This is a genomic window from Pseudomonas sp. FSL W5-0203 (genome assembly GCF_001896155.1).
Lineage (GTDB): Bacteria > Pseudomonadota > Gammaproteobacteria > Pseudomonadales > Pseudomonadaceae > Aquipseudomonas > Aquipseudomonas paracarnis.
In genome coordinates this window covers 1-57,403 of sequence record NZ_MPOR01000031.1, presented here as the reverse complement: position 1 = coordinate 57,403, position 57,403 = coordinate 1, and the positions used below count along the sequence as shown (strand labels likewise).

Below are 57,403 nucleotides of genomic sequence, written 5' to 3'. Positions count from 1 at the left end.
CGCGCGGGTATACGCCATGCCGATCCGCGATTGCACACAACGCATGAAAGAAACCCTGGTGTGCCTGAAAGAGCAGAGTTCACGCCGCGTGGTCGCGACCTTCCTGGAGATCGTGCGTGAGAGCCTTCACGCCAACTCGAAAAACGCCTGAATCAAGCGCAGCGAGCGGCGCCGCTCCATGCAGCCGAGCATGTGCCGGTTCAGCAGGCCATCGCCCAGGATCGGTACCGCCTGTACACGCGGGTCCGGGCTGACCTCCATCGACGACACCACGCCCACCCCTAACTCTGCCGCCACCGCTTCGGTCACGGCTTCACGACTGTCCAGTTCCAGCAGCACCTTAGGTTGCACATTCGCCGCCAGGCACGCGTCATCAAAAGTGCGGCGGGTGATGGAGCTCGGCTCGCGCAGCACCATGATCACCTCATGCAACTGCGCCGGTTCAATACCGCTGGCCTGCCTAGCCCACGGATGCGCAGCCGGCACCAAGGCGCAAATCCGTGACTCGTCCAGGGGTTGCAAGTGCAGGCCATTGCGCGGCTCCACCTCGGTGAGCACCGCCACATCGGCATGTTCGGACAGCAGCGCCGCCAGGGTTTCCTGAGCATTGCCCAAACGCAGGTTCACGGTAATGCCAGGGTAGCGCGCGCGCAGGCTGGCGATCATCGGCATGACCAAATGCGGGCCGTCCGCCGCCACTTCCAGGCGCCCGGTGAGCAACTGGCGGTTGGCCTCCAGCATGGTTTGCGCCTCGTCGACCAAACCGAAGATCGCCCGCGTGATGGCCGCCAAGCGTGCGCCCTCCTCGGTCAACTCCACCCGGCGGGCGGTGCGGCGCAACAGCGGGATCTGGTAGTGCTCCTCAAGCGCCTTGATATGCCCGGTCACTGCCGGCTGGCTGATAAACAGCCGAGCCGCCGCGCGGGTAAAACTGCCCTCACGGGCCACGGCATCGAATGCACGCAGTTGGAACAGGTTCATCGTTATCGGCCTCACTGATAGCTCGCATAACAACAAACAATTTGATTGATGACAAGCCAAACTGCAATTTAGGCGCCGTAGCTTGAACCCCAACACCTTGCGAGGATTTGATATGCCCACTGCCGCGCCGATCCTGTTGACCCCCGGCCCCCTGACCACCTCGACCCGCACCCGCCAGGCGATGATGGTGGATTGGGGGTCGTGGGACGACCGCTTCAACCAGCTCACAGCCAGTGTGTGCACGCAGCTGCTGGCGATCCTCAACGGTGCGGACAGCCACCACTGCGTGCCGCTGCAAGGCAGCGGCACCTTCGCCGTCGAAGCGGCGATCGGCACCTTGGTTCCCCGCAATGGCAAGGTGCTGGTGTTGATCAACGGCGCCTACGGCAAGCGCCTGGCGAAAATCTGCGAGGTGCTTGGCCGCGAATTCAGCACCTTTGAAACCGCCGAGGACGAGCCCACCACTGCCGCCGATGTGGATCGCCTGTTGAGCTCCGACAGCGCCATCACCCACGTCGCGCTGATCCATTGCGAAACCAGCACGGGCATTCTCAACCCGTTGCCGCAGATCGCCGAGGTGGTCAAACGCCACGGCAAGCGCCTGATCATCGACGCCATGAGTTCCTTCGGCGCGCTACCGATTGATGCCCGTGAAATCCCCTTCGACGCGCTGATTGCCGCCTCGGGCAAATGCCTGGAAGGCGTGCCGGGGATGGGCTTTGTTTTTGCCGAAAAAGCGGCGCTGGCTGCGTCCCAGGGCAACTGCCATTCCCTGGCGATGGACCTGTTCGACCAGCACACCTATATGGCCAAGACCGGACAATGGCGCTTCACCCCGCCGACCCACGTGGTTGCCGCCCTGCATGAGGCGCTGCTGCAATACGCAGAAGAAGGCGGCCTGCCCGCCCGCCATCAACGCTACGCGGACAACTGCCAGGCACTGCTGGATGGCATGGCTGCGCTGGGCCTGCGCAGCTTTCTGCCGGCGGCAATCCAGGCGCCGATCATCGTCACCTTCCACGCCCCAAAAGACCCGCGCTACCAGTTCAAGGACTTCTACGAACGGGTCAAGACCAAGGGTTTCATCCTGTACCCCGGCAAATTGACCCAGGTGGAAACCTTTCGCGTGGGCTGCATCGGCCATGTCGACGCAGCCGGCATGCGCGCGGCGGTCGAGGCCATCGCCGAGGTGCTGCAAGAAATGGAAGTGTTGGATATTTGACTCCCCCCATTACCACAGGATCTGAACCATGAACTATCAAAACCCCAACACCCTCCAGGCCGTTATCCTCGACTGGGCCGGCACCGTGGTCGATTTCGGCTCCTTCGCCCCCACGCAGATTTTTGTCGAGGCCTTCGCCGAGTTCGACGTGCAGGTGTCTATCGAGGAAGCCCGTGGCCCGATGGGCATGGGCAAGTGGGACCATATCCGTACCCTCTGCGACCAGCCGCAGGTTGCCGAACGCTACCGCAAGGCGTTCGGCCGCACGCCGACCGACGACGATGTGACCGCCATTTACCAGCGCTTCATGCCGCTGCAGATCGAGAAGATCGCTGAACACTCGGCCCTGATCCCCGGCGCCCTCGACACCATTGCAGCGCTGCGGGCGCAAGGGATCAAGATCGGCTCCTGCTCCGGCTATCCCAAGCAAGTGATGGACAAGGTCGTGGCCCTGGCCGCCACCAACGGCTATGTCGCCGACCACGTCGTGGCTACCGACGAAGTCCCCAACGGTCGCCCTTGGCCGGCCCAGGCACTGGCCAACGTGATCGCCCTGGGCATTGATGATGTGGCCGCCTGCGTGAAGGTCGACGACACCGTGCCGGGCATTCTCGAAGGCCGACGTGCCGGCATGTGGACCGTGGCCCTGACCTGCTCGGGCAACGCGCTGGGCCTCACCTACGAGCAATTCCGCGCTCTGGACAGCGACACACTGGCCAGCGAGCGCCAGCGCATCGAGGCGATGTTCGAAGCTTCACGTCCACACTACCTGATTGACACCATCACCGATCTGCCACGGGTCATCAGTGACATCAACCAGCGACTGGCCCGCGGGGAAATGCCGCAGGCCTACTGACCGAAGTCAAGACAAGGGCATTGGCAACAAGCGCAGCGCTCAAAACAGGCATACAGTTAATGCACTCCATCGCTAAAGAATGGAGGTATGCCCTGATGAGTGAGGAACACAGCGATGCCGTGGAAAAATTCCGATACGCGCTACAGCACTATGTCCATTGCGTTGCACTGGTTGATGGTGGTGCTGCTGGCGGTGGTCTACGCCTGCATTGAACTGCGCGGGCAATTCCCCAAAGGCAGCGGCGCACGCACGCTGATTGTGGAAATGCACTTTATGCTCGGCCTTACCGTGTTTGTGCTGGTATGGCTGCGCCTGTTCGCACGCAGCCTGGGGGTGGCGCCGAAGATCGTGCCGGCACCGCCGCAATGGCAGAATCTGCTGGCGAAGCTGATGCACTGGGCGCTGTATGCGTTGATGATCGGGTTGCCGATTGCCGGTTGGTTGATCGTCAGTGCCAAAGGGCATTCGGTGATGTTCTATGGAATGGAATTGCCGCCGCTGATCGCGGAAAACAAGGCGCTGGCCGAGGAGATTGAAGGCTGGCATGTGCTGTTCGCCCAGGTCGGTTATTGGTTGATCGGGCTGCATGCACTGGCGGGGATCTTTCATCATTATGTGGTGCGCGATAACACGGCGCTGCGCATGATGCCGGGTGGGAGGAGGCTTTAACCCAACCCATTCGTCGACTGAACTCAGGCCATCAGTTAAGCGCAACTCCCCTGTGGGAGCGGGCTTGCCCGCGAAGGCGGTGTGTCAGTCACAGTGACTCTTACTGCAAGACCGCTTTCGCAGGCAAGCCAGCTCCCACAAGGGGTTTGCGTCAGTCGCTGAAGCCTCGGCGGCCTTGCAGGCCGCCGGTGTGGATGAAGATCAGACGCGTGCCGGGGCTGAAGCGTCCAGCCTCGATCTGCTGTTTCAACGCCAGCAGCGCCTTCCCGGTATAGAGCGGTTCCAGCGGTAGACCGCACGCTTGTTCGGTGCACTGGATGAAGTCCAGCAGCAGCGGATCGACCTTGGCAAAGCCGCCGCGACAGGCGTCCAGCAATGTATAGCCGTCCTGCACGATGGCACTCACGTTCTGCGCCACACCGTGATCATCCGGCACCGCCATGGCGCCATATACCGGATGCGCGCCCGCCTCCGCCAGTGCCAGCCCGGCCAGTGTCGTGCCGGTACCCGCCGCCAACCACCAGGCGTCGTAATCGCTCCAACCGAGGCTGTCCAGTTGCGCCCGCGCCTGCTCGACCAACACGCCACAGCCCTGCGCACCGGCCAGCCCACCGCCGCCTTCAGGTATCGGATGGAGGTGGGGATATTGTTCGCGCCAAGGCAGCCAAAAGCCCGGCTCGTGGCGTGCGCGATAGCCGCCATAACCGAGCCAATGCAGTTGCATGCCGAAGGCCTTGAGGTCGAGCACCGTGGGTGTGTCTTGAGGATGGCCGCGCAACAGGCCGACGGTGGGGAAATCAAAGCGCTTGCCCGCGGCCGCCAATGCGTGCAGATGATTGGAGTAGGCTCCGCCGAGGCTGATAATACCTGACGCTCCGGCATCGCGAGCCTGGGCCAAGTGCTCGGTGAGCTTGAACCACTTGTTGCCGCTGATCAGCGGATCGATACGGTCCAGGCGCAGCACGGCCAGCTCGACGCCGTTCAGCCAATCCAGCTGCAAAGATTCAAGGGGCGCGTGGGGCAGCCAGTCGAAAGGACCCATGTGGGCGCATCTGCATGAAAAAAGGGGCGGTAGTCTAACACCGCCCCTATTGTCGCCTTACAACTCGGCCGCCAGGCGCGAGCCCTGGTTGATGGCGCGCTTGGCGTCCAGTTCGGCCGCCACATCGGCGCCGCCGATCAGGTGCACGTTCTGGTTGGCCGCGACCAGGCCGTCGTGCAATTCGCGCAGCGGGTCCTGGCCGGCGCAGATGACGATATTGTCCACCGCCAGGACTTGCGGCTCGCCCTCAGCGCCGATGCGGATATGCAAGCCTTCATCGTCGATCTTCAGGTACTCAACGCTGTTGAGCATCTGCACCTGCTTGTTCTTCAAGCCGGTGCGGTGGATCCAGCCCGTGGTCTTGCCCAGGCCGTCGCCCACCTTGGAAGCCTTGCGTTGCAGCAGGAACACTTCACGGGCCGGTGCATGGCGCTCGGGTTTGATCCCGGCCACGCCGCCACGGGCTTGCAGTTGGGTGTCGATGCCCCATTCTTTCCAGAACGCCTCGCGATCCAGGCTGGTGGAGACGCCTTGGTGCACGAGGAATTCAGACACGTCAAAACCGATGCCACCGGCGCCGATCACCGCCACGCGCTTGCCCACCGGCTTGCGCTCAAGGATCACGTCCAGGTAACTCAGGACCTTGGCGTTGTCGACACCGGGAATCGCCGGGGTACGCGGTGCGATGCCGGTGGCCAGGATCACCTCGTCATAACCACCCGCTACCAGTTGCGCAACGTCCACACGGGTGTTGAGGCACAGCTCGACGTGGGTGGTCTGCAATTTGCGTTTGAAATAACGCAGGGTCTCGAAGAACTCTTCCTTGCCCGGCACGCGCTTGGCGATATTGAACTGGCCGCCGATCTCGCTGGCCGAGTCGAACAAGGTCACTTGATGCCCGCGCTCGGCGGCCACGGTGGCAGCGGCCAGACCCGCGGGGCCTGCGCCGACGACCGCGACCTTTTTGATCTGCTTGACCGGCAGGTAATTGAGTTCGGTTTCGTAGCACGCCCGCGGGTTGACCAGGCAGGTGGTGAGCTTGCCGCCAAAGGTGTGGTCCAGGCAGGCCTGGTTGCAGCCGATGCAGGTATTGATCTCATCAGCGCGCCCGGCAGCGGCCTTGTTGACGAACTCGGGGTCGGCGAGAAACGGCCGCGCCATCGAGACCATATCGGCGTCGCCTTCGGCCAGGATCTGCTCAGCAATTTCCGGAGTGTTGATGCGGTTGGTGGTGATCAGCGGGATCTGTACCGAACCGCGCAATTTGGCCGTGACTTTACTGAACGCACCACGGGGTACCTTGGTGGCGATGGTCGGGATGCGGGCTTCGTGCCAGCCGATACCGGTGTTGATGAGCGTCGCGCCGGCCTTTTCGATGGCTTTGGCCAACTGCACGATTTCTTCCCAGACGCTGCCGCCTTCCACCAGGTCGAGCATCGACAGGCGGAAGATGATAATGAAGTTCGGGCCTACGGCTTCGCGTACCCGGCGCACGATTTCCACCGCCAGGCGCATGCGATTTTCAAAGCTGCCGCCCCAACGGTCGGTGCGATGGTTGGTGTGGGCGGCAAGGAACTGGTTAATGAAATAGCCTTCGGAACCCATGATTTCGACGCCGTCATACCCGGCGACCTGGGCCAGCAGCGAGCAGGTGACAAAATCCTGGATCTGCTTTTCGATGCCCTCTTCATCCAATTCCTTGGGCTTGAACGGGTTGATGGGCGCCTGGATAGCGCTCGGTGCCACCTGCTTGGGGCTGTAGGCGTAACGCCCGGCGTGGAGGATCTGCATGCAGATCTTGCCACCCGCGTCGTGCACGGCCTGGGTGACGATCTTGTGCTTGCGCGCTTCTTCTTCGGTGGTCAGCTTGGCTGCACCGGCGTACACGCCGCCCTCGTCATTGGGGCCGATACCGCCGGTGACCATCAGGCCCACGCCGCCACGGGCACGCTCGGCAAAGTAAGCGGCCATACGCTCGAAACCGCCGGGCTTTTCTTCCAGGCCAGTGTGCATCGAGCCCATCAGGGTACGGTTGCGCAAGGTGGTAAAACCCAGGTCCAACGGGGCCAGCAGGTGCGGGTAGGCAGCAGCGGTCATGGTACAGCTCCACAACGGATCATCACGGGACGTGGCGCACTCGAACGGCGTGCCATCGGTTTATGTCCCACAGACTAAGAGGCGGTGGACCACGGCTCAATGACTGAAACTGACAAGTTATTGATCCAAATGCACAGTGCCCCTTGGCAAGCCACGCCATGGGCCCTACCCTAGTCGCGAACCCTGCACCTGGTCTGTTGTCTGTTGCCCCATGCGTAAACTTCTAGCGTTCACCGTCATCATGGCCCTGGTTGCCTCCCTCGCCGCGTACTTGGTCTGGACCCAGGAGCGCCCCGTGGCGCATTACCTGTCCGACCTGCGCATCACCCTCGCCGTCAACGAGGGCGAACCGGCCGACCGGGGCAACCTGTTGGGCATCCAGCCGGAACTGTTCCCTGCCGATTACCAAAGCCTGGAACGCCTGCACCTGAAGCTGTCGGCCTACCTGCAAAATGCCCGGGACCTTGGGCTGATCAATGCCAAGACCGTGGTGGTGCTGCCGGAACATATCGGCACCTGGCTGATGCTCGGCGCAGAGAAGAATGAGCTGTACCAGGCCGCTCACCTCAAGGACGCCATGAACTGGCTGTCGATCAGCAACCCGCTGCAATTTGCCAAAGCCTGGATCAGCGCCACCGGCGACAACCGCATGGACGATGCATACCTGCGCATGAAAGCCCCGGCCATGGCCCGCGACTATCAAGTGTTGTTTGGCGGCCTCGCCAAAGAATTTGGCGTGACCCTGGTGGCCGGCTCCATCGCCCTGCCCAACCCAAGCGTGATCCAGGGACAACTGGAGATCGGCCACGGCGCGCTGTACAACGTCAGCGTGGTGTTTGCCGCCGACGGCTTGCCGCTGGGCCAGCCGCAGCGCCAGCTTTACCCGATCTACGATGAGCGTGGCTTTATCGAGCCGGGCGATGAGCATGTCGTCAACGTTGTCGACACCCCCGCCGGGCGCCTGGGCATCCTGGTCGGCAGCGACAGCTGGTACCCGGACAACTACCGCAAGCTCAACGAGCAAGGCGCGCAATTGATCGCGGTACCCGCTTTTGTCACCGGCCGCGATACCTGGGAGCGTCCGTGGCGCGGTTTCAAGAGCGTATCTACGCCCTCAGAAGTGAGCCTCAAGCCCGAAGAAACCAGTGAGGGCGCGGCCTGGCGTCGTCTTACCCTGATCAGCCAGCCACCTGTCAGCGAAGCCACCGCGGGCATGAGCGTCTTTCTGCGCGGGCAATTCTGGGACCTGGGCAGCGCCGGCCAGAGTTTTCTCAGCCGCAATGGGCAAGTCTTCGCCGATGGCGACGCCCGTGGTGCGCGCTTGCTGAATATCTGGCTGTAGCGCCTTGAAGCCGGTGCGCCTGGGGGATCTGTCGGTGGGCTTCGTGCACACCCTGGCCGACGCCATCCACAGCCACGGCCTGGACCCACAGCCCCTGCTGCTGCAATACGGCCTTGATCCAGCTCGCCTGGCTGAGGCCGGCGCACGCTTGTCGATCCCGCGCTACATGCGCCTGGGCCACGCGGCCATCCAACTGACCGGCAACCCCGGCCTGGGCCTGCGTATGGGCCAGCTCAGCCGCTTGAGCCAGGCTGGTCTTGCCGGCGTCACTGCCGCTCAAGCGCCTACAGTGCGCGAAGCGGCGCGCACGCTCACACGCTTTGAAGCGCTGTACGGCTCCAACTATCGCGGGCAATCAAGCTTTCATGAAGACGCTGAAGGCGCGTGGCTGCGGTTTTATTCCATCAGCCCCTATAACGCCTACAACCGCTTTGTGGTGGATTCGATCATCGCCGGCTGGCTGCAGCAATTGTCTGGCCTGGCGCAACAGCCGGTGCAGGCCCAGCGGATTGAAATCGAATTCGACGCGCCGGACTACCACGACCACTACAGGGTGTTGGGAGAGGGCGTGGTCCACTTCGGCGCCGAGGTCAATCAACTGCGCCTCAGCCAACCCACCCTGGCGCTGCGCAACCCGCAGCATTGCCCAAGCACCTGGCACCTGCTGCTACAGCTGTGTGAAAGGGAATTAGAGCAATTGACCCGCACCCGCAGCCTGCGCGAGCGCATTACCCGTTTGCTCGGGCCGATGCTCAATGGCGGCCGGGAACCCGACCTGGAGGAAGTGGCGGCACGCTTGAAGCTGCCAACCTGGACATTGCGGCGCAAACTGGCCGAGGAAGGCACGCAGTTTCGCGCGATCCTCAATGACACCCGTCGCGACCTGGCCATGACCTACATTCGCGATACGGAACTGGCGTTCGGCGAGATCGCCTACTTGCTCGGTTTTGCTTCGGCCCAAGCCTTCCAAAGGGCCTTCAGACGCTGGAACAACCAGACCCCAGGGGAATTTCGCCGCAGTCAGCGGCATTCCGCCTGAAGTCAGCGTTACAGCTCGGTGGCATCGTCGACCGGATCCAGCGGGTCCAATTCGAATGCCTGGTACTCCAGCAGCTCTTCCTGGTAATCGTCCATGGTGGACTCCTTTTCGTGTTGAAAGCGGTTGCAGATTAATGACCTGCGAACCCAGCCTAAAGTGCCGTCATGACGAAAAAATGTCGACGTCGTGACATTCCTGCTCTTCAGGATTAAACGTAGCGGCGATCACTGGATTTAACTTAACCGCAACCTCGGTCAAAATGTGGGAGCGGGCTTGCTCGCGAAAGCGGTGTGTCATTCAACACACCTGGCGACTGTTACGCCGTATTCGCGAGCAAGCCCGCTCCAACAGTAGAAGAGCATTGCGTTATTGCGCAGGCATCGGAAGCGGTGGAATCGCTTCTGTCGGGGCCGGCAAGGCAGGATCAGTCGGCGCCGGCGCAACCGGAGCGGGCTCTGTCACCGGTGCAATCGGTGCAGCCTCAGGTGGCGGCGCAAGCGGCTCTGCAGCGGCAGGCGCTACAGGCACCTCCTTCGGCGCTTCGACCTTCTCGGGTGCCGGAGCGGCCTTGGGTTCAGGCACGCCCAGGTCAGCCTTGGGCTGCTCGGGGATATGCTCGGCCTGCTTTACTTCCTGCGGCAGGAACACGTCCACCAACGCAAAGTAACGCTCGTAGAACTTCGGTGCCGAGACGGTCTCGCTTGCCACCTTCACCATCGAGTCGTCGGTGGAGCCAATCGGCATCGACACCGAGCCCAGCACGCCTACACCGAGGCTCGCGGAGTTGTTGACCTTCTTCAGCGCATAGCGGTCCTGCAAGGCATTGGCAAACATCGTCGAGTGATTGCTGCCCTTGCCATCAGCAGCGCACACCACATTGAAACTGATCTGCAGGTGGGTCTCGCCGGTCTGCTGGAAACTCTTGTTGCCGGCCACCAGTTTCGGATCGCTGCTGGTGATAATGTAGCCCTGGCTCAGCAGGGCACGGCGCGCAGCTTCACAGGCCGCCACATCGCTGACCGGGTAATCGCGGGAAAACGTACCGGAATCGTCGAAATTCTCATGTTCATAGATAGCGGTCTTGGGTGACGAGCAGCCCGCGGCGCCCGCCAGCACCAGCGCCAACCCGAGATTGCGCAAGTGAAATGATGTCGACATTGAAAATCCTGAAGAAAACGGTCCGGACGGTATTGTGCAACAGAACGCGACATTGAAGCGCGATTCCTGTCGGTAAAACATCTCAAGCTCAGACAGCGGCGTCAGTAGGAAAAAGCCCGGCGCACATATGATCGATAAAGGCCCGCAGCTTGGCCGAAGCATGGCGACTGGCCGGCCACAGCAACCAGAAACTGCCGCGATGTTCGAGGTGCTCATCCAGCACCCGTCGCAAACGCCCATGTTGTACGGCCTGGCTGACCATGTAGTCCGGCAGGCACGCAATGCCCAGTCCTTCTTGCACCACATGATTGAGGGACTCGATGGTGGTGCTGACCAGCGGTGCGCGCAGGTTCAGTTCCGCAGCCCCCGGGACAGGACGCAGTGGCCAGGGCTCCAGCTTGCCGGTGGCGCAGAATTTGTGCCGCAGGCAGGCGTGATGATTCAGGTCCTGTGGCCGATGGGGCGTACCATGCTGGTCGAAATAGCCGGGCGTACCGACGAGAACCAACTGGTAATGCCCTAGATGGCGCACCATCAAGCGCGAATCTTCTGGCTTGCCGGTGCGAATCACCGCGTCGAAGCCCTCCTCTATCACGTCCACCATGCGGTCGGAAAAATCCACATCCAACTCAATGTCCGGGTAGGCGCGCATAAAATCGCTGATCACCGGCATCAACAAGCCGCGCACTTGGGGCACACTGATCCGCAGCTTGCCGCGAGGGCTGGCAGTGACCTCAGTCAACTCCTGTTCGGCCGCCTCCAGTTCCGCCAGGATGCGCCGCGAACGCTCCAGGAACAGCGCGCCCTCGCTGGTCAGGGTGATACTGCGGGTGCTGCGATGAAACAACCTGACGCCCAGGCGCTCCTCCATCCGCGCAATGCTTTTACCCACCGCCGACGATGACACGCCCAGTACGCGGCCCGCAGCGGTAAAGCTGAGGGTTTGCGCGACCTGCACAAAAACCGAGAGGCTGCCCAGATTGTCCATGGTGATGCCTTTGCCGATTGCGGACATCAACGTCCGATAAGTTCGGAACCTTAGCCTGTTTTTCCGCGCCTCGCAGCCCCCTACCCTGGCTCCTTGCCCTTTCAAGGAGAGCGCCCATGAACGACAGTCCCCTATTGGTCGATACAGCGCCCCACGCTGAACGCCTGCCCCTGGCCGGTCTGCTGGCGTTGGCCTGCGCCGGCTTTATCACCATCCTGACCGAGGCGATGCCCGCCGGCTTATTACCGCAAATCGGTGCTGGGCTTGGGGTCTCCCAGGCCCTGGTCGGGCAACTGGTGACCCTCTATGCGCTCGGCTCGTTGCTTGCTGCTATCCCCCTGACATTGCTGACCCGGGGTTGGCGCCGGCGGCCGCTACTGTTGATCGCCATCGGCGGTTTTGCATTGGTTAACAGCGTCACCGCGTTCTCCAGCCACTATGGCTTGACCTTGGCTGCACGATTTTTCGCCGGTGTGTTCGCTGGCTTGCTGTGGGCCTTGTTGGCGGGTTACGCCAGTCGTATGGTCGCACCTCATCTGCAGGGCCGGGCGATTGCCGTGGCCATGCTGGGTGCGCCGCTGGCCTTGTCCCTCGGCGTGCCCGCCGGCACCCTGCTGGGCACGCTTGTCGGATGGCGCGCCAGTTTTGCCATCATGACTGGCCTGACCCTGTTACTGCTGATATGGGCGCGTTGGCAACTGCCGGATTTTGCCGGTGAACCGCCAAGCAAACGCCTCGGCTTACGTCAGGTACTGGCGTTGCCAGGCATCAGGCCGGTGCTCTGGGTGACCTTTACCTACGTGCTCGCGCATAACATTCTCTATACCTACATCGCCCCTTTGCTGGTGCCCGCCGGTATCGACCGCGAGATTGATCGCGTGCTGCTGGTGTTCGGCCTGATGGCCCTGCTGAGCATTTGGCTGGTAGGCATCTGGATTGATCAGCACCTGAGGCTGCTGACCCTCATCAGTTGCGCGATGTTCGCCGTTGCGGCCCTGCTGCTCGGACTATGGTTCAACTGCGTAGTCGCCATTTACGTCAGCGTGGCGTTGTGGGGGCTCGCCTTCGGTGGCCTCCCAGCGCTATTGCAAACCGCGCTGGCCAAGTCGGCTGGCAACTCGGCCGATGCCGCCCAATCGATGTTGGTTACGGTATGGAACCTGGGCATCGCCGGAGGTGGATTAGTGGGCGGGCTCTTGCTCGAACGTTGGGGCGTCGTGGCATTTCCATGGGCAGTTCTAGGATTGATCGTGTTGGCGCTGGGTGCAATCCGGGGTAAAGCGCTGCCCGCGCGATGACAAGTTTGTTTACAACTTATTCCTCACCTTCCTATCATCGCCCCTGGGTGCGTTGTTGCATAAAGCACGGCGCAGGTTAAAAGCCAAGCATTGGTCGGGCCGCCAATGGAGATTTGTCGTGCCTGATAAACACCCTGCCATCCCCCGCCCCCAGCGTTTGACTGAGGGCGCGCTGTCCGCCCTTCAGCGCTTTTCACACATCGAAGCCGTTAGCGGTATCGTGCTGCTGCTGGCCGCCATCGTCGCGCTGGTGTGGGCCAACAGCCCCGCCGCCGCGACCTACGAGCATTTCTGGAACACGCCCATCACCCTCGGGCTGGGCGATTACAGCGTGTCGCGCTCCCTGCATTTTCTGGTGAATGACGGGCTGATGACCATTTTCTTTCTGGTAGTCGGAGCCGAGATCCGCCAGGAAATCAAAGACGGCGCCCTCGCTAACCTGAAGCTGGCCACGCTGCCGTTGGGCGCGGCGTTGGGCGGTGTGCTGATGCCCGCCCTCATCTACACCCTGCTCAACCACGGCACCCCCGCCGCGAGTGGCTGGGCGGTCCCCACCGCGACCGACATCGCCTTTGCCGTGGGCGTGCTCGCGCTGCTGGGCAAATCGATTCCCAGTGGCGTGCGCATCCTGCTGCTGGCCTTGGCGATCATCGATGACATCGTGGCGATTCTGATCATCGCGATCTTTTTCACCGCCAGCCTCGACTACATGGGCTTGGTGATTGCTGTCGGCGGGCTGGCCCTGGTGTTGGTGTTCCAACGCATGGGCATCAGCAAGGCGGCGATCTACCTGCTGCCAGGCGCTATCGTGTGGTTTGGCCTGCTCAAGACCGGCGTGCACCCAACACTCGCCGGGGTGATCCTTGGCTTGATGACCCCCGTCAATTCCAAGCCCACCCGGGAACGCCCGCTGGAAACCATCGAACGCACCTTCAACGAGCTGATGGACCGGTTCTCGCAGCCAGCCGAAGGGGCCCAGCAAGTCGCCACGCCCCTCAAACAATTGCGCGAAGCTCAACGGGAAATACTGCCGCCAGTGCAGCGTGTTCAATCGGCGCTGCACCCCTGGGTCGCGTTCGGCGTGATGCCGCTGTTTGCATTGGCCAACGCCGGTGTGAGCCTGGACGGTTTCAATCTGGATGACCCGCTGGCCCACGGTGTGTTCATGGGCGTCATCTTCGCCCTGGTGCTCGGCAAGCCTCTGGGCGTGATGCTGGCGAGCCTGGCGCTGGTCAAGCTCAACATCTGCAAACTGCCTGACGGTGTGACCTGGACGGGCGTTGGCCTGGTAGGGCTGTTGGCGGGGATCGGTTTCACCATGTCGATCTTTATCTCGTCCCTGGCATTTTCCGACCCGGCCCTGCTGTCGGCTGCGAAGCTGAGCGTATTGGCGGCTTCAACCCTGGCGGCGGTGATCGGGTTGACGTGGGGCAAGCTCAAGTTTGCAGCCAAGAACGCCTAAAGCGCATTCAGCACTCACTTTATCAAGGGCAAAAAAAGACCCCGGCCTTTTCAGGTCGGGGTCTTTTTATTCAGGCCGGCATCAGTACTTCTTGATGTCTGCCTGGGTTTCCAGCTGCTTGCGGTAGGCCGCGAAGTCCTGCTGGCCAATACGGGAAGCGAGGAAGCGGCGGTATTGCGCCTTTTCTTCGTCCGTAGGGGCCGCCGCTTCGTTCACGCCGTTCAAGCGCACGATCATCAGGCTGCCATCGCGCAGGGTCACGGTGGTGAAGGTAGGCTTGTCCTTGGCCGCCGGCTTGGGCATGCGGAACAAGGCTTGCAGCACGGCCGGGTCGATAGACTCCTGACCACGGGTAGCCGCCTCAGTCACCTTCCAAGCCTGACCGTCAACCGGCTGGTCCAGCGCGGTCTTGCCATCACGCAGGCTGGCGATCAACTCGTCGGCACGGGCTTTGGCAGCAGCGCTTGCGCGCTCCTTGGTCATCTGGGTGCGAATGGCCGCCTCGACCTTCTCGAGCGGCAGTTGGGCCGGCTTGAGATGCTCCTTGGCACGCAGCACGATGATGGTTTCCGGGTCCAGTTCGATGGCGCTGCTGTTGGCACCTTCATCCAGCACTTCCGGGCTGAATGCGGCAGTGACCACGGCACGGTTGGCCGCTACACCTTCGCCACCTTCGCGGCCAAACGGCGCGGAAGTATGGACGGTCAGCTTCAGGTCAGACGCCGGCTGGGCCAGGTCAGAGGCTTCGAATGCCGCATCTTCCAATTGCTTGGTCGCTTCGACAAAACGCTGTTCAACCTGCTGTGCCTTGAGCTCGCGGGTCAGCTTGTCTTTCAGGCTGGCGAACGATGGCACTTCAGGCGCTTCAACGCCCAGCAACTTGATCAGGTGCCAACCGAAGGTGGTGCGCACCGGCGCCGACACCTGGTCTTGCTTCAAGCCGTACAAGGCGGTTTCGAAGTCCGGGTCGTAAACACCAGGGCCAGCAAAACCGAGGTCGCCGCCATTGTTGGCCGAACCTGGATCCTGGGAGAACTCCTTGGCCAGAGCTTCGAACTTCTCACCCTTGGCCAGGCGCGCCTGGATGTCTTCGATCTTGGCCTTGGCTTGCGCCTCGGTGACCTTTTCGTTGACTTCAATCAGGATATGCGCGGCACGACGCTGTTCAGCGAGGTTGGCGGTTTCCTTCTCGTAGGCAGCCTGCAGCTCATCGTCCTTAACAGTCACCTGGTCGAAGAAGGAAGACTTCTTCAATTCCAGATAGTCGATGACCACTTGGTCCGGGGTCATGAACTCTTTGGCGTGCTGGTCGTAGTAGGCTTTGACCTCAGCGTCGGTGAGTTTCACCGCCGCGGGATCAGCCTTGATGTTGACGGTGGCAAAATCGCGGGTCTGTTTTTCCAGACGGGCAAATGCCAGCACCTCGGCGTCGGTCACAAACCCGCTGCCGGCGATGCCTGCGCGAACCTGGCCGATCAGCATTTCCTGGGTCAGCATCTGACGGAATTGCATGCGGCTATAGCCCAGCTGGCGGATCACCTGGTCAAAGCGTTCGGCGTTGAACTTGCCGTCCACCTGGAATTCCGGCGTCTGCAGGATCACCTGATCCAGCGCAGCTTCCGAGAAGCCGAACTTGGAATCGGCAGCGCCTTGCAGCAGCAGCTTGCGATCGATCAGGCCCTTGAGGGCAGCATCGCGCAGCAGTTTTTCGTCGAGCAGGGAAGCATCGAAATCCTTACCCAACTGTTGCATCAGCTGGCGCCGTTGCATATCGACAGCCTGGCTCAGCTCGGTCTGGGTGATCTGTTCACCGTTGACCTTGGCCACGTCCTGCTTGTTATTACCCGAAGCCTGGAAAATGGCTTCGATACCGGTGAACGCCATCAAAGCGACGATGATCCCGATAATGGTCTTGGCAATCCAGCCTTGTGAATTGTCCCTGATATTTTGCAGCATGCGTCCCCCAGAAACGGTTGAACTTCAAAAATTAGGCAACCGTGGAGCGTGGGTAGAGTCCGGATAGAAGAAAGGCGCATCCGAGGATGCGCCTTCTCGTAACTGGCGGAGCGGACGGGGGTTCGAATCTGCACCCCCGGCGTGGCGACCCGATACGTGGGTCAGCTACCGCTCCGCTGCCAGGCCAGACCTGCGTCCGACCCGGGTAAGCAAAGGCTTGAACGAAGCTTAGTTAACGGCTTCTTTCAGGGCTTTACCGGCTTTGAAACCTGGTTTCTTGGCAGCAGCGATTTGCAGTGCTTTGCCGGTCTGTGGGTTACGGCCAGTGCGAGCTGGGCGGTCAGTCACAGAGAAAGTACCGAAGCCTACCAGTACCACGGAGTCGCCGGCCTTCAGAGCGCCAGTGACGGATTCGATTACTGCGTCCAGCGCACGGCCAGCAGCAGCTTTCGGGATATCAGCGGATGCAGCGATAGCATCAATCAGTTCCGACTTGTTCACTCTAAGTCCCCTTATATATCTATTGAGTATGATTCTAAGTTTTTTGGTAAAAAGCAAAACCAGTGCTGAATGGCCTACAGACACTTAAGAGCCGCTTTATAACAAGGGCTCTAAAAAGCTGTCAAGGAAGCCCCCCAGGCTCCAACACATTAATGCGTGCTAATTCTTTCCTTGGAATCGGACTCGCGTTTTTCGTCCTTCGCGACGATCTCCGGGGCCACATCCGGCAAGGGCTCCGGCGCGTATTGCAGCGCAATTTGCAGGACCTCGTCAATCCATTTAACCGGTTTAATCTGAAGATCCTGCTTGATATTGTCAGGAATTTCCTTCAAGTCGCGAACATTCTCTTCAGGAATGATCACGGTCTTGATTCCACCTCGGTGCGCAGCGAGTAATTTCTCTTTCAGACCACCGATCGCCAATACCTGGCCACGCAGGGTAATTTCTCCGGTCATCGCCACATCGGCGCGCACAGGAATGCCGGTCAACGCTGATACCAGCGCCGTGCACATGCCTACGCCAGCGCTAGGGCCGTCTTTGGGGGTCGCCCCTTCCGGCATGTGGATATGGGTGTCGTGCTTCTCGTGGAAGTCCAGCGGGATGCCCAGGCTGCGGGCGCGGCTGCGTACCACGGTCTGCGCGGCCGTAATGGATTCGACCATCACATCACCCAGGGAGCCGGTCTTGATCAACTGGCCTTTGCCCGGAATCACCGCCGCTTCGATGGTGAGCAATTCGCCACCCACCTGGGTCCACGCCAAGCCAGTCACCTGGCCGACCTGATCCTGCTGCTCGGCCAGGCCGTAGCGGAATTTCTTCACGCCCAGGAAGTGTTCCAGGGAATCGGCGACCACCTTCACAGAGAAGCGTTTTTCCAACGCGTGCTCCTTCACCGCCTTGCGGCAGATCTTCGCGATCTGGCGCTCAAGGCCCCGTACACCGGCCTCGCGGGTGTAGTAGCGCACGATGTCACGGATCGCCTCGACCTCGAATTCGATCTCGCCCTTCTTCAGGCCGTTGGCCGAAATCTGCTTGGGCGCCAGGTACTTGACCGCGATGTTGATCTTCTCGTCTTCGGTGTAGCCCGGCAGACGAATCACCTCCATCCGATCCAGCAAGGCTGGCGGAATGTTCATGGAGTTGGAGGTGCACAAGAACATTACGTCAGACAAGTCGTAGTCGACTTCCAGGTAATGGTCGTTGAAATTATGGTTCTGCTCGGGATCAAGCACTTCGAGCAAGGCCGACGCCGGGTCGCCACGCATGTCGCTGCCCATTTTGTCGATTTCATCGAGCAGGAACAGCGGGTTGCGTACACCCACTTTTGTCATCTTTTGAATCAATCTTCCTGGCATCGAACCGATGTAGGTACGGCGATGACCACGGATCTCAGCTTCGTCACGCACGCCACCCAAGGCCATGCGCACGAACTTGCGGTTAGTCGCGCTGGCAATCGATTCCGCCAGGGAAGTTTTACCCACACCTGGAGGCCCGACCAGGCACAGCACCGGACCGCGGATTTTTTTCACACGTTTTTGCACGGCGAGGTACTCAAGGATGCGCTCCTTGACCTCTTCCAAACCGTAATGGTCAGCGTCGAGGATCTCTTCAGCACGGGCCAAGTCCAGGCGCACCTTGGTCTGGGCCTTCCACGGCACTTGCACCAACCAGTCGATATACGAGCGCACCACAGTGGCTTCGGCCGACATTGGCGACATCTGCTTGAGCTTGTTCAGCTCGGCGGTGGCCTTGGTCAGGGCGTCTTTGGGCAGGCCAGCGGCATCGATACGCTTTTTCAGCTCTTCGATTTCGTTGTGGCCTTCCTCGCCGTCGCCGAGCTCCTTCTGAATGGCCTTCATCTGCTCATTCAGGTAGTACTCGCGCTGGCTACGTTCCATCTGCTTCTTCACGCGGCCACGGATGCGCTTCTCAACCTGTAACAGGTCGATTTCGCCATCCAGCATCGCCAATACGTGTTCGACACGGGCCGACAGGTCGATGATTTCGAGGATGTCTTGCTTCTGCTCGATCTTCAGCGCCATGTGTGCAGCCATGGTGTCGACCAGGCGGCTCGGTTCATCAATGCTGTTGAGCGAAGACAGGACTTCAGCCGGGACTTTCTTGCCCAACTGCACATATTGCTCGAACTGCGACAGCAGGCTGCGCACGAACACCTCGGATTCACGCTCCGGGGCTTCGACTTCTTCGATCAGCGCCACTTCCGCGCGCAGGTGGCCGTCCACCTCCATAAAGCGCTCTACGGCACCGCGCTGCTCACCTTCGACCAACACCTTGACGGTGCCATCGGGCAGCTTGAGCAATTGCAGGACAGTGGCAATGGTGCCGACGCGATACAGGGCATCTTCACCCGGATCATCATCAGCAGGATTCTTCTGGGCCAACAGCAGGATTTGCTTGTCGCCCGTCATCGCGGCCTCGAGGGCTTCGATAGACTTCTCGCGCCCCACGAACAGCGGGATAACCATGTGCGGATAGACGACGACATCGCGCAACGGCAGGAGAGGCAATTCGATGGTTGTCTTCATGATTTCGCCTCTATGACAGTTCAAAAATAAGCTTGAAACCAAGATGGGGGTTACATGCAAAAAAAACAAGCTCAATGCCAGTAGTTAAACGCATGAATACACGCGAATTTAACCACCGCCCTAAGAAACGCCCCCAAAGACAAGGGGCCCCTAGAGGCCCCTTGCTTGTACCGCAACTGCTGAACGCTTATGCGTCGGGTGCAGCCTTGGCAGCCGGCTCACTGTTTTCGTAGATATACAGTGGCTTGGACTTGCCTTCGATCACGCTTTCATCGATCACCACTTTACTCACCTCAGACTGCGAGGGGATTTCGTACATGGTGTCGAGCAACACGCCTTCGAGGATAGAACGCAGGCCACGTGCACCGGTCTTACGCTCCAGTGCTCGCTTGGCCACCGATTTCAGCGCGTCGGTACGGAACTCGAGGTCTACACCTTCCATCTCGAACAATTTGCCGTATTGCTTGGTCAGGGCGTTTTTCGGCTCGGTGAGGATCTGGATCAAAGCCGCCTCATCCAGCTCGTCCAACGTGGCCAGGACCGGCAGACGGCCAACGAATTCCGGGATCAGACCGAACTTGACCAGATCGTCAGGCTCGACTTCACGCAGGGACTCGCCCACCTTCTTGCCTTCTTCCTTGCTGCGCACTTCCGCACTGAAACCAATGCCGCCACGGGTGGAACGCTGCTGAATCACCTTCTCCAGACCGGAGAACGCACCGCCACAAATGAACAGGATGTTACGCGTATCAACCTGAAGGAATTCCTGCTGCGGATGCTTGCGACCACCTTGCGGCGGTACGGACGCAACCGTGCCTTCGATCAGTTTCAACAGGGCCTGCTGCACGCCTTCACCGGAAACGTCCCGGGTGATCGACGGGTTATCAGACTTGCGCGAAATCTTGTCAATTTCGTCGATGTAGACAATACCCATCTGGGCTTTCTCTACGTCGTAGTCGCACTTCTGCAGCAGTTTCTGAATGATGTTCTCGACATCTTCACCCACGTAGCCAGCCTCGGTGAGGGTGGTGGCGTCGGCGATGGTGAACGGAACGTTCAGCAGGCGAGCGAGGGTTTCTGCAAGCAGGGTTTTACCCGAGCCTGTAGGACCGATCAGCAAGATGTTGCTCTTGCCGAGTTCAACCTCATCACCTTTCTTGTCACGCTGGTTCAAGCGCTTGTAGTGGTTGTACACCGCTACGGCCAGAACCTTCTTTGCACGTTCTTGACCAATGACGTACTGGTCAAGGATGCCGCTGATTTCTTTAGGCGAAGGTAATTTATGCGCACTGCTCTCGGCCTGGGCTTCCTGCACCTCCTCACGGATGATGTCATTGCACAGGTCGACGCATTCGTCGCAGATAAACACCGAGGGGCCGGCAATCAATTTGCGTACTTCATGCTGGCTTTTGCCACAGAAGGAGCAATAGAGCAGCTTGCCGTTGTCCTCGCCGTTGCGGGTGTCAGTCATTCGTTCGATCCAAATCCGATAGGCTTGCAACACAAGATGAAGGCTTATGCGGGCTTTTTCAAGCCCGCCAGTGGTCGGACATGCCGACCAGCCCTATTTTGAGCGGCTTATATTAAGCGGGGCGCTTGTCGATCACTGCGTCGATCAACCCGTATTCCTTGGCGGCTTCAGCGCTCATGAAATTGTCACGGTTGGTATCGCGCTCGATTTCTTCCAGGGTGCGCCCGCTGTGCTTGGCCATCAGCGTGTTGAGACGCTCACGAATGAAGAGGATTTCCTTGGCGTGGATTTCGATGTCCGACGCCTGGCCCTGGAAACCGCCCAGCGGCTGGTGAATCATCACGCGCGAGTTCGGCAGGCAGAAACGCTTGCCTTCGGCACCCGCAGTCAGCAGGAAGGCGCCCATGCTGCACGCCTGGCCAATACAGGTGGTCGACACGTTTGGCTTGATGAACTGCATGGTGTCGTAGATCGACATGCCCGCAGTCACCGAACCGCCCGGTGAGTTGATGTAGAGATGGATGTCCTTGTCCGGGTTTTCCGCTTCAAGGAACAGCAATTGCGCACAGATCAGGTTGGCCATGTAGTCCTCTACCGGGCCAACCAGAAAGATCACTCGCTCCTTGAGCAGGCGCGAGTAGATGTCGTAGGCGCGTTCGCCACGAGCGGACTGCTCGACAACCATCGGGACCAGGCCGCCTGCGGCCTGGATATCAGAGTTCTGCTGAATATAGGAATTACGGAACATGCTCTGCAGTTACTCCCAAATAGTCATGTCTTGAAAACGCATAAGCCAGCGCGAGGCTGGCTTATGGTTGAATTTCCAACGAGTTGGACAATCAGTCGGCTTGTGCTGCTTCCGCCGGTTTGACTGCTTCTTCGTAAGAGACCGCTTTATCGGTCACCTTAGCCTTCTGCAGAACAGTATCCACAACTTGTTCTTCCAGCACAACCGAACGTACTTCGTTCATCTGCTGCTCATTCTTGTAGTACCAAGCCACGACCTGCTCAGGCTCCTGGTAGGCCGAAGCCATTTCCTGGATCATTTCACGAACGCGATCTTCGTCTGGCTTGAGGTCGAACTGCTTGACCACTTCAGCCACGATCAGGCCCAGCACAACGCGGCGCTTGGCTTGCTCTTCGAACAGCTCGGCCGGCAGTTGGTCAGGCTTGATGTTGCCACCAAACTGCTGAACCGCTTGAACGCGCAGACGATCCACTTCGTTGGACAGCAGGGCCTTAGGCACTTCGATCGGGTTGGCGGCCAGCAGACCGTCCATGACCTGGTTCTTGACCTTGGACTTGATAGCCTGGCGCAGCTCACGCTCCATGTTCTTGCGAACTTCGGTGCGGAAGCCTTCGATGCCGGTTTCCTTGATGCCGAACTGGGCGAAGAACTCTTCGTTCAGCTCTGGCAGCTTAGGCTCGGAAACGCTGTTGACGGTAACGGTGAACTCGGCGGCTTTGCCAGCCAGGTCCAGGTTCTGGTAGTCAGCAGGGAAAGTCAGGTTCAGAACGCGCTCTTCGCCGGCTTTGGCGCCAACCAGGCCGTCCTCGAAACCAGGGATCATGCGGTTGGAACCCAGCACCAGTTGAGTGCCCTTTGCGGAGCCGCCAGCGAAGACTTCGCCGTCAACCTTGCCAACGAAATCGATGTTCAGTTGGTCTTCGTTCTGGGCGGCACGGTCGGCCACTTCAAAACGAGTGTTCTGCTTGCGCAGGATTTCCAGCATGTTGTCCAGGTCCGAATCGGCCACTTCGGCGCTCAGACGCTCGATTTCGATACCGTCGAAACCGGCCACTTCAAATTCCGGGAACACTTCGAATACGGCAACGTATTCCAGGTCCTTGCCCGCTTCCAGGGACTTGGGCTCGATCGAAGGCGAGCCTGCCGGGTTCAGCTTTTGCTCGACAACGGCTTCGTAGAAAGAAGCCTGGATCACGTCACCTACAGCTTCCTGGCGCGCATCGGCACCAAAACGACGCTTGATTTCGCTCATCGGCACTTTGCCTGGACGGAAACCAGCGATCTTGGCCTTTTGGGCAGTCTGCTGCAGACGCTTGTTGACCGCAGTCTCGATACGCTCTGCCGGCACGGTGATGCTCAGGCGGCGCTCGAGAGCAGTAGTATTTTCAACAGAAACTTGCATGGATATTCCTCGTTGCACAGACATTAGCCGGCCATTTCCGACCCCAATCAAGGGCATGCATTCTAGTGGGTCAAACTCAAGAAGTCACCCTACTGAAAACACAGCGGAAAACAGCCGGCAATTTATCGGTACGAAAGCACTGAAGTACCTCGCCCCGGTGACAAATACAGCCAAATTGCGCCAGGGCTCTGCGCCGCCCCTCTCTATATATAGAAGGAACACGCATCCATCTCCCTGACGGCCCGCCCTGCGAACAGAGCGAGCAAGCAACGCGGCATCATCGAGATACACAAATACGACGACACGCCCTGCCGGGGCAGCCCAGCACCTGCGACCACCCAATCTCAAACCGCCAAAACCAAAAAAGGCGCCAGACTGTTAAATCTGGCGCCTTTCGAATATGGGGTGGACGAAGGGGATCGAACCCTCGACAACGGGAGTCACAATCCCGTGCTCTACCAACTGAGCTACGCCCACCATATTGCGTTAACAAAGAAACCAAACCACTTCTTTGTTGAGCCCTGCCCCGCCTGACGACCGGGAAAAGCTTTAATTGGTGCGGATGAAGAGACTCGAACTCTTACGCCTCGCGGCGCTGGAACCTAAATCCAGTGTGTCTACCAATTCCACCACATCCGCGCTTGAAGCTCTTAAAGCAAAGGCGCCAGACTGTTAAATCTGGCGCCTTTTCAGAATATGGGGTGGACGAAGGGGATCGAACCCTCGACAACGGGAGTCACAATCCCGTGCTCTACCAACTGAGCTACGCCCACCATATAGCGCTACTTGTGCCAAAGCTGCCTAATGGCGCACCCGGCAGGACTCGAACCTGCGACCATCCGCTTAGAAGGCGGATGCTCTATCCAGCTGAGCTACGGGCGCCTTATTAATCTGTACTCTTGGAGGATTACAAACTAAGTGCTTCCAGCCTTGCAGTACAACTATTCTGCTCGACCTTCTTAACCAGTGCTAGGCTGTGCCCGACAAGTGCGACGAATAGTATAGATGCCCCGGAAACCCGTCAAATCTTTTTTGAAAAAAACTGATTTTATTTAAGGGGTTAGGGCAATTTGCAGACCAAGCGCCTTTGCCCTCGCGCCTTGGCATGCGAGAATGCGCGCACTTTTCTTCCCCCTCTCGATGGTTAATCACGCGTAATGACTGCACAACTTATCGACGGCAAATCAATCGCCGCCAGCCTGCGCCAGCAGATCGCCAAACGAGTCACCGAGCGCAGCCAGCAAGGCCTGCGCACGCCTGGCCTCGCGGTGATCCTGGTCGGCAGCGATCCTGCCTCTCAGGTTTATGTCTCGCACAAGCGTAAAGACTGTGAAGAGGTCGGCTTTATTTCCAAGGCCTATGACTTGCCTTCGGACACCACTCAACAGGCCCTGACCGACCTGATTGACAGCCTCAACGATGACCCGAACATGGACGGCATCCTGCTGCAACTTCCACTGCCCGAGCACCTGGACGCCTCCAAGCTGCTGGAGCGCATCCGCCCGGACAAAGACGTCGACGGTTTCCACCCTTATAACGTCGGCCGCCTGGCCCAACGCATTCCCCTGCTGCGCCCATGCACCCCCAAAGGCATCATGACGCTGCTGGAAAGCACCGGTGTCGACCTGTATGGCCTTGACGCTGTGGTGGTGGGCGCATCGAACATCGTCGGTCGCCCGATGGCCATGGAGCTGCTGCTGGCCGGCTGCACCGTAACCGTCACCCACCGCTTCACCAAGGACCTGGCCGGCCACGTCGGCCGCGCTGACCTGGTGGTAGTCGCCGCCGGCAAGCCGGGCCTGGTCAAGGGTGAGTGGATCAAGGAAGGCGCCATCGTCATCGACGTGGGCATCAACCGCCAGGAAGACGGCAAGTTGGTGGGCGACGTGGTGTATGAAACCGCCCTGCCCCGCGCTGGCTGGATCACACCAGTGCCAGGCGGCGTCGGGCCCATGACCCGGGCCTGCCTGTTGGAAAATACCTTGTACGCAGCGGAAACCCTGCATGGTTAATAACCAGACGTAATGAAAAAGCCCTGCCTTAGCGCAGGGCTTTTTATTGCACGTAAAAAAACCGTTTTTTCTTAGTTTTTAAGCACTTTCGTCTGGTTCTAGAAGAACATTCGACAGTTCTTCATCCATACTCCTAAAATGTAACGCCATTTGTCACAAGATCCGTTCTACAACGGCATTTCCTTACTTTTTTAGCGAGTTCATCCGCGTGAAAATTCGTCTTTCTATTGTCAGCCTGTTTTTTGCTTTGGCAGGTACCTTCGCCCACGCCGCCGAAACCACCCTGGCCCCGCGTGACGCCTCCAAGCTGCAGATCGCCTCCGGCAGCGCCATGCTGGTCGATTTGCAGACCAATAAAGTCATTTATTCCAGCAACCCCGACGTGGTGGTACCTATCGCCTCGGTGAGCAAGCTGATGACCGGCCTGATCGTCCTCGAAGCCAAGCAGAATATGGACGAGTACATCGACATCAACATCACCGACACGCCCGAGATGAAAGGCGTGTTCTCCCGGGTGAAGATCGGTAGCCAGATGCCGCGCAAGGAAATGCTGCTGATCGCGCTGATGTCTTCGGAAAACCGCGCCGCCGCCAGCCTGGCCCACCACTATCCAGGCGGTTATTCGGCCTTCATCGCGGCGATGAACGCCAAGGCCAAATCCCTGGGCATGACCAGCACCCACTACGTGGAGCCCACTGGCCTGTCGATTCATAACGTCTCGACCGCCCGCGACCTGAGCAAGCTGCTGGCCTATGCGCGCAAGTTTCCGATGCTCAGCCAGTTGAGCACCACCAAGGAAAAGACTGTGTCGTTCCGCAAGCCCAACTACACCTTGGGCTTCTCCAACACCGACCACCTGATCAACCGCGCCAATTGGGATATCAAGCTGACCAAGACCGGCTTCACCAACCAGGCCGGCCATTGCCTGGTGCTGGTGACGAGCATGGGCAATCGCCCGGTGTCGCTGGTAATCCTGGATGCCTTTGGCAAGTTCACCCACTTTGCCGATGCCAGCCGTATTCGTAGCTGGGTCGAGACCGGCAAAGGCGGCGCCGTGCCGGATGTGGCGCTGCGTTACAAGGCCGATAAGAACCTCAAGAATCGAGCGACTGCTACGGAAGTACGTCGATAAACAGCGATTTTAGTGTGGGAGCGGGCTTGCTCGCGAATGCGGTGGGTCAGCCTAAGCATTCAGCGACTGACACTGCGCCTTCGCGAGCAAGCCCGCTCCCACATTTGAGTTTCACTTCTTCTCTGCCAACACCTTGAGCGCTTGGGCCGCCGCTTGCTCCTGCCCCGCCTGCGCCGTGGCGCTGGCCGCATCGCGCCAGCGCTGCGCATCCACGTTGGCCGGCAACTGGCTCGGGCGCTGGGTGAGGATGGCCCAATGGCCCGCGCCCTTCCACGCCGAATCGAAGTCGCTGAAGCTCATGCTCAATCGACGCTCCTTGCCTGAGCGCAACAGCACCGTACTTTTCTGCTGGTTGAACCCCACCACCACGACATAACGCGCCCCGGACCAATAGCTGGCGTTGATCCGCGCCATCACCGGGTAACCCGCCGCTATCTGGGCAAACACGGCGGTCAGCTTGGCGTCCAATGGGTACACCATCAGCCCATACTCACGCGCCAGCACCTGCATGTTGCGTTCAAGGTCCGCCTCGGCGCCGGGCAGGCGCAGTGGTTTATCAAGCAAACCCGGTGTCATGACAATGCCTTGTTGCGACAGCATGCTGGCAAGTGCCGCAGGACCACTCTGATAAGCCTCGCTGCGAAAGGTTGGCACGCCATTGAGTTCAACGCGCTCCGGCAAGCCTGGCAGTTTCGACGGGGTACTGGAACAGGCCGCCAGCCCAAGGGCAACGGCCAGCAGCAAGGAAGTTTTAAGGTTCGACCGTAAGCGCAATTTTTTCACTCTCTTGATCAACTGCCGGTAAAGGCCCCGATCATAGGGCGCCCCGCCCCGCCGGTATAGCCCACTGGCCCAGTAAAGCGGCGCTGATAGAGCAAACAAGTTGGACAGACTCGACCATTGGTCAATAGCAGGCAACCGCCGGCTGGCTAGACTGTCCATTGAGAAGACTGTGTGTGCCCCAAGTGGGCGAAAGGAGGCCCGAATGAGCCTTGCGACAACGATTTTCCTGTTGATCTGTGGTTGGCTGGCCGTCGCCGCCGCCATGCTATGGGGGGTCATGCGCGTGACGCGCCGGCATCATCATCCCCACGTCAAACCTGCTGAACCCGCCGAGCCACGCAAGACGACGGCGCATCACGCCTAGCCAGGCATGCAATTGAAGTCCTGGGTGGCGGCAATTTCCTTGCCGTGGCCGTCCTCAAGGGACGCACGCACCGTGGTGCCCAGGCTCGACTCCACCAGGGTATAGTGCTCACCTGCCTTGAAATGCTTGTACTCAATGCGGCCCTGGCAGTCCTGCTGGTTGTCATCACCCGGCTCGTCTTCAAATAAAGTCACGTCCAGGCGATGGTCCCCCGGGGTCACCTCAAAATAGCGCCCATCGTCCACCCGCTTACCATCGACACGCTCGGCCATCAGGTCATTCGGCGCTTCTTCCTGCAAGCCGATCCAGGCTTGGCTGGGGTCCGCCTTGGGGATCGGGCCGGCGCACGCCGACAACAAACAGACAAAGCCAAGGACGGGAACTAACAACAGTGGTTTGAGTGACATGACAGGGCTCCAAAGGGCAGATGTAAAAAGGGCGTATCCGATGGCTGACAAGCTTGATGAGCCGCCCTTCCTGGAACAAATGAATCCCTATGAAAGTATCTTCAGCCCTTGACTAAAACTTCCTTCACCTGGCTGAAAGGTGCGTGTTAGGTGGGTCGGTCAAGACTGCCGGGGTTTGCAATCCTGCTCTTCTCGGAGACTCACGCATGCTCGGGCTGGTAAAGACCGCACTGCACAAGCCGTACACCTTCATCGTGCTGGCTATATTCATCTGCATCATCGGGCCGATGGCGGCCCTGCGCACGCCCACGGATGTTTTTCCCGATATCGGCATTCCCGTGGTCGCCGTGGTCTGGCAGTACAACGGCCTGTCCCCGGACGCCATGGCCGGTCGGGTGATCTACACCTACGAACGCTCCCTGAGCACCACCGTCAACGACATCGAACATATCGAGTCGCAATCGCTGCCCGGCATGGGCATCGTCAAGATCTTCTTCCAGCCTGGCGTCGATATCCGTACCGCCAACGCCCAGGTCACGGCGGTGTCACAGACTGTGCTCAAGCAAATGCCACCGGGCATCACCCCGCCGCTGATCCTCAACTACAGCGCCTCCACGGTGCCGATCCTGCAAATGGCGTTTTCCAGCCCCAGCCTGTCGGAAGCCAAAATTCGCGACCTGGTGCAGAACAATATCCGCTTGCCCTTGAGCGCCCTGCCCGGCCTGGCCATGCCTACACCGATGGGCGGCAAGCAACGGCAAATCACCCTCGACCTCGACCCTCAGGCGCTGGCCGCCAAAGGCTTGTCGGCCCAGGATGTGGGCAATGCCCTGGCGCTGCAGAACCAGATCATCCCGGTGGGCACCGCCAAGCTGGGCCTCAACGAATACACGATCCTGCTCAATAACAGCCCCAAGGCCATCGATGAACTCAACGACCTGCCGATCAAGACGGTTGACGGGGCGCTGATCACCATCGGCCAAGTGGCCCACGTGCGCGACGGTTCACCGCCGCAAACCAATATCGTGCGGGTCGACGGCCATCGCGCCGTGCTGATGCCGGCGCTGAAAAACGGCAGCATCTCCACCCTGTCGATCATCGACGGTATCCGACAGATGCTGCCGCGCATCAACGAAACCCTGCCGCCGTCGCTGAAAACCTCGCTGCTGGGCGATGCATCGGCGTTCGTCAAGCAGTCGGTGGGCAGCGTGGCCCAGGAAGGCATCATTGCTGCACTGCTCACCAGTGCGATGATCCTGCTGTTTCTCGGCAGTTGGCGCTCGACCTTGATCATCGCCGCGTCGATTCCCCTGGCGGTGCTCTCGGCCATCGCGCTATTGGCTGTCAGTGGGCAAACCCTCAACGTCATGACGTTGGGCGGGCTGGCGTTGGCGGTGGGCATCCTGGTGGACGACGCCACGGTGACCATCGAAAACATCAACTGGCACCTGGAGCAAGGCAAGGCGGTGAAGGCCGCGATTCTCGACGGCGCCGCGCAAATCGTCGGCCCGGCGTTCGTCTCGCTGTTGTGCATCTGCATCGTGTTCGTGCCGATGTTTTTGCTGCAAGGCATCGCCGGTTACCTGTTCCGGCCAATGGCGCTGGCGGTGATCTTTGCCATGGCCAGTTCGTTCATTCTCTCGCGCACCCTGGTGCCGACACTGGCGATGTTTTTGCTCAAACCGCATAGGCCGGAGCCAGGCGCGGGGCATCATCCGGAAGATGCATTCATCAATCACCACGAGGGTGAACAACACCCGAAACCACGCAATGCGTTGCTGCAATCGGTGCTGAATTTTCAACAGGGATTCGAGCGGCATTTTTCCAATGTCCGCGACACCTACCATGGCCTGCTGACGCTGGCACTGGGCGCACGCAAGCGCTTCATTGTCGGGTTCCTGGCCTGCGTACTCGCGTCGTTCCTGTTGTTGCCGAGCCTGGGCCAGGACTTTTTCCCGGCCACCGATGCGGGTGCCTTGGCCCTGCATGTGCGCTTGCCACTGGGCACGCGCATCGAGGAAAGCGCCGCGGCGTTCGACCGCATCGAAGCGCGGATCCGCGAGGTCATCCCCGCCGAAGAGCTCGACACCATCGTCGATAATATTGGCATTCCGCTCAGCGGCATCGACATGGCCTACAGCAGCAGCGGCACCATCGGCCCGCAGGATGGCGATATTCAAGTCAGCTTGAAAACGCACCACGCGCCCACCGCCGACTATGTGAAAAAACTGCGCGAAGCCCTGCCGCAAAGTTTCCCCGGCAGCCACTTTGCGTTCCTGCCCGCCGACATCAGCAGCCAGATCCTCAACTTCGGCGCCCCCGCCCCGCTGGACGTCAAAATCTCCGGGCGCAATGACGCAGAAAACCGCGCTTATGCCGTCGAGCTTGAACGGCGCTTGCAGCATGTACCGGGGATTGCCGACCTGCGCATCCAGCAGTCCACCGGCTACCCCTCGCTGCAAGTAAACGTGGACCGCATGCGCGCTAACGGCCTGGGCATTACCGAGCGTGATGTTACCAACAGCATGGTCGCCTCCCTCGCCGGCAGCTCGCAAACCGCGCCGACCTTCTGGCTCAACCCGGCCAATGGCGTGTCTTACTCCATCGTCGCCGCTACCCCGCAATACCGTCTCGACAGCCTGCCGTCCCTGGAAGCGCTGCCGGTGACCGGTGCCGATGGGCAGGCGCAAATTCTAGGCGGCGTGGCGACTATTTCCCGGGTACAAAGCCCGGCCGTGGTGACCCACTACAACATCGAACCGACCCTGGACCTGTATGCCAACGTGCAAGGTCGCGACCTCGGCGGTGTGGCCCGCGATGTGCAAAAGGTGCTGGATGACACAGCGTCCATGCGCCCCAAAGGCGCGACCATCAGCCTGCACGGGCAGATCGATGCGCTGCATGAGGCGTTCAGTGGTTTGAGCTTCGGACTGCTCGGCGCGGTGGTGCTGATCTACTTGCTGATCGTGGTCAACTTCCAGTCGTGGGCCGACCCCTTTGTGATCATCACGGCGTTGCCGGCAGCATTGGCGGGCATCGTGTGGATGCTGTTCCTCAGTGGCACCTCGTTGTCGGTGCCAGCACTCACCGGGGCCATCTTGTGCATGGGCGTGGCCACCGCCAACTCGATCCTGGTGGTGAGCTTCTGCCGTGAGCGCCTGGCCGAACACGGCGATGCGTTGAAAGCCGCGCTGGAAGCCGGCTACACACGCTTTCGCCCGGTGTGCATGACCGCCCTGGCAATGATCATTGGCATGTTGCCCCTGGCGATTTCCGAGGAGCAGAACGCCCCGCTCGGCCGAGCGGTCATCGGTGGCCTGGTCTTCGCCACCGTCGCCACTTTGTTGTTTGTTCCCGTGGTCTTCAGCCTGGTCCACGGTCGTCATCCTACTCGCGCAACTGCTGGAGAAACGCCCCATGTCGCCTGATCAAAAACCCTCGCGCAAGCGCCTGATGCTCCTGGGTGTCGGTGGCCTGACGTTGGCTGCCTTGCTGGTCGCCAGCGGCCTGCACGCGCGTACGCTGCACGAGCAATCGGTCACTGCCTGGACCGAAGCCGCCGCCGTCCCCCAGGTGATGGTGTTCCAACCCAAGCCAAACGCCGGCGGTGACACCCTGCGCCTGCCCGCCCACCTGGAGGCGTGGAGCAAGGCGGCTATCCATGCGCGGGTGAGCGGCTACTTGAAGGACTGGAAAGTCGACATCGGGACCCAGGTCAAGACCGGGCAAATCCTCGCCGAAATCGACAGCCCCGACCTTGACCAACAACTGGCCCAGGCCCATGCGCGCCTGATCCAGCAACAAGCCAATGCACGCCTGGCAGCCACCACGGCGACCCGCTGGCAAAACCTGCTGGCCAGCCATTCGGTATCGCGCCAGGACGCCGATGAGAAAACCTCCAACGCCGCAGCCGCCAAGGCCAACACCGAAGCCGCTGCAGCAGACTATGCGCGACTGTGCGCCCTGGAAAGCTACAAGACCCTGCGCGCGCCGTTCGCCGGCACCATCACCGCCCGCAACACGGACATCGGCCAGTTGATCAAAGCCGATAACGCCAGCGATCCAGAACTGTTCAACATTGCCGACACCCACCAATTGCGCTTGTACGTGCCGGTGCCGCAGAACTATGCAGCGGTCATTCATGCGGGCCTTGAGGCCGAACTGACCGTCCCCGAGCACCCCGGCGAGCATTTCAAGGCACGCCTGATCGGTGACTCCACCGCCATCGACCGCCGCTCCGGCACCCTGCTGGCCCAGTTCGTCGCCGACAACCCCAACGGCGAACTGCTGCCGGGCGACTACGCCGAAGTCACCCTACCGATTCCGGCTGACACCCATGGCGTAAGCATCCCGGCCAGCGCCTTGATCTTCCGCGCCCAGGGCACCCAAGTTGCGGTGCTGGACGGGCGCAATCATGTGCACCTGCAAGACATTCATATTGGCCTGGACCTCGGCGAGCGCCTGGTGATCGACCAAGGCCTGAAGCCTGCTGACCGCATCATCGACAACCCGCCCGACGCCCTGCGCGAAGGCGACCCAGTGCAACTGGCCGCCGCCTCGGGAGGTGCGCATGCGCCCAAGGCTTAAGTCGCTGGCGGCACTGATGGTGCTGGCGTTGCAGGGTTGCTCGATGGCGCCCACCTATACGGTGCCGTCGATTGACCTGCCCGCCCACTACCGCGAACAAACCAGCGATGGCCCCTGGCACAGCGCGCAACCGTCAGACCAACTGGCGCCCCAGTGGTGGCAGCTCTACAACGATTCGCGCCTGAACGCGCTGCAGCAGCAACTGCTCAAGGCCAACCCGGACCTGGCCGCGGCGCTGGCGCACTTCGATGCGTCCCAGGCCTATGCCAGTCAACTGCACGCGGGCCTTTTCCCGCAAATCACCGCCAGCGCGCAACCGCTGCGCCAGCGTCAATCGAACTCACGACCGTTACGCGGTACTACACAGCCGTCGGTGTACAACAGCAATACCGCTGGGTTCTCCCTGGGATACGACCTCGACCTGTGGGGCAGAATCCGCAACCAGGTCGCCGCGGGCGATGCCCAGGCACAAGCGTCCTTTGATGATTTGGCGGTGGTGCGCTTGAGCCTCCAACAGCAGTTGGCGAGCCTGTATGTGCAGCTCAATGGGCTGGATGCGCAGCGCCGAATCCTGAGCACTTCGTTGCAAGACTTCAGCCAGGCGCTGCAACTGACCCGCAGCCGTTATGAAGGCCAGATTGCCTCGGAATTGGACCTGACCCGCGCGCAGAACCAACTGGCCGAAGCCAAGGCGCAGTTGGACGAAGTGCGTGGCCAGCGCAACCTCGCCGAACATGCCATCGGCGAATTGGTGGGCGTGACGGCCAGTGAGTTTTCACTGCCGCCCAGCTCGCAGTTAATGGCGTTGCCAGGCATTCCGGCGCAGTTGCCCAGCCACCTGCTGCAGCGTCGTCCGGACATTGCCGCAGCTGAACGTCGCGTGTTTGCGGCCAACGCAACGATCGGCGTGGCCAAGGCGGCGTGGTTTCCGGATTTCAGTTTGACCGGTGTGCTGGGCGGGCAGACCCAAGGTGTTGGCAACCTGCTGTCCGCCGGCAACCGGTATTGGGCACTGGGGCCGCTGATGAACCTGCCGATCTTCGACGGCGGGCGCTTGAGCGCCAACGAGCGCCAGGCCAAGGCCGAGTTCGAGGAGGCCGCGGCACAGTACCGTAGCCACGTATTGAAAGCCGTGCGCGAGGTGGAAGATAACCTCGCGCAACTGCGGGATCTGCAGCAGCAAGCCGAGGACGAGCAAGCGGCGGCAGAGGCGGCGCAACATACCCAGGCCTTGGCGATGAACAGCTATCAGGCCGGGGCAGTGAGCTATCTGGATGTGGTCACCGCCCAAACCGCCGCGTTGCAGGCACAGAGAACGTTGCAGGCGGTGCAGACCCGGCAGTTGCAGGCGAGCGTAGGGCTGTTGACCGCACTGGGCGGCGGCTGGCAGCCGGGTTAATGATCGTTCCCACGCTCTGCGTGGGAACGCCGCTCAGGACGCTCTGCGTCTGCCTCTAAAATCGTGACGCGGAGCGTCACAGGGTGCATTCCCACGCGGAGCGTGGGAACGATCAGGCCGCGAGCTGGCCGCTGGCGATGGCCGCTGAAGCGGCCACCATCGCCCGCAACAACACCGCACACCCCGCCGCCAGGTCATCCGGCGCGGCATTTTCGATTTCGTTATGGCTGATGCCGCCTTCACACGGCACAAAGATCATCCCCGCCGGGCCAAGCTCAGCGACGAAGATCGCGTCGTGCCCTGCCCCGCTGACGATGTCCAGGTTCGACAAGCCCAAGCCATTGGCGGCATTGCGCACCGCCTCCACGCAGCTTTTGTCGAAGTACAGCGGCGGGAAATCCGCCGTAGGCTGCAGGTCGAAACTCAAGCCATGTTTGGCGCAGGTGTCTTCGATCACCTGACGCACCTGGGCAATCATCGAATCCAGCCGCGCCGGTTCAAGATGACGAAAATCCAGGGTCATGCGCACTTCACCGGGAATCACATTGCGCGATCCCGGATACGCTTGCAGGCACCCCACCGTGCCGCATGCATGGGGCTGATGCGCCAACGCCGCCGCGTTCACGGCGGCCACCACCGCCGCCGCGCCGACCAGGGCATCCTTGCGCAAGTGCATGGGTGTAGGGCCGGCATGGGCTTCAACACCGCGCAGCTTCAGGTCAAACCACTTTTGCCCGAGGGCGCCGAGCACCACGCCGATGGTTTTGTGTTCATCCTCCAGAATCGGCCCTTGTTCGATATGGGCCTCGAAATACGCGCCGACCTTATGCCCGCTGACCGGCCGCGTTCCCGCATAGCCAATCGCGTTCAACGCCTCCTCCACGCTCACGCCGTCCGCATCGACCTTGGCCAGGGTATCGGCCAGGCTGAACTTCTCGGCAAACACCCCTGAGCCCATCATGCACGGCGGGAAGCGCGAGCCTTCTTCGTTGGTCCACACCACCACTTCCAGCGGCGCCTCGGTTTCCACCTGGAGGTCGTTGAGGGTGCGCAGCACTTCCACACCGGCCAGCACGCCGAAGCAACCGTCGAACTTGCCGCCGGTGGGCTGGGTGTCGATATGGCTGCCGGTCATTACCGGTGGCAGGTCGGGATTGCGACCGGGGCGGCGCGCAAAGATATTGCCGATGCCGTCGATGGTCACGGTGCAACCCGCCGCTTCACACCACTGCACGAAGAGGTCGCGAGCCTTGCGGTCGAGGTCGGTGAGGGCCAGGCGACACACACCGCCCTTGGGCGTGGCGCCGAGTTTGGCCAGGTCCATCAGCGACTGCCACAGACGGTCGCGATTGATGTGCTGATGGGGCGATTGCAGAACGTCGAGGGCAGCGTTCATGGGGGGGTCTCCTCAGGCTACAGGTTCTTATGAATTGACGCGGTCAACTGTGGGAGCTGGCTTGCCTGCGATGGCGGTGTGTCAGACGACACGGCTTTAACTGATAGTCCGCTATCGCAGGCAAGCCAGCTCCCACCTCGACCGTGGTTTACAACGGCGCCTTGGCGGTGATCGGGCTCGCCCCGCGCTTGGCGTTCAAGCCGTAATACAACACCCCGCCCAACGCCGAGCCGGTGAACCAGCCGTAGCTGTAGAACCAGCTGAACGCATCGCTGCCCAGCGACAGCAGCGTCAGCACCACCGGTACGCCAAAGGCGATAAAGCCGCTCCAGTTCCAGGCCGGGTACACGTCGTCGCGGTACAGGCCGGCCAGGTCCAACTGTTGTCTGCGGGTGATGAAATAGTCCACCACCATGATCCCGGCAATCGGCCCCAGCAGGCTTGAATAACCCAGCAGCCAATTGGAATACACGGTTTCAAGACTCACGTCCGAGACGATCAGCCCGAGTTTTTTCAGCAGTTCATGGGCCATCAGCGCCAGCCCTACCAGGCCGGTGAGGATCACCGCCGTGGTGCGGTTGATCAGCTTGGGCGCGATGTTCTGGAAGTCGTTGGTGGGCGAGACGATGTTCGCCGCGGTATTGGTGGACAAGGTCGCGACGATGATCAGCGCCATGGCGATGGCCACCCACACCGGGCTCTGGATATGCCCGATCAGGCTCACCGGGTCGGAGACGCTCACCCCCACCAGTTTCACCGAGGCGGCGGTCATCACCACGCCGAGGGCGGCGAACAGGAACATGGTCAGCGGCAAGCCGAAAATCTGCCCCAGAATCTGGTCTTTCTGGCTCTTGGCGTAGCGGCTGAAATCCGGAATGTTCAATGACAATGTGGCCCAGAAACCCACCATCGCCGTGAGCCCCGCCATGAAGTAACCGGTGAGGCTGGCGCCTTCGGGGCGCTTGGGTGGGATCGCCATCAACTCGCTGAGGGACACGTTGGGCATCGCCCATACCAGCAGCCCAACCCCCACCGCCACCAACAACGGCGCCGACAAGGTTTCCAGGCGCTTGATCGACTCGGCGCCGCGCAGCACCACCCATAGGTTCAAGCACCAGAACAGCATGAAACCGATCACCTCGCCAGTGCCGCCTAGGGCTTTCCAGCCGTCGAAAATCGAGCCCAGGAACAGGTGGATCGCCAGCCCGCCGAACATCGTCTGGATACCAAACCAGCCGCAGGCCACCAGCGCGCGGATCAGGCACGGTACGTTGGAGCCGAGGATGCCAAAGGACGAACGCAACAGCACCGGAAACGGAATGCCGTACTTGGTGCCGGGAAACGCGTTGAGGGTCAGCGGGATCAACACCACGATATTGGCCAGCAGGATCGCTACCAGCGCCTCCCCCACCGACAGCCCGAAATACGCCGTGAGCACCCCGCCCAGGGTGTAGGTGGGCACGCAGATCGACATGCCGACCCATAGCGCCGTGATGTGCCATTTGTTCCAGGTGCGCTCGTGCACTTTGGTGGGTGCCATGTCGTGGTTGTAGCGAGGGCTGTCGAGGACGTCGGGGCCGGCGTCGAGTTCGTACAGGCCGTTGCGCTCGATGACTTGCGATCTGTTCTGTTGCATGGCCGCTCCACGGTTTCTTTAAAATTATTGTTGCTCACCTGCACGCCAGGTTCAGGTGGCCGGAGTACCGCATCAACAACATGACATCCAGGGTTCCGGCCAACTGCCCGTGCACTCAATAACCGTGCCGACAACCGCCTCTGAACCCGCACCGCTTATATAACGTGCTGATGTTTATCAGCTTTCCAATTGAACCTGCGGTACTTGCCGCATGCGTCAGGCTAAACAATACGCAAGTTGCCAGAACCTTCAGGTCTCAATCTGGTGCATCACAATTATTTTTATTTCTCGACGGCGTCAAGCGGCATATCTCAAGCGCCTGATTTGCAATAAGAAATATTGATCAGATCAAGAACCTGTCAAGTGCGTCAAAACAGGGTGGGCATGCTTCATTTTGGTAAAAATAGGATTTTTCTTATAAATATCAACAAGATGAAACACACAAAAGTTTGCGAAAAATCTGCTTGCTCATTCGAAAAACTCGGGCTAGTTTCTATTCCTGTCACCGATGACAGGAATTAACCGACCCTCGGTGCGCAGTATTACAACACTTAGAACTGGCACAAGCCGGTCAAGCCTGTGAGGAACTCGACATGTCGCTGTTGATCCGTGGCGCCACCGTTATTACCCATGATGAAAGTTACCGCGCCGATGTGTTATGTGCAGAGGGTCTAATTCGCGCCATTGGCACGAATCTGGATATTCCCGCAGGCACTGAAATACTCGATGGCAGCGGCCAATACTTGATGCCGGGCGGCATCGACCCCCATACCCATATGCAACTGCCCTTCATGGGCACGGTGGCCAGTGAAGACTTTTTCAGTGGCACGGCGGCAGGCTTGGCCGGTGGTACCACGTCGATCATCGACTTCGTGATTCCCAACCCGCAGCAATCGCTGATGGAAGCTTTCCACCAGTGGCGCGGCTGGGCCGAAAAGTCCGCCGCCGACTACGGGTTTCACGTAGCGATCACTTGGTGGAGTGAGCAGGTACGTGAGGAAATGGCCGAGTTGGTCAGCCATCACGGCATCAACAGCTTCAAGCATTTCATGGCTTACAAGAACGCGATCATGGCGGCCGATGACACCTTGGTCGCCAGTTTCGAACGCTGCCTGGAACTCGGCGCCGTGCCCACCGTGCATGCCGAAAATGGCGAGCTGGTGTATCACCTGCAACGCAAACTGATGGCCCAGGGCATCACCGGGCCGGAAGCCCATCCGCTGTCGCGCCCGTCCCAGGTGGAAGGCGAAGCGGCCAGCCGTGCCATCCGGATTGCCGAGACCATCGGCACGCCGCTGTACCTGGTGCATGTGTCGACGAAAGAAGCCCTGGATGAAATCACCTATGCCCGAGGCAAAGGCCAGGCGGTGTACGGTGAAGTGCTCGCCGGCCACCTGTTGCTCGATGACAGTGTGTACCAGCACCCCGACTGGCAGACCGCCGCCGGCTATATAATGAGCCCGCCATTCCGCCCACGCGGGCATCAAGAGGCGCTGTGGCACGGCCTGCAAGCGGGCAACCTGCACACCACCGCCACCGACCACTGCTGTTTCTGCGCCGAGCAAAAAGCCGCCGGGCGTGACGACTTCAGCAAGATCCCCAACGGCACCGCCGGCATTGAAGACCGCATGGCGCTGCTGTGGCACGAAGGGGTCAATACCGGGCGTCTATCGATGCAAGAATTTGTCGCGCTGACCTCCACTAACACCGCGAAGATTTTCAACCTCTACCCCCGTAAAGGCGCGATACGCGTGGGCGCCGATGCCGACCTGGTGCTATGGGACCCCGAGGGCACGCGGACCATTTCCGCCAAGACCCACCATCAGCAGGTGGACTTCAACATCTTCGAAGGCAAGACCGTGCGCGGCGTGCCCAGCCATACCATCAGCCAGGGCAAGCTGGTGTGGGCCGATGGTGACCTGCGCGCCGAGCGAGGGGCCGGACGGTATGTGGAGCGGCCGGCGTATCCGTCGGTGTTCGAGCAGTTGAGCAAGCGGGCAGCGCTTTGCAAGCCAGTGGCCGTGAACCGCTGAGTCCAAAAAAAGCGGACGCGGAGCGTCCAGTGAGGCATTCCCACGCAGAGCGTGGGAACGATCGCCCATCAGAGGCAGCACCTCAATAACCGTGAGGCCAACACCGTGATCCAGACCCTGACCCACCTCCCCCACCCCCGCGAAGACGGGGCCACCCTCGCCAGCCACTTCACCGACCTGGCACCGCCCCTCAACGCACGCCAGGCCCAACTGGAAGCCTCGCGCTGCCTGTACTGCTACGACGCGCCTTGTGTGAATGCGTGCCCCAGCGAGATCGATATCCCCTCGTTCATCCGCAATATCCACACCGAAAACGTGCAGGGGGCCGCGCAAAAAATCCTCTCGGCCAACATCCTCGGTGGTAGTTGCGCACGGGTGTGCCCGACGGAAATCCTTTGCCAGCAAGCCTGCGTACGCAATAACGCCGAAGAATGCGCCCCCGTGCTGATCGGCCTGCTGCAACGCTACGCCATCGACAACGCGCACTTCAGCGAACACCCGTTCCAACGCGCCGCGTCCACCGGCAAGCGTATCGCCGTGGTCGGCGCCGGGCCTGCCGGTTTGGCCTGCGCTCACCGCGCCGCCTTGCACGGTCATGACGTGGTGATATTCGAGGCGCGGGAAAAAGCCGGCGGCCTGAATGAATACGGAATCGCCAAATACAAACTGGTGGACGACTTCGCCCAGAAGGAACTGGATTTCCTCCTGCAGATTGGCGGCATCGAGGTTCGCCACGGCCAGCGCCTGGGTGACAACCTGACCTTGAGCGAACTGCACCAGCAGTTCGATTCGGTGTTCCTCGGCCTGGGGCTCGCTGCCAGCAAACAGCTGGGCCTGCCCTTTGAGGACGCCCCCGGCCTGCTCGCCGCCACCGACTATATCCGCGAACTGCGCCAGGCCGACGACCTCACCCAACTGCCCCTGGCCGACCGCTGCATCGTGCTCGGCGCCGGCAACACCGCCATCGACATGGCCGTGCAGATGGCCCGCCTCGGTGCCCGCGATGTCAACCTGGTGTACCGCCGTGGCCTGGCCGACATGGGCGCAACCCACCACGAACAGGACATCGCCAAGGCCAATCAAGTCCGGCTGTTGACCTGGGCCCAACCCGACGAGGTGTTACTCGACGACCAAGGCCGCGTACGCGGCATGCGCTTTGCCCGCACCCGCCTGGAAAACGGTCGCCTGCTGCCTACCGGGGAAACGTTCGAACTGGCCGCCGATGCGATCTTCAAGGCGATCGGGCAAGGCTTCGACAACGACGCCCTGCACGACCCGCTGGCCCAGCAGCTGCACCGCGTCGGCGAGCGCATCTTCGTCGATGAGCAACTGCGCACCAGCATCCCTGGGGTGTATGCCGGCGGCGACTGCGTCAGCCTCGGCCAGGACCTCACCGTCCAGGCAGTACAACATGGCAAGCGGGCCGCCGAAGCCATGCATGCCCAACTCATGCTGACTGTGGAGGCTGCGTAATGGCCGATCTCTCGATTGTATTCGCCGGTATCAAAGCGCCCAATCCGTTCTGGCTGGCCTCCGCGCCGCCCACCGACAAAGCCTACAACGTGGTGCGCGCCTTCGAGGCCGGCTGGGGTGGCGTCGTGTGGAAAACCCTGGGGGAAGATCCGGCGGCGGTGAACGTGTCGTCGCGTTACTCCGCGCACTATGGCGCCAACCGCGAAGTGCTGGGCATCAACAATATCGAACTGATCACCGACCGTTCCCTGGAGATCAACCTGCGGGAAATCACCCAGGTGAAAAAGGACTGGCCGGACCGCGCACTGATCGTCTCGCTGATGGTGCCTTGTGTCGAAGCGTCCTGGAAAAGCATCCTGCCCTTGGTAGAGGCGACCGGCTGCGACGGCATCGAGCTGAACTTCGGCTGCCCTCACGGCATGCCCGAACGGGGCATGGGCGCCGCCGTCGGCCAGGTGCCGGAGTACGTGGAGCAAGTGACGCGCTGGTGCAAGACCTATTGCTCGCTGCCGGTGATCGTCAAACTCACGCCGAACATCACCGACATCCGCGTGGCGGCGCGAGCGGCCTATCGCGGTGGCGCCGATGCGGTGTCGCTGATCAACACCATCAACTCCATCACCAGCGTGGACCTGGAACGCATGGTCGCGCTGCCGGTGGTCGGCACCCAGAGTACCCATGGCGGTTACTGCGGCTCGGCGGTCAAGCCGATTGCGTTGAACATGGTCGCCGAAATCGCCCGTGACCCACAGACCAACGGCCTGCCGATCTGCGGCATCGGCGGCATCGGTACCTGGCGCGACGCCGCGGAATTCGTCGCCCTGGGCTGCGGCGCGGTGCAGGTGTGCACGGCGGCGATGCTGCATGGGTTTCGCATCGTTGAAGAGATGAAGGACGGCTTGTCGCGCTGGATGGACAGCCAGGGCCATGCCAACCTGCAGGCGTTTTCCGGGCGGGCGGTGGGCAATACCACAGACTGGAAGTACCTGGACATCAACTACCAGGTCATCGCCAAGATTGATCAAGCGGAGTGCATTGGCTGTGGGCGTTGCCATATTGCCTGCGAGGACACCTCGCACCAGGCCATTGCCAGCTTGAAGCAGGCTGATGGCACGCATCTGTATGAGGTGATCGACGATGAGTGCGTCGGCTGCAACCTGTGCCAGATCACCTGCCCGGTGGCCGGCTGCATCGAGATGGTGCCGATCGATAACGGCAAGCCGTTTTTGAACTGGACGCAGGACCCGCGCAATCCTTACCGCGAAGCGGTGTAACCCTTGCCCCTCGTTCCCACGCTCCACGTGGGAACGCATCCTGTGACACTCCGCGTCACCCTGGCAAGAGCGTCCAGGGCTGCATTCCCACGCGGAGCGTGGGAACGATCAGCTCAGGGTTCCAAGCCAATCCCGCGCAAAATCACACCGGTCACCGTCTGTATCGCCTTCTCGAACTGCCTGTCCGACAACGGCTGGTGATCATTCAAAATCTTCACTTGGTGGTCGAAGTCGGCATAGTGCTGGGTCGAGGCCCAGATCATGTACAGCAGGCTCGAGGGCTCCACCGGCAGGATGCGTTTGTCTTGCACCCATTGGCGAATCTTCGCTTCCTTCATCTTGGCCCAGTCGTACAAGCTTTCATCCAGGGCCTCGCCGAGTGTGGGCGCGCCGTGGATGATTTCATTGGCCCAGACCTTGGAGCCATACGGACGCGTGCGCGAGCGCTGCATCTTGGCGCGGATGTAGCTGCTGAGCACCACACGGGGGTCATCAAAGGTTTCAAAGCTCAGGGCGTCCTGCTTCCACAATTCCAGCAGGTCGAACAGCACCGCGCTGTACAGCTCGCTCTTGGTGGTGAAGTAGTAATGCAGGTTGGAGCGCGGCAGTTGCGCTTCTTCGGCGATGTCGGCCATGGCGGTGCTGCCATAGCCTTTGTTGGCGAAGACCTTCTCCGCCGCCAGCAGGATTTTCTCGACGTTGACCCGACGAATTCCGATCTTGTGATTGCCCATAAGGGCTCCCTGACAACAACACGGCCTAAAGACTACCACCGGCTCTAGATCGGGGCGACAGGCCAAGCCGAAACTTCGTACACTGCCGGCTCCTATCCTCTGATCGGTGTTGAACAATGTTGCTCAAGAAGTCCCTGACCGCTGCTGTCCTGTTCACTGCCCTGCTGGGCGCTTCTGCCGCGTTTGCCCACGCCCACCTCAAGAGCGCGCAACCTGCGGCTGACAGCCGCGTCGCCGCCCCCACAGACCTGCGCCTGACCTTCAGCGAAGGCGTCGAAGCCACCTTTACCAAGGTCTCCCTGAGCAAGGACGGCACCGAAATTGCCATCAAGGGCCTGGAAACCCCGGACGCCGACAAGAAAACCCTGGTGGTCACGCCTGCCGCTCCGCTGGCAAGTGGCACGTATAAGGTCGAATGGCATGCGGTGTCCGTCGACACTCACAAAAGCGAAGGCACTTACAGCTTCAAGGTCGGCCAATAACCCATGGCAACCCTGCTGGTGCTGTGCCGCTTCCTGCACTTTTGCGTCGTGTTGCTGATGTTCGGGGCCTGGGTGTTCAGGCCCTGGCTGCTCGGCGCTCACGTCGTGCAGCCGACACTGGACCGGCAATTGCTGCGCATCACCCGTGGCCTGGCCGGCTTGGGGCTGTTCACCGGGGTTGTGTGGTTGCTGTTGATCACCGCCAGCATGGCCGGCAGCTGGGACTCGGCGCTGCAACCGGCCACGGTGCAGTTGGTGCTGGGCAAAACCTTTTTTGGCCAGGTATGGACCTGGCATCTGCTGTTTAACCTGCTGCTGGTGATCGTGCTGATCAAGCCCTGGCCGGCCTTGCGCTTGCCGCTGCTCGCCCTGCTGCTGGCGACCCTGGCCCCCGTAGGCCACGGCGCCATGCTCGACGGGCTGAGTGGGCGGTTGCTGATCCTTAACCAGGTGGTGCACCTGCTGTGCGTGGGGGCCTGGCTCGGGGGGTTGCTGGTGTTAGTGCTGATCCTCAGGCATGCGCAAAACCATCGCCTAAAGCCGATTTTGCGCCGCTTCAGTGGTGTGGGATATGGCCTGGTCGCCGGCCTGTTGGTGACTGGCTTGATCAACGTGCGGGTGCTCACTGGGCAACTGTGGCCCACGCCGCTGTTCCAAGGGTTTGCCTTGATTTTGCTGATCAAGGTGGGGCTGGTGCTGGGCATGCTCGGGTTGGCGCTGTTGAACCGGTTGCGTATCAAGCGCTGCGAACAGCGCCTGGGCAGTTTGAGAGCCAGTGTGATGATGGAGTGGCTGCTGGGCCTTGCAGCCGTGGCGGCAGTTTCCCTGCTTGGCACCCTGCCGCCGATGGTCATGGCTGGCTGAAAAGTCTTGTGCAATGCAATCAATGTGGGAGCTGGCTTGCCTGCGATGGCGGTGGATCAGTGACTGCATACTGTCTGATTCGCCGCCATCGCAGGCAAGCCAGCTCCCACACTGACCGTGCCCCATCAGTTGAATCGTTTCACCCAAGTCATCGTATAACTTCTGCTTGACACGCCCTCAAAACCCCGCAAATATCGCGCTCAATGTTGTACGACAACGTATAACAAATAATAAAAACAACAAAACAAAGGGAGCCTCACTGTGAGTCAATCCGCCCGTCATTCTTGCACGCGCCTGGGCCTTCTCGGTCTCGGCAGCCTGGCCGTCACCCTGCCGCTGGGCGTCAACGCCGAAGGTTTTATCGACGACGCCAAGGCCACGCTCAACCTGCGTAATGCCTACTTCAATCGCAACTTCACCAACCCGACCAACCCCCAGGGCAAGGCCGAAGAGTGGACGCAGAATTTTATCCTTGATGCCAAGTCCGGCTTTACCCAGGGCACGGTCGGTTTCGGGATTGACGTGCTGGGCCTGTATTCGCAAAAGCTTGATGGCGGCAAAGGCACCGCCGGCACCCAACTGTTGCCGGTGCATGACGATGGCCGCCCCGCCGACAATTTCGGGCGTCTGGGTGTCGCGCTGAAAACCAGGCTGTCGAAGACCGAGTTGAAGGTTGGCGAATGGATGCCGGTGCTGCCGATCCTGCGTTCCGATGATGGCCGCTCCCTGCCCCAGACCTTTCGTGGCGGCCAGGTCACCTCCAATGAAATCGCCGGCCTGACGCTCTACGGTGGCCAGTTTCGCGGCAACAGCCCACGCAACGACGCGAGCATGGAAGACATGTTCATGAACGGCAAAGCCGCGTTCACTTCGGACCGTTTCAACTTCGGCGGCGGCGAATACACCTTCAACGACAAACGTACCCAGGTCGGCCTGTGGTACGCCGAACTGACTGATATCTACCAACAGCAGTACCTCAACCTCACCCACAGCCAGCCGCTGGGCGACTGGACTCTGGGCGCCAACCTCGGGTTCTTCAACGGCAAGGAAGACGGCAGCGCCCTGGCCGGCGACCTCGATAACAAGACCCTGTTCGCTCTGCTCTCGGCCAAATACAACGGCCACACCTTCTACGTTGGCCTGCAAAAACTCAGCGGCGACAGCGCCTGGATGCGCATCAACGGCACCAGTGGCGGCACCCTGGCCAACGACAGCTACAACGCCAGCTACGACAACGCCAAGGAAAAGTCCTGGCAGGTGCGCCACGACTTCAACTTTGTGGTGCTCGGCGTTCCAGGGCTCACCCTGATGAACCGCTATATCAGCGGCAGCAATGTACACACCGGAGCGATCACCGACGGCAAGGAGTGGGGACGTGAGTCGGAGTTGGCCTACACGGTGCAGAGCGGTGCGCTGAAGAACCTCAATGTGAAGTGGCGCAACTCGACCATGCGTCGGGATTTCAGCAATAACGAGTTCGATGAGAACCGGATTTTTATCAGCTATCCGATTTCGTTGTTGTAGCTCCAAAGGCAAATCCGATCTCTAAGGTGCCACCTATCCATGTGGGAGCTGGCTTGCCTGCGATAGCGGTGGGTCAGTTACCACATCCTTTTCATACTCACCGCTATCGCAGGCAAGCCAGCTCCCACCTTTGATCTCATGTGCCTGGAAGGACGTTGACAACACCAGGAATCCCTAACACTATTTCCCCATAGTCATACGACAACCTACAACAAAAATCTGGAAGGCCCATGACCACCACCACCCCCGCTCCCTTCAACCGTCTGTTGCTAACTGGTGCCGCCGGCGGCCTGGGCAAAGTCCTGCGCGAACGCATGCGTCCTTATGCCCAGGTGCTGCGCCTTTCGGATATCGCTGAAATGGCCCCCGCCACCGATGCTCGCGAAGAGGTACACACCTGCGACCTGGCCGACAAACACGCCGTGCATCAGTTGGTAGAGGGCGTCGACGCCATCCTGCACTTTGGCGGCGTTTCGGTGGAGCGCTCGTTCGAAGAAGTACTGGGCGCGAATATCAGTGGCGTGTTCCATATCTACGAAGCCGCCCGCCGCCACGGGGTCAAGCGGGTGATCTTCGCCAGTTCCAATCACGTGATCGGTTTCTACAAACAGGGCGAGCAACTTGACGCCCATTCCCCGCGCCGCCCGGACAGTTACTACGGCCTGTCCAAGTCCTACGGCGAAGACATGGCCAGTTTCTACTTCGACCGTTATGGCATCGAGACCGTGAGCATCCGTATCGGCTCCTCGTTCCCGCAACCGCAGAACCGAAGGATGATGCACACCTGGCTCAGCTTCGACGACCTGACCCAACTGCTCGAACGGGCGCTGTACACGCCCAACGTCGGCCATACCGTGGTGTACGGCATGTCGGCCAACCTCGACACCTGGTGGGACAACCGCTACGCCGCGCACCTGGGCTTTGCCCCCAAGGACAGCTCCGAAGTGTTCCGCGCCCAGGTCGAAGCCCAACCGCCCGTGGCCGCCGATGACCCGGCCAAGGTCTACCAGGGCGGTGCGTTCTGCGCGGCGGGGCCGTTCGGTGACTGAGTGCCCAGCAACCCAAGGGAATGACTATGCCTGCTGAATTGATTGTCGATGCCCGCAATGCCGTGGGCGAATGCCCGGTGTGGGTGCCTGAAGAAAACGCGCTGTATTGGGTGGATATCCCCAACGGTGGCTTGCAACGCTGGAACGCCGCCACCGGCCATCTGGCAGCGTGGAAAGCCCCAGAGATGCTCGCCTGTATTGCGCGCACTCAAGCAGGCAATTGGGTCGCCGGCATGCAAACCGGCTTCTTCCAACTCACGCCCCACAACGACGGCAGCCTCGACACCGTGCCGCTGGCCAGCCTCGAGCATTCGCGCAAGGACATGCGTTTGAACGATGGCCGCTGCGATCGCCAGGGCCGTTTCTGGGCCGGCAGCATGGTGCTGGACATGGGCTTGAACGCCGCCGATGGTGTCCTTTATCGCTATGGGTCAGGGGCTGCGCCCCACGCGCAACTGGACGGGTTCATCACCCTCAACGGCCTGGCCTTCAGCCCCGATGGCCGCACGATGTACGCTTCCGATTCGCACCCGAAGGTGCAAAAGGTCTGGGCGTTCGACTACGACATCGAGACCGGCACACCGTCCAATCGCCGCCTGTTCGTTGATATGAACGACTTCCCCGGGCGGCCCGACGGTGCAGCCGTGGACGCCGAGGGCGGCTACTGGATCTGCGCCAACGACGCCGGGTTGGTTCACCGTTTCACCCCGGACGGTCGCCTGGACCGCTCCCTGAGCGTGCCCGTGAAAAAACCCACCATGTGCGCCTTCGGTGGCAGCCGCCTGGACACTCTGTACGTCACCTCCATCCGCGACGACCCGAGTGAACAGTCGCTGTCTGGTGGCGTGTTCGCCCTCAACCCCGGCGTCCAAGGACTGCCCGAACCCCGCTTCATCGTTTAATCGCTGTGCCTTGAATACAACAATAACAAGACAGGAGTGACTTCCATGGACTTCAAACGCACCTTGCTCGCCGCTGCAATCTTCACCCTCAGCAGCGCAGCCCACGCGCTGGAAATCAAGTTCGCCGATATCCACCCCGCTGGCTACCCCACCGTGGTCGCCGAAGAGAACATGGGCAAGGCCCTGACCAAGGCGAGTAACGGCGAGCTGACCTTCAAGTACTTCCCCGGCGGTGTGCTGGGCTCCGAGAAGGAAGTGGTCGAACAGGCCCAGGTCGGCGCCGTGCAAATGACCCGCGTCAGCCTCGGCATCGTCGGCCCGGTGGTGCCGGACGTGAACGTGTTCAACCTGCCGTTCGTATTCCGCGACCAGGCGCATATGCGCAAGGTCATCGATGGCGAGATTGGCGACGAGATCCTCGCCAAGATCACCAACTCCGAGTTCGGCCTGGTGGCCCTGGCCTGGATGGATGGCGGCACGCGCAATCTCTATACCAAGAAACCGGTGCGCAAGATCGAAGACCTCAAGGGCATGAAGATCCGCGTGCAAGGCAACCCGATTTTCATCGAAGCTTTCAACGCCATGGGCGCCAACGGCATTGCCATGGACACCGGCGAGATCTTCAGCGCCCTGCAGACCGGGGTCATCGACGGCGCGGAAAACAACCCGCCGACCTTGCTGGAACACAACCACTTTCAGAACGCCAAGTACTACACCCTCACCGAACACCTGATCCTGCCTGAACCCATCGTGATGTCGAAAATCACCTGGAACAAGCTCGACCCCGCCCAGCAGGACATGGTCAAGGCCGCTGCCAAGGCCGCCCAGGCCGACGAGCGCGTGCTCTGGGACGCCAAGTCCGCCAGCAGTGAAGAGAAACTCAAGAAGGCCGGCGTGGAGTTCATCACCGTCGATAAAAAGCCCTTCTATGAGGCCACCGCCCAGGTGCGTGCCAAGTACGGTGCGCCGTATGCGGACATGATCAAGCGCATCGACGCGGTTCAATAACCTCCCCTGCCCCTGCATAAGGCCCGGCGCGGTCGGCATCGACGCGCCCGGTCACGGTGAACGCCATGAAGACTTTACTGCTGCGCTTCAATGACCGCCTTTACATGACCTGTATCTGGGTCGCCGGCCTTTCGGTCCTGGGGGTGGCCTTGATCATTCCCTGGGGTATCTTCACCCGCTACGCCCTCGGTACCGGTTCCAGCTGGCCGGAGCCCACCGCCATCCTGCTGATGCTGGTGTTCACCTTTATCGGCGCCGCTGCCAGTTACCGTGCCGGCGCGCACATGTCGGTGGCGATGATCACTGACCGCTTGCCGCCCGTCCAACGCCGCCTCGTCGGCATCCTCTCGCAACTGCTGATGGGCACCATCTGCGTGTTCATGACGATTTGGGGCACCAAGCTGTGCCTGTCCACCTGGAACCAATTCATGAGCGCCATCCCTACCCTGCGCGTAGGCATCACCTATATGCCGATCCCGATTGGCGGCGTGCTGACCCTGGTGTTCGTGGTCGAAAAGCTGCTGTTCGGTGACCAGAGCAACCGCAAGGTGGTGCGCTTCGACTTGGTTGAAGAAAACGAAGGGGCCGCCTGATATGGACGCATTGATTCTGTTGGGCAGCTTTGTTGTATTGATTCTGATCGGCATGCCGGTGGCCTACGCGTTGGGGCTGTCGGCGCTGATTGGCGCGTGGTGGATCGACATCCCGTTCCAGGCCCTGATGATTCAGATTGCCGGTGGGGTGAACAAGTTTTCGCTGATGGCGATTCCGTTCTTCGTGCTGGCCGGGGCGATCATGGCCGAGGGCGGTATGTCGCGGCGCCTGGTGGCCTTTGCCGGGGTGCTGGTGGGCTTTGTGCGTGGCGGGTTGTCTCTGGTCAACATCATGGCTTCGACGTTTTTTGGCGCGATTTCCGGCTCATCCGTGGCCGATACCGCCTCGGTCGGCTCGGTGCTGATTCCGGAAATGGAACGGCGGGGTTATCCGCGCGAATTCGCCACCGCCGTGACCGTCAGCGGTTCGGTGCAGGCGCTGCTGACGCCGCCCAGCCATAACTCGGTGTTGTACTCACTGGCGGCGGGCGGCACGGTCTCCATCGCCTCGCTGTTCATGGCCGGTGTGGTGCCGGGCTTGTTGATGAGCGCGTGCCTGATGGTGCTCTGCCTGATCTTCGCGAAAAAGCGCGACTACCCCAAAGGCGAAGTCATCCCCTTGAAGCAGGCGCTGAAGATCGCCGCCGATGCGCTCTGGGGCCTGATGGCCATGGTGATCATCCTCGGCGGCATCCTCTCGGGCATCTTCACCGCCACCGAGTCGGCGGCGATTGCGGTGTTGTGGGCATTCTTCGTGACCATGTTCATCTACCGCGACTACAAATGGCGCGAGCTGCCCAAGCTGATGCACCGCACGGTGCGCACCATTTCCATCGTGATGATTCTGATCGCCTTCGCCGCCAGCTTCGGCTACATCATGACCCTGATGCAGATCCCGGCGAAGATCACCACGCTGTTCCTGACCCTGTCGGACAACCGCTACGTGATCCTGATGTGCATCAACGTCATGCTGTTGTTGCTGGGCACGGTGATGGACATGGCGCCGCTGATTCTGATCCTCACGCCGATCCTGATGCCGGTGATCCTGGGCATCGGCGTCGACCCGGTACACTTCGGCATGATCATGCTGGTGAACCTGGGCATCGGCCTGATTACCCCGCCGGTGGGCGCGGTGCTGTTCGTTGGTGCGGCGGTGGGCAAGACCAGTATCGAGAAAACCGTGAAGGCACTGCTGCCGTTTTATGCGGTGTTGTTCTTGGTGCTGATTGCGGTGACCTACATCCCGGCGTTGTCGCTGTGGTTACCCCATTTGGTGCTGTAAACCTTCTTTCAGAAACAAAAGTGAGCAACTGTGGGAGCTGGCTTGCCTGCGATAGCGGTGTATCAGTCACGGATGCATTGACTGACAGGTCGCTATCGCAGGCAAGCCAGCTCCCACACTTGCATCCTCAGTGTTTGTTTTGACTTCATCAGGCAGGTCAATCGTGATTGAGCTTTCGGATCAATTCACCCATCTGGTGCTCGCCCCCGCCATCGGCGGCAGCCTCGTCAACTGGACGGTGCGCGCCACCGGGCAGCCGCTGTTACGGCACAGCGATGCACAGGCGATCAATACCGGGCTGCCGGGCAAGCTGGGTTGCTATCCCTTGGCACCCTGGTCCAACCGAATCGCCCAAGGCGGGTTCGACAACCCCGGTGGTTGGCTGGCACTGGCAGCTAATAGCCTCACTGATCCTTTACCGATTCACGGCTCGGCCTGGCAGCAGGCATGGCAGGTGGTGAGCCATACCACGCATGAAGTGGTGCTGGAATTGGAATGCGCCACACCCTTCGCCTATCACGCCCGCCAGCGGTTGCGCTTGAACAACGGTGAGTTGAATATTCAATTGTGTGTAACTCACTTGGCCGAGCAACCCGCGTGGCATGGGCTGGGCTTGCATCCGTACTTACCGCGCCGGCCGGGTACGCGGCTACAGGCCAGGGCTGGGCACGTGTGGATGAGTGATGCAGCCAAGCTGCCCACCGAGTTGGCACCGGTTCCCGAGGCCTGGGATTTCCGGCAACTCAAAGGTTTGCCAGAGGGGCTGGTGGACAACGGCTTTTGCGGCTGGGATGGGCACTGCCTGATCGAACAACCGGAGCTTGGCTACCGTCTCGAATGCCAGGCCAGCGGCGCCGATTATTGTTGTACTGCCCGCCGGGGTTGGAGTTTTTCTGCATCGAGCCGGTGAGCCATCCGGTGAATGCCCATCACCTGGCGGGCAAGCCTGGCCTGAAGCTGTTGGAGCAAGGCCAGTCAACCCACCTCAATTTCAACCTGAAATACACGCCAAGCGTGCCAGTGTCAGGGCGGTGAATTTTTGAGACGCCCTGCCGTGTCGATACTCACCACCACCGACAACCCCGGCCGCAAGCGCTCACTCTCGGCTTGATCCGGATCCACGGTGATGCGCACGGGCACCCGCTGGGCGATCTTGACGAAGTTGCCGGTGGCGTTGTCCGCCTGCAACAGGCTGAACTCGGAACCGGTGGCCGGGGAAATATGCTGCACCGTGCCATGGAATTTGCGGTGGTTCAGCGCATCCACGGTGAACGTCACCGGCTGGCCGACCTGCACATTGTCCATCTGGGTTTCTTTCATATTGGCAATCACCCACAACTGCTTGGGCACCAGGGCCATCAGTTGCGCGCCGGAATTGACATAAGCGCCCAGGCGCACGCCAATCTGCCCCAGCTGACCATCCCGTGGCGCCGTGATGCGGGTATTGGACAGGTCGATGCGCGCCAGTTCCACTGCCGCCTCGGCACTCGCGACAGCTGCCTCCAGGGAGCCGCGGTTGACGATCACCGTCTGCAAATCCTGGCGCGCAATTTCCAGGCTGGCCTGGGCCTGGGCCACGGCAGCGATGGTCTGCGCGTTGGCGGCACGGGTCACGTCCAGTTCGCGTTTGGACACCGAACCATCGCTGATCAGTTCTTCATTGCGGCGCAAATCCGCAGTGCTCTTGCGTGCCTGAGCCTGACTGTCGACCAACGCGGCCTGGCGCAGCTTGATGGTCGCTTCGGCGCTGTTGCGTTGCTGCACCACGTTGGCCAACGAGGCCTTCTGCACCGCCAGTTGTGCCAGGGCCTGGTCGAGGCGTTGCTTGTAGATACGGTCATCCAGGCGCACCAGCAGGTCGCCGGTCTTGACGTACTGGAAGTCCTGCACCGGCACTTCGAACACATAGCCACTGAGTTGCGGGCCGATAATCGTCACCTGCCCACGCACCAGGGCGTTTTCCGTGGTTTCCACCGCGCTGCTGAACGGCGGCAGTTGCCAGGCGTACAACACGATCAGCACACCGATGATGGCGATGGCGGCAAAGCCCAGGGACGAGATGATCCGCACGCGCAAGGGCCGCAATTGGGTGGGCACCGCGCCCGGTGGCGTGCTGCCTTCCGGCGTGGCGGCAATGGCAGTCGTGGTGGTGGTTGAAGGTTCAGTCATGAAGTCGCGCCGCTGGGTTGAACAGGAGGAGTTGCCTTGGTAGTGCTCATCAGCCACAGGCTGCGGGTGAAGATCCACAGCATGGTCAGGATCGCGATAATCGCGATCAGCATGAAGACATCGTTGTAAGCCATGACGTTCGCCTCACGGGTGGCCGCCGTGGCCAGGCTGCGGATGCCCATGAGGTTGCGCAGTTCCGGGTCAGCGACGATCTTGCCATAGGCCGCCCCACCACTCTGCACCCGCGCCGCCACAAGCGGATCGATCAGGGTCAGGTGCTCGACGATCATGCTCGAATGATACTTCTCGCGCACGATCTGGAAGGTGCCCAGCAACGCCGCGCCGATCAGGCCGCCAAGGTTCTGGCAGATCCCGAACATCACCGAGAAGCTCACCAGGTTGCGCGGGTTGGTCAGTACGTTTTTGGTGCCCAGCACCATGGTCGGCCCCAGGAAGAATGTACCGCCGAAGCCTAGCAGGAACTGGCTGATATAGAGGTTCTGCGGACGGGTCAGGTTGCTGGAAAAACTGTCCATCACCGAACCGGTCGCCATCAGCGCCAGGGAGATGATCAGCGGCATCAGCAAATGCGCCGGGTTGATCGTCAACGCGCTGACCACCAGCCCGGCAATCGCCCCGGCCAGCATCACCACGTACAGGGTGTGCATCTGCTGGTAGCTCATGTTCAACATCTGCATGAACCCCACCGCACCGGTGGATTGCTCGGACAGCACCATGCGAATCAGCACCACCGCCAACGCCAGGCGGATCATCACGCCGCTGCCCAGCCAGCGCGTCATCAGCATCGGGTTGCTGCGGTTATGCTCGATGGCGAGCCCCGCCATGATCAGCACCAGGGAACAGGCGGAGGCCACGCCGATCCACGGCGCTTCCAGCCACCAGTCAATACGCCCCAGGGACAGCACAGCGCAGAGCAAGGCTACGCCGCTGGCGAGGATGGCAAAGGTTAGAAAATCGAGTTTTTCAAAGGTCTTGAAGCGATCACCCGGCGGCAGCTTGAGCAGGAACACGCAGCCCAGGCAGATCAGCGCCAGGCCCAGTTCGAACAAATACAGCCCGCGCCATTCAGCGATTTGCAGCAAGTCTTCGGAAAACAGCCGCGCCAGCGGTAACGCCAACTGCGCGGTGCCCAGCCCCAGTACCAGCGCTTTCAGCCGCCACTTGGCCGGGAATGCCTGGATCATGTAGTACAAGCCCAACGAACTCAGCGCCGCGCCCACCATACCGTGGGCGGCCCGTACCGCAATCGCCGAACTGAGGTCATTGACGAACAAGTGGCCGAAGGTCACCAGCGCGTAGAGCACCAGGAACACCTCGGTAAACGCACGCAGGCCGAACTGCTGGCGAAACTTCACCAGCAGTAGGTTCATGCACACGTTGGTCATCACATAGGCGGCGGGCAGCCAGGCCATTTCCGCGGTGGTCGCGCCCAGGGCGCCTTGCAGGTATTGCAGGTTGGCGATGACCAGGGCGTTACCCAAGCCGCCGGTGATTGCCACCAGCACGCCGACCAGCGCGAAGAGCCAGCGCTTATGCGTAGGGTGCAGCGGCGTCGACGGCGAGCCAGGCAGGCTCGGCCGCTCGTGGGGTTGCCAGGTGTGGGGGGTGTATTTATCCATTCGGTGACCTTGGTAAGCCGGGGTGCAAGGCCGGTGAATCCGTTACACAGAGGAACAGTAACCTGAGAGGCGTTCATCTTGCCATCTCGTGGACGCATTTGATCCCCAGGCAGACACAGCTAAATGTGGGAGCGGGCTTGCTCGCGAATGCGGTAGATCAGTTGCTGATGCATTGACTGACACGACGCCTTCGCGAGCAAGCCCGCTCCCACACTGCAATCCATGCCGTTCTTAGAGAGAGGCTTTAAGCAACATACCGACTGCCACCACCACACACAGGCTAGCAAACCCCACTTGCAAGGCCCGCGCGGGAATCACCGAACACAACCGCCGTCCTGCCAACATGCCGACGATACTCGCGCCGATAAACACCCAGCCCACCGGTTCGATACTCACGCCCGCATGAAACGCACCGGCCACGCCGATCAGCGACAGCAGGCTGACCACCATCAACGACGTGGCGACGATGCCACGCATCTGCACATCGGTGAGCTGCTTGAACGCCGGTACGATCAGGAAGCCGCCGCCCACGCCCAACAACCCCGACACGGCGCCGGTCACCGCACCCAATGCGGCCAGGGTGGCGCTGCACTTGGCGGTCCAGGCCAGGCGCCCGGTCTGCTGGTTGAGCATGCAGTTCTTCTGGCCCCACGACGCCGAACCATGGTCACTCGGCCCGGCCTCGCGCTTTTCCCGTTGCAGCATGCGCCAGGCCACCAGCACCATCAGCGCGCTGAACAGTCCCATCAGCACCGGCTCCGACAGTTGATGGGCGACGAACACACCCAACGGCGAAAACAACGCGCCAAGCAAGGCGATCAGCAACGCCGCGCGATACCGCACCAGGCCATGGCGCAAGCCATCAATGGCCCCCACCGCTGCCGCCGCACCCACCGCCAGCAACGACACGGGCGCGGCCTGGGTCATGGTCAAGCCCAGCCCCAGCACCAGCGCCGGCACCCCGAGGATGCCGCCGCCCGCGCCGGTCAGGCCCATGACCAGGCCCATCAATACACCCAACACACTGGCCAGCAGCATTCAGTCCACCTTGCTCAGACGGGTCAGCCACTCGCGGCCCTTGAGCATACCGTTCCAGTAGAACCACGGCAGCAGCGTGGCCTTGAGGAACCACATCGAACGGCGCGCCTGCGTGGGATCGAGGGGAAAGGTCGGCAGCAATTTGCCGCCGTAACCAAACTCGGCCAGCACCACCTTGCCCTTCTCCACCGTCAGTGGGCAGGAACCGTAGCCGTCGTATTTGAGCGGCAATGGCGCCTGTTTGCGCAGGGCCAGCAGGTTTTCCGCCACCACCACGATTTGCTTGCGCACCGCCGCAGCAGTCTTGGCGTTGGTGGTGCCGCACACATCCCCAAGGCCGAAGATATGTGGGTAGCGCAGGTGTTGCAGGCTTTGGGGGTTCACTTCGCACCAGCCGGCGGCATCGGCCAGCGGGCTCTGGCGGATAAAGTCCGGGGACAACTGCGGCGGTACGACGTGGAGCATGTCGAAGGTTTTCTCTTCGACCGTCGCGTTGCCTTGGGCGTCTTTGACTTCAAACCAGGCTTTGCGCGCCGGGCCGTCGACTTTCACCAGGTTGGAATTGAACGCCAGGCGAGCGTTGTATTTTTCGACGTACTTCATCAGCGGCGGCACAAAGGTTGGCACACCGAACAACGCGGCACCGGCCAGGTTGAATTCGACGTCGATGTGTTTGAGGTCGCCCTGCTTGAGCCAGTGGTCGCAGGACAGGTACAGGGCTTTTTGCGGCGCGCCGGCACATTTGATCGGCATCGCCGGCTGGGTGAACAACGCCTTGCCACCCTTGAGTTGCTGCACCAACTGCCAGGTATACGCGGCGTGCTCGTAGCTGTAGTTGGAGGTGACACCGTGCTGGCCAAGGGTGTCCTGCAGGCCTTCGATTTTTTCCCAGGCCAGGCGCAGGCCGGGGCAGACGATGAGGTTCTTCCAGGTGACGCGCTGGCCGCTGTCGAGCACCAGCGTATTTTCATCGGGCAGCACTTCGCTGACGGCGGCCTGCACCCAGCTGACGCCATTGGGCAGCACATCGGCCAGGGGCCGGCGGGTCTTGTGCAGGTCGTAGGCGCCGCCGCCGACCAGGGTCCAGGCCGGTTGGTAGCAGTGGTAGTCGTTAGGTTCGATGAGGGTGATGTTCAGCTGCGGGTCGCGCTTGAGCAGGCTGGCCAGCAGGCCGATGCCTGCCGAGCCGCCGCCGATGACTACGATATCGCCACTGATGGTGGGTCCCCAGTGTTGTTCGGTCATTGTCTACTGCCTTTTTGAGTCAATGCACACAAGGGTCGCTGCCGGATGGCGTCACGCCCAGCTTTTTATGACCGCGCCGCAATACAGCCCGGACAGGGTTTTCATCACTTGAATCACTTCGTGGCTGGCCAGCCCGTAGAAAATGTATTTGCCTTCCCGACGGGTGGCGACCAACCCTTCATCGCGCAAGATGCCCAACTGTTGTGACAGGGTGGGCTGGCGTACCCCGGTCAGAGCTTCCAGCTCGCCGACGTTGCGCTCGCCCTGGGTCAACTGGCACAGGATCAACAAGCGGTCTTCATTGGCCAGGGCCTTGAGCAAGGCACAGGCCTTGGACGCCGATGCACGCAGCTGGGCGACCTCGCCCTCACTCAACGTAGATTCCATTTGCCTCGGGTCCTTTAAGTCACTTAAGCTCAAAACATTATGTGTAAACGTAAACTGATTGTAACCAATTTTTTCTTCAGCAGAGACAGCCGCCATGCCAGCGTTGATTCAAGCCTTTCTGGATGACGCATCGTCGACCTACACCTATATCGTCTATGAAGCCGATGGCGGCCCTTGCGCCATCGTCGACTCGGTGCTCAATTACGACCCGGCCTCCGGGCGCACCGACACGACGCAAGCCGACAAGGTGATCGCCTTTGTGCGCGAGCATGGCCTGCACGTGCAATGGCTGCTGGAAACCCACGCCCACGCTGACCACCTGTCCGCCGCGCCCTACCTGCGTCGCACCTTGGGCGGCAAGATCGCGATAGGCGAATCGATCAGCAAGGTGCAGGGCGTGTTCAAAAACCTGTTCAACCTCGAGCCGGAATTTCGCGTGGACGGCTCGCAGTTCGATCACCTGTTTGCGCCGGATGACATCTTTCATATCGGCAACTTGAAGGCCCAGGCGTTGCATGTGCCCGGACACACCCCCGCCGACATGGCCTATTTGATCGATGGCCGCTTGATCCTGGTGGGCGACACCCTGTTCATGCCCGACGTCGGTACCGCCCGTTGCGACTTCCCCGGCGGCGATGCGCGGCAGTTGTACGCGTCGATGCGCAAGCTGTTGGCGTTCCCTTCAGACACCAAGCTGTACGTGTGTCATGACTACCCGCCCGAGGGTCGAGAAGCCAAATGCCAGACCACCGTGGCGGAACAGCGGGCGGGCAATATCCATGTGCATGACGGCGTGGATGAAGCGGCGTTTGTAGAGATGCGCACCCAGCGTGATGCCGGGTTGGGAATGCCGACCTTGTTGCTGCCGGCGATCCAGGTGAATGTGCGAGCGGGGAATATGCCGCCGGCGGAAGAGAACGGCGTGACGTACCTGAAAATCCCCCTCAACCAACTCTAGAAACACCGATCCCCTGTGGGAGCTGGCTTGAACTGCGATAGCCATAGGTATCTACACAACTTTTTAGGCTGTCGCAGCAAACGGTAACCACGATGCGAAGCGAGCCGCTCTTGATCTTGATCTTGATCTGCTGTTGATCTTAGGCGCCCCGTTAAACCACGATGGCCGGAATTCGACAGGGATTTGGGGGGTAAACCGGCAGGGATGCCGGTTTAGCCGCCCCGCGCCATGGATGGCGCGTGGCGGCTAAACCG

General features: G+C 60.8%; 47 protein-coding genes, 4 tRNA genes and 1 pseudogene (1 of these 52 cut by a window edge). 27 read left to right on the top strand and 25 right to left on the bottom strand.

Annotated elements, in window-relative coordinates:
* Positions 1 to 151, top strand: the 3' end of a protein-coding gene (locus tag BOP96_RS22430) for a LysR substrate-binding domain-containing protein (RefSeq protein ID WP_014718974.1). The gene continues 740 nt to the left of window position 1, outside the view; 151 of the gene's 891 nt are visible here — the last part of the coding sequence; its start codon lies off the left edge, out of view; its stop codon occupies positions 149 to 151.
* Here BOP96_RS22430 and BOP96_RS22425 read toward each other — a convergent pair.
* Positions 127 to 981, bottom strand: a complete 855-nt coding sequence (locus tag BOP96_RS22425) for a LysR substrate-binding domain-containing protein (protein ID WP_073454073.1) — start codon at positions 979 to 981, stop codon at positions 127 to 129. The genes BOP96_RS22430 and BOP96_RS22425 overlap by 25 nt on opposite strands.
* A gap of 112 nt (positions 982 to 1,093) precedes the next feature.
* Between BOP96_RS22425 and BOP96_RS22420 the strand changes: the two genes are divergently transcribed.
* The 3 genes from BOP96_RS22420 to BOP96_RS22410 all read left to right on the top strand — a co-directional run bounded on the left by BOP96_RS22420 (position 1,094) and on the right by BOP96_RS22410 (position 3,728).
* The gene (locus tag BOP96_RS22420) at positions 1,094 to 2,203 is read left to right on the top strand and encodes a 2-aminoethylphosphonate--pyruvate transaminase (protein ID WP_073454071.1); all 1,110 of its coding nucleotides are present in this window, start codon (positions 1,094 to 1,096) and stop codon (positions 2,201 to 2,203) included.
* A 28-nt stretch (positions 2,204 to 2,231) separates the two neighbouring features.
* Complete coding sequence (gene phnX / locus BOP96_RS22415) at positions 2,232 to 3,059, top strand: phosphonoacetaldehyde hydrolase (protein WP_014718977.1); 828 nt, start codon at positions 2,232 to 2,234, stop codon at positions 3,057 to 3,059.
* Positions 3,060 to 3,173: 114 nt separating this feature from the next.
* Entirely contained in the window at positions 3,174 to 3,728 is a 555-nt protein-coding gene (locus BOP96_RS22410) for a cytochrome b (protein ID WP_014718978.1), read from the top strand.
* Between the two features lie 151 nt (positions 3,729 to 3,879).
* Here BOP96_RS22410 and BOP96_RS22405 read toward each other — a convergent pair whose 3' ends face one another.
* Both BOP96_RS22405 and BOP96_RS22400 read right to left on the bottom strand, forming a co-directional pair.
* Complete coding sequence (locus tag BOP96_RS22405) at positions 3,880 to 4,770, bottom strand: 1-aminocyclopropane-1-carboxylate deaminase/D-cysteine desulfhydrase (protein ID WP_073454069.1); 891 nt, start codon at positions 4,768 to 4,770, stop codon at positions 3,880 to 3,882.
* 57 nt (positions 4,771 to 4,827) lie between these two features.
* Positions 4,828 to 6,867, bottom strand: a complete 2,040-nt coding sequence (locus tag BOP96_RS22400; RefSeq protein ID WP_073454067.1) for an NADPH-dependent 2,4-dienoyl-CoA reductase — start codon at positions 6,865 to 6,867, stop codon at positions 4,828 to 4,830.
* Between the two features lie 211 nt (positions 6,868 to 7,078).
* On the opposite strand from BOP96_RS22400, the gene BOP96_RS22395 reads away from it, so the two are divergent.
* Together BOP96_RS22395 and BOP96_RS22390 are read left to right on the top strand one after the other, a co-directional pair.
* Positions 7,079 to 8,209: a carbon-nitrogen hydrolase family protein gene (locus BOP96_RS22395; RefSeq protein WP_019819478.1), complete on the top strand. Its 1,131-nt coding sequence runs from the start codon at positions 7,079 to 7,081 to the stop codon at positions 8,207 to 8,209.
* A gap of 4 nt (positions 8,210 to 8,213) precedes the next feature.
* Positions 8,214 to 9,248, top strand: a complete 1,035-nt coding sequence (locus tag BOP96_RS22390) for an AraC family transcriptional regulator (RefSeq protein ID WP_019819480.1) — start codon at positions 8,214 to 8,216, stop codon at positions 9,246 to 9,248.
* A 366-nt stretch (positions 9,249 to 9,614) separates the two neighbouring features.
* Here BOP96_RS22390 and BOP96_RS22385 read toward each other — a convergent pair whose 3' ends face one another.
* Both BOP96_RS22385 and BOP96_RS22380 read right to left on the bottom strand, forming a co-directional pair.
* Complete coding sequence (locus BOP96_RS22385; protein WP_014718983.1) at positions 9,615 to 10,406, bottom strand: DUF2242 domain-containing protein; 792 nt, start codon at positions 10,404 to 10,406, stop codon at positions 9,615 to 9,617.
* 88 nt (positions 10,407 to 10,494) lie between these two features.
* On the bottom strand, positions 10,495 to 11,394 hold the full coding sequence (locus tag BOP96_RS22380) for a LysR family transcriptional regulator (RefSeq protein ID WP_175563009.1): 900 nt from the start codon (positions 11,392 to 11,394) through the stop codon (positions 10,495 to 10,497).
* A gap of 116 nt (positions 11,395 to 11,510) precedes the next feature.
* Here BOP96_RS22380 and BOP96_RS22375 point away from each other — a divergent pair, with 116 nt between their 5' ends.
* Positions 11,511 to 12,692 carry an MFS transporter gene (locus tag BOP96_RS22375; RefSeq protein WP_072433880.1) on the top strand — a complete coding sequence of 394 codons (1,182 nt, stop codon included), beginning with the start codon at positions 11,511 to 11,513 and terminating at the stop codon, positions 12,690 to 12,692.
* A 118-nt stretch (positions 12,693 to 12,810) separates the two neighbouring features.
* On the top strand, positions 12,811 to 14,154 hold the full coding sequence (gene nhaA / locus BOP96_RS22370; protein ID WP_073454064.1) for a Na+/H+ antiporter NhaA: 1,344 nt from the start codon (positions 12,811 to 12,813) through the stop codon (positions 14,152 to 14,154).
* An 81-nt stretch (positions 14,155 to 14,235) separates the two neighbouring features.
* Here nhaA and BOP96_RS22365 read toward each other — a convergent pair whose 3' ends face one another.
* From BOP96_RS22365 to BOP96_RS22320, 10 genes are all read right to left on the bottom strand, one after another.
* Positions 14,236 to 16,110 carry a SurA N-terminal domain-containing protein gene (locus BOP96_RS22365; protein WP_073454062.1) on the bottom strand — a complete coding sequence of 625 codons (1,875 nt, stop codon included), beginning with the start codon at positions 16,108 to 16,110 and terminating at the stop codon, positions 14,236 to 14,238.
* Between the two features lie 228 nt (positions 16,111 to 16,338).
* A complete protein-coding gene (locus BOP96_RS22360) occupies positions 16,339 to 16,611 on the bottom strand; it encodes an HU family DNA-binding protein (protein ID WP_003174819.1) in 273 nt (90 codons plus the stop codon).
* A 149-nt stretch (positions 16,612 to 16,760) separates the two neighbouring features.
* Positions 16,761 to 19,157 carry an endopeptidase La gene (gene lon / locus BOP96_RS22355; protein WP_003192252.1) on the bottom strand — a complete coding sequence of 799 codons (2,397 nt, stop codon included), beginning with the start codon at positions 19,155 to 19,157 and terminating at the stop codon, positions 16,761 to 16,763.
* Between the two features lie 187 nt (positions 19,158 to 19,344).
* Entirely contained in the window at positions 19,345 to 20,628 is a 1,284-nt protein-coding gene (gene clpX / locus BOP96_RS22350; protein ID WP_003192254.1) for an ATP-dependent Clp protease ATP-binding subunit ClpX, read from the bottom strand.
* 112 nt (positions 20,629 to 20,740) lie between these two features.
* Entirely contained in the window at positions 20,741 to 21,376 is a 636-nt protein-coding gene (clpP, locus tag BOP96_RS22345; protein ID WP_003192255.1) for an ATP-dependent Clp endopeptidase proteolytic subunit ClpP, read from the bottom strand.
* Positions 21,377 to 21,467: 91 nt separating this feature from the next.
* Entirely contained in the window at positions 21,468 to 22,778 is a 1,311-nt protein-coding gene (gene tig / locus BOP96_RS22340) for a trigger factor (RefSeq protein ID WP_014718988.1), read from the bottom strand.
* Between the two features lie 401 nt (positions 22,779 to 23,179).
* Positions 23,180 to 23,255: transfer RNA gene (locus BOP96_RS22335), tRNA-His, on the bottom strand.
* Between the two features lie 77 nt (positions 23,256 to 23,332).
* Positions 23,333 to 23,417: transfer RNA gene (locus tag BOP96_RS22330), tRNA-Leu, on the bottom strand.
* A 58-nt stretch (positions 23,418 to 23,475) separates the two neighbouring features.
* A tRNA-His gene (locus BOP96_RS22325) sits at positions 23,476 to 23,551 on the bottom strand.
* A 32-nt stretch (positions 23,552 to 23,583) separates the two neighbouring features.
* A tRNA-Arg gene (locus BOP96_RS22320) sits at positions 23,584 to 23,660 on the bottom strand.
* Between the two features lie 275 nt (positions 23,661 to 23,935).
* Between BOP96_RS22320 and folD the strand changes: the two genes are divergently transcribed.
* Complete coding sequence (gene folD / locus BOP96_RS22315; protein WP_014718989.1) at positions 23,936 to 24,790, top strand: bifunctional methylenetetrahydrofolate dehydrogenase/methenyltetrahydrofolate cyclohydrolase FolD; 855 nt, start codon at positions 23,936 to 23,938, stop codon at positions 24,788 to 24,790.
* 208 nt (positions 24,791 to 24,998) lie between these two features.
* Positions 24,999 to 25,922: a D-alanyl-D-alanine endopeptidase gene (gene pbpG / locus BOP96_RS22310; protein ID WP_014718990.1), complete on the top strand. Its 924-nt coding sequence runs from the start codon at positions 24,999 to 25,001 to the stop codon at positions 25,920 to 25,922.
* Between the two features lie 111 nt (positions 25,923 to 26,033).
* Here pbpG and BOP96_RS22305 read toward each other — a convergent pair whose 3' ends face one another.
* Positions 26,034 to 26,696, bottom strand: a complete 663-nt coding sequence (locus BOP96_RS22305) for a cysteine peptidase family C39 domain-containing protein (RefSeq protein ID WP_073454074.1) — start codon at positions 26,694 to 26,696, stop codon at positions 26,034 to 26,036.
* 211 nt (positions 26,697 to 26,907) lie between these two features.
* Between BOP96_RS22305 and BOP96_RS30170 the strand changes: the two genes are divergently transcribed.
* Complete coding sequence (locus BOP96_RS30170) at positions 26,908 to 27,069, top strand: hypothetical protein (protein WP_003192266.1); 162 nt, start codon at positions 26,908 to 26,910, stop codon at positions 27,067 to 27,069.
* Here the strand turns inward: BOP96_RS30170 and BOP96_RS22300 are convergent.
* Positions 27,066 to 27,476 (bottom strand): PA0061/PA0062 family lipoprotein, encoded by a 411-nt coding sequence (locus BOP96_RS22300; protein WP_003192269.1) that lies wholly within the window; start codon positions 27,474 to 27,476, stop codon positions 27,066 to 27,068. The two genes, BOP96_RS30170 and BOP96_RS22300, sit on opposite strands and share 4 nt — an antisense overlap.
* A 206-nt stretch (positions 27,477 to 27,682) precedes the next feature.
* On the opposite strand from BOP96_RS22300, the gene BOP96_RS22295 reads away from it, so the two are divergent.
* Genes BOP96_RS22295 through BOP96_RS22285 form a run of 3 tightly spaced genes read left to right on the top strand, consistent with a single transcriptional unit; the run spans position 27,683 to position 33,462 of the window.
* Positions 27,683 to 30,904 carry an efflux RND transporter permease subunit gene (locus BOP96_RS22295; RefSeq protein WP_038450587.1) on the top strand — a complete coding sequence of 1,074 codons (3,222 nt, stop codon included), beginning with the start codon at positions 27,683 to 27,685 and terminating at the stop codon, positions 30,902 to 30,904.
* Entirely contained in the window at positions 30,894 to 32,063 is a 1,170-nt protein-coding gene (locus tag BOP96_RS22290) for an efflux RND transporter periplasmic adaptor subunit (protein ID WP_073454061.1), read from the top strand. Before BOP96_RS22295 ends, BOP96_RS22290 begins: the two co-directional genes overlap by 11 nt.
* Complete coding sequence (locus tag BOP96_RS22285; RefSeq protein WP_073454059.1) at positions 32,047 to 33,462, top strand: efflux transporter outer membrane subunit; 1,416 nt, start codon at positions 32,047 to 32,049, stop codon at positions 33,460 to 33,462. The genes BOP96_RS22290 and BOP96_RS22285 overlap by 17 nt, the downstream gene beginning before the upstream one ends.
* A gap of 112 nt (positions 33,463 to 33,574) precedes the next feature.
* Here BOP96_RS22285 and BOP96_RS22280 read toward each other — a convergent pair whose 3' ends face one another.
* Entirely contained in the window at positions 33,575 to 34,858 is a 1,284-nt protein-coding gene (locus BOP96_RS22280) for a Zn-dependent hydrolase (RefSeq protein WP_073454057.1), read from the bottom strand.
* Between the two features lie 148 nt (positions 34,859 to 35,006).
* The gene (locus BOP96_RS22275) at positions 35,007 to 36,494 is read right to left on the bottom strand and encodes an NCS1 family nucleobase:cation symporter-1 (RefSeq protein WP_019818076.1); all 1,488 of its coding nucleotides are present in this window, start codon (positions 36,492 to 36,494) and stop codon (positions 35,007 to 35,009) included.
* Between the two features lie 593 nt (positions 36,495 to 37,087).
* On the opposite strand from BOP96_RS22275, the gene hydA reads away from it, so the two are divergent.
* From hydA to preA, 3 genes are all read left to right on the top strand, one after another.
* Complete coding sequence (hydA, locus tag BOP96_RS22270; RefSeq protein ID WP_073454055.1) at positions 37,088 to 38,527, top strand: dihydropyrimidinase; 1,440 nt, start codon at positions 37,088 to 37,090, stop codon at positions 38,525 to 38,527.
* A gap of 105 nt (positions 38,528 to 38,632) precedes the next feature.
* Positions 38,633 to 40,000 (top strand): NAD(P)-dependent oxidoreductase, encoded by a 1,368-nt coding sequence (locus BOP96_RS22265; protein WP_014718998.1) that lies wholly within the window; start codon positions 38,633 to 38,635, stop codon positions 39,998 to 40,000.
* Entirely contained in the window at positions 40,000 to 41,274 is a 1,275-nt protein-coding gene (gene preA / locus BOP96_RS22260) for an NAD-dependent dihydropyrimidine dehydrogenase subunit PreA (protein WP_073454054.1), read from the top strand. Before BOP96_RS22265 ends, preA begins: the two co-directional genes overlap by 1 nt.
* A 113-nt stretch (positions 41,275 to 41,387) precedes the next feature.
* Here the strand turns inward: preA and BOP96_RS22255 are convergent, their stop codons facing one another.
* The gene (locus BOP96_RS22255; protein WP_014719000.1) at positions 41,388 to 42,008 is read right to left on the bottom strand and encodes a TetR/AcrR family transcriptional regulator; all 621 of its coding nucleotides are present in this window, start codon (positions 42,006 to 42,008) and stop codon (positions 41,388 to 41,390) included.
* A 116-nt stretch (positions 42,009 to 42,124) separates the two neighbouring features.
* On the opposite strand from BOP96_RS22255, the gene copC reads away from it, so the two are divergent.
* The 9 genes and pseudogenes from copC (at position 42,125) to BOP96_RS22210 (ending at position 50,747) form a co-directional block, all read left to right on the top strand.
* Positions 42,125 to 42,490, top strand: coding sequence for a copper homeostasis periplasmic binding protein CopC (copC, locus tag BOP96_RS22250; RefSeq protein ID WP_014719001.1), 366 nt, complete (start codon positions 42,125 to 42,127; stop codon positions 42,488 to 42,490).
* Positions 42,491 to 42,493: 3 nt separating this feature from the next.
* Positions 42,494 to 43,354 (top strand): copper homeostasis membrane protein CopD, encoded by an 861-nt coding sequence (copD, locus tag BOP96_RS22245; protein ID WP_058410681.1) that lies wholly within the window; start codon positions 42,494 to 42,496, stop codon positions 43,352 to 43,354.
* A gap of 261 nt (positions 43,355 to 43,615) precedes the next feature.
* A complete protein-coding gene (locus BOP96_RS22240; protein WP_014719003.1) occupies positions 43,616 to 44,878 on the top strand; it encodes an OprD family porin in 1,263 nt (420 codons plus the stop codon).
* Between the two features lie 230 nt (positions 44,879 to 45,108).
* On the top strand, positions 45,109 to 45,927 hold the full coding sequence (locus BOP96_RS22235) for an NAD-dependent epimerase/dehydratase family protein (RefSeq protein WP_032903439.1): 819 nt from the start codon (positions 45,109 to 45,111) through the stop codon (positions 45,925 to 45,927).
* Positions 45,928 to 45,953: 26 nt separating this feature from the next.
* Entirely contained in the window at positions 45,954 to 46,829 is an 876-nt protein-coding gene (locus BOP96_RS22230) for an SMP-30/gluconolactonase/LRE family protein (RefSeq protein WP_073454052.1), read from the top strand.
* Positions 46,830 to 46,874: 45 nt separating this feature from the next.
* Complete coding sequence (locus BOP96_RS22225; RefSeq protein WP_014719006.1) at positions 46,875 to 47,837, top strand: TRAP transporter substrate-binding protein; 963 nt, start codon at positions 46,875 to 46,877, stop codon at positions 47,835 to 47,837.
* 65 nt (positions 47,838 to 47,902) lie between these two features.
* Positions 47,903 to 48,430, top strand: a complete 528-nt coding sequence (locus tag BOP96_RS22220; protein ID WP_014719007.1) for a TRAP transporter small permease — start codon at positions 47,903 to 47,905, stop codon at positions 48,428 to 48,430.
* A 1-nt stretch (position 48,431) separates the two neighbouring features.
* On the top strand, positions 48,432 to 49,712 hold the full coding sequence (locus BOP96_RS22215; RefSeq protein WP_014719008.1) for a TRAP transporter large permease: 1,281 nt from the start codon (positions 48,432 to 48,434) through the stop codon (positions 49,710 to 49,712).
* A gap of 163 nt (positions 49,713 to 49,875) precedes the next feature.
* Positions 49,876 to 50,747 (top strand): annotated as a pseudogene (locus BOP96_RS22210) (aldose 1-epimerase).
* Here BOP96_RS22210 and BOP96_RS22205 read toward each other — a convergent pair.
* The 5 genes from BOP96_RS22205 to BOP96_RS22185 all read right to left on the bottom strand — a co-directional run bounded on the left by BOP96_RS22205 (position 50,736) and on the right by BOP96_RS22185 (position 56,191).
* On the bottom strand, positions 50,736 to 51,881 hold the full coding sequence (locus BOP96_RS22205; RefSeq protein WP_003192298.1) for an HlyD family secretion protein: 1,146 nt from the start codon (positions 51,879 to 51,881) through the stop codon (positions 50,736 to 50,738). The pseudogene BOP96_RS22210 and the gene BOP96_RS22205 overlap by 12 nt on opposite strands.
* Entirely contained in the window at positions 51,878 to 53,521 is a 1,644-nt protein-coding gene (locus BOP96_RS22200) for an MFS transporter (protein WP_014719011.1), read from the bottom strand. Before BOP96_RS22200 ends, BOP96_RS22205 begins: the two co-directional genes overlap by 4 nt.
* Before the next feature lie 231 nt (positions 53,522 to 53,752).
* Positions 53,753 to 54,559 (bottom strand): sulfite exporter TauE/SafE family protein, encoded by an 807-nt coding sequence (locus tag BOP96_RS22195; RefSeq protein ID WP_014719012.1) that lies wholly within the window; start codon positions 54,557 to 54,559, stop codon positions 53,753 to 53,755.
* Positions 54,560 to 55,804, bottom strand: coding sequence for an NAD(P)/FAD-dependent oxidoreductase (locus tag BOP96_RS22190; protein WP_073454050.1), 1,245 nt, complete (start codon positions 55,802 to 55,804; stop codon positions 54,560 to 54,562).
* 51 nt (positions 55,805 to 55,855) lie between these two features.
* Complete coding sequence (locus tag BOP96_RS22185; RefSeq protein WP_003174875.1) at positions 55,856 to 56,191, bottom strand: ArsR/SmtB family transcription factor; 336 nt, start codon at positions 56,189 to 56,191, stop codon at positions 55,856 to 55,858.
* Positions 56,192 to 56,285: 94 nt separating this feature from the next.
* Between BOP96_RS22185 and BOP96_RS22180 the strand changes: the two genes are divergently transcribed.
* Positions 56,286 to 57,149 carry an MBL fold metallo-hydrolase gene (locus BOP96_RS22180; protein ID WP_014719014.1) on the top strand — a complete coding sequence of 288 codons (864 nt, stop codon included), beginning with the start codon at positions 56,286 to 56,288 and terminating at the stop codon, positions 57,147 to 57,149.
* The last annotated feature ends 254 nt before the right edge of the window (positions 57,150 to 57,403 follow it).

What these genes read in the sequence shown, in the direction of transcription:
- BOP96_RS22425 (WP_073454073.1), bottom strand. Translation starts at nt 981, where the DNA reads ATGAACCTGTTCCAACTGCGTGCATTCGATGCCGTGGCCCGTGAGGGC.
- BOP96_RS22420 (WP_073454071.1), top strand. Translation starts at nt 1,094, where the DNA reads ATGCCCACTGCCGCGCCGATCCTGTTGACCCCCGGCCCCCTGACCACC.
- phnX (WP_014718977.1), top strand. Translation starts at nt 2,232, where the DNA reads ATGAACTATCAAAACCCCAACACCCTCCAGGCCGTTATCCTCGACTGG.
- BOP96_RS22410 (WP_014718978.1), top strand. Translation starts at nt 3,174, where the DNA reads ATGCCGTGGAAAAATTCCGATACGCGCTACAGCACTATGTCCATTGCG.
- BOP96_RS22405 (WP_073454069.1), bottom strand. Translation starts at nt 4,770, where the DNA reads ATGGGTCCTTTCGACTGGCTGCCCCACGCGCCCCTTGAATCTTTGCAG.
- BOP96_RS22400 (WP_073454067.1), bottom strand. Translation starts at nt 6,867, where the DNA reads ATGACCGCTGCTGCCTACCCGCACCTGCTGGCCCCGTTGGACCTGGGT.
- BOP96_RS22395 (WP_019819478.1), top strand. Translation starts at nt 7,079, where the DNA reads ATGCGTAAACTTCTAGCGTTCACCGTCATCATGGCCCTGGTTGCCTCC.
- BOP96_RS22385 (WP_014718983.1), bottom strand. Translation starts at nt 10,406, where the DNA reads ATGTCGACATCATTTCACTTGCGCAATCTCGGGTTGGCGCTGGTGCTG.
- BOP96_RS22380 (WP_175563009.1), bottom strand. Translation starts at nt 11,394, where the DNA reads ATGGACAATCTGGGCAGCCTCTCGGTTTTTGTGCAGGTCGCGCAAACC.
- BOP96_RS22375 (WP_072433880.1), top strand. Translation starts at nt 11,511, where the DNA reads ATGAACGACAGTCCCCTATTGGTCGATACAGCGCCCCACGCTGAACGC.
- BOP96_RS22365 (WP_073454062.1), bottom strand. Translation starts at nt 16,110, where the DNA reads ATGCTGCAAAATATCAGGGACAATTCACAAGGCTGGATTGCCAAGACC.
- lon (WP_003192252.1), bottom strand. Translation starts at nt 19,157, where the DNA reads ATGAAGACAACCATCGAATTGCCTCTCCTGCCGTTGCGCGATGTCGTC.
- clpX (WP_003192254.1), bottom strand. Translation starts at nt 20,628, where the DNA reads ATGACTGACACCCGCAACGGCGAGGACAACGGCAAGCTGCTCTATTGC.
- clpP (WP_003192255.1), bottom strand. Translation starts at nt 21,376, where the DNA reads ATGTTCCGTAATTCCTATATTCAGCAGAACTCTGATATCCAGGCCGCA.
- tig (WP_014718988.1), bottom strand. Translation starts at nt 22,778, where the DNA reads ATGCAAGTTTCTGTTGAAAATACTACTGCTCTCGAGCGCCGCCTGAGC.
- folD (WP_014718989.1), top strand. Translation starts at nt 23,936, where the DNA reads ATGACTGCACAACTTATCGACGGCAAATCAATCGCCGCCAGCCTGCGC.
- BOP96_RS30170 (WP_003192266.1), top strand. Translation starts at nt 26,908, where the DNA reads ATGAGCCTTGCGACAACGATTTTCCTGTTGATCTGTGGTTGGCTGGCC.
- BOP96_RS22300 (WP_003192269.1), bottom strand. Translation starts at nt 27,476, where the DNA reads ATGTCACTCAAACCACTGTTGTTAGTTCCCGTCCTTGGCTTTGTCTGT.
- BOP96_RS22295 (WP_038450587.1), top strand. Translation starts at nt 27,683, where the DNA reads ATGCTCGGGCTGGTAAAGACCGCACTGCACAAGCCGTACACCTTCATC.
- BOP96_RS22290 (WP_073454061.1), top strand. Translation starts at nt 30,894, where the DNA reads ATGTCGCCTGATCAAAAACCCTCGCGCAAGCGCCTGATGCTCCTGGGT.
- BOP96_RS22285 (WP_073454059.1), top strand. Translation starts at nt 32,047, where the DNA reads ATGCGCCCAAGGCTTAAGTCGCTGGCGGCACTGATGGTGCTGGCGTTG.
- BOP96_RS22280 (WP_073454057.1), bottom strand. Translation starts at nt 34,858, where the DNA reads ATGAACGCTGCCCTCGACGTTCTGCAATCGCCCCATCAGCACATCAAT.
- BOP96_RS22275 (WP_019818076.1), bottom strand. Translation starts at nt 36,494, where the DNA reads ATGCAACAGAACAGATCGCAAGTCATCGAGCGCAACGGCCTGTACGAA.
- hydA (WP_073454055.1), top strand. Translation starts at nt 37,088, where the DNA reads ATGTCGCTGTTGATCCGTGGCGCCACCGTTATTACCCATGATGAAAGT.
- preA (WP_073454054.1), top strand. Translation starts at nt 40,000, where the DNA reads ATGGCCGATCTCTCGATTGTATTCGCCGGTATCAAAGCGCCCAATCCG.
- BOP96_RS22255 (WP_014719000.1), bottom strand. Translation starts at nt 42,008, where the DNA reads ATGGGCAATCACAAGATCGGAATTCGTCGGGTCAACGTCGAGAAAATC.
- copC (WP_014719001.1), top strand. Translation starts at nt 42,125, where the DNA reads ATGTTGCTCAAGAAGTCCCTGACCGCTGCTGTCCTGTTCACTGCCCTG.
- copD (WP_058410681.1), top strand. Translation starts at nt 42,494, where the DNA reads ATGGCAACCCTGCTGGTGCTGTGCCGCTTCCTGCACTTTTGCGTCGTG.
- BOP96_RS22235 (WP_032903439.1), top strand. Translation starts at nt 45,109, where the DNA reads ATGACCACCACCACCCCCGCTCCCTTCAACCGTCTGTTGCTAACTGGT.
- BOP96_RS22230 (WP_073454052.1), top strand. Translation starts at nt 45,954, where the DNA reads ATGCCTGCTGAATTGATTGTCGATGCCCGCAATGCCGTGGGCGAATGC.
- BOP96_RS22225 (WP_014719006.1), top strand. Translation starts at nt 46,875, where the DNA reads ATGGACTTCAAACGCACCTTGCTCGCCGCTGCAATCTTCACCCTCAGC.
- BOP96_RS22220 (WP_014719007.1), top strand. Translation starts at nt 47,903, where the DNA reads ATGAAGACTTTACTGCTGCGCTTCAATGACCGCCTTTACATGACCTGT.
- BOP96_RS22215 (WP_014719008.1), top strand. Translation starts at nt 48,432, where the DNA reads ATGGACGCATTGATTCTGTTGGGCAGCTTTGTTGTATTGATTCTGATC.
- BOP96_RS22205 (WP_003192298.1), bottom strand. Translation starts at nt 51,881, where the DNA reads ATGACTGAACCTTCAACCACCACCACGACTGCCATTGCCGCCACGCCG.
- BOP96_RS22200 (WP_014719011.1), bottom strand. Translation starts at nt 53,521, where the DNA reads ATGGATAAATACACCCCCCACACCTGGCAACCCCACGAGCGGCCGAGC.
- BOP96_RS22195 (WP_014719012.1), bottom strand. Translation starts at nt 54,559, where the DNA reads ATGCTGCTGGCCAGTGTGTTGGGTGTATTGATGGGCCTGGTCATGGGC.
- BOP96_RS22190 (WP_073454050.1), bottom strand. Translation starts at nt 55,804, where the DNA reads ATGACCGAACAACACTGGGGACCCACCATCAGTGGCGATATCGTAGTC.
- BOP96_RS22185 (WP_003174875.1), bottom strand. Translation starts at nt 56,191, where the DNA reads ATGGAATCTACGTTGAGTGAGGGCGAGGTCGCCCAGCTGCGTGCATCG.
- BOP96_RS22180 (WP_014719014.1), top strand. Translation starts at nt 56,286, where the DNA reads ATGCCAGCGTTGATTCAAGCCTTTCTGGATGACGCATCGTCGACCTAC.